At 61.6% G+C, this 40,853-nt stretch carries 47 protein-coding genes and 3 pseudogenes (1 of these 50 running past the window's edge); 27 read left to right on the top strand and 23 right to left on the bottom strand.

The window, feature by feature from the left end; genetic code table 11:
- From DEM26_RS16175 to DEM26_RS16160, 4 genes and pseudogenes are all read right to left on the bottom strand, one after another.
- A pseudogene (locus DEM26_RS16175) lies at nt 1-251 on the bottom strand (hypothetical protein); the annotation flags it as partial.
- Nucleotides 252-550: 299 nt separating this feature from the next.
- Nucleotides 551-1,308 (bottom strand): IS5 family transposase gene (locus tag DEM26_RS16170; RefSeq protein ID WP_088726066.1). Its coding sequence is split into 2 segments (ribosomal slippage): nt 551-984 and nt 984-1,308, totalling 759 coding nucleotides; the frame shifts between segments, so codons are not numbered across the junction.
- A gap of 46 nt (nt 1,309-1,354) precedes the next feature.
- Entirely contained in the window at nt 1,355-1,618 is a 264-nt protein-coding gene (locus tag DEM26_RS16165; RefSeq protein ID WP_199224681.1) for a hypothetical protein, read from the bottom strand.
- Nucleotides 1,618-2,850, bottom strand: a complete 1,233-nt coding sequence (locus DEM26_RS16160; protein WP_109172835.1) for a metal-dependent hydrolase family protein — start codon at nt 2,848-2,850, stop codon at nt 1,618-1,620. Before DEM26_RS16160 ends, DEM26_RS16165 begins: the two co-directional genes overlap by 1 nt.
- 194 nt (nt 2,851-3,044) lie before the next feature.
- On the opposite strand from DEM26_RS16160, the gene DEM26_RS16155 reads away from it, so the two are divergent.
- The 6 genes from DEM26_RS16155 (at nt 3,045) to DEM26_RS16130 (ending at nt 8,503) form a co-directional block, all read left to right on the top strand.
- Complete coding sequence (locus DEM26_RS16155; RefSeq protein WP_075777649.1) at nt 3,045-3,758, top strand: GntR family transcriptional regulator; 714 nt, start codon at nt 3,045-3,047, stop codon at nt 3,756-3,758.
- Nucleotides 3,759-3,937: 179 nt separating this feature from the next.
- Complete coding sequence (locus tag DEM26_RS16150; RefSeq protein WP_109172837.1) at nt 3,938-4,870, top strand: dihydrodipicolinate synthase family protein; 933 nt, start codon at nt 3,938-3,940, stop codon at nt 4,868-4,870.
- 36 nt (nt 4,871-4,906) lie between these two features.
- Nucleotides 4,907-5,839, top strand: a complete 933-nt coding sequence (locus DEM26_RS16145; protein ID WP_075777650.1) for a 4-hydroxyproline epimerase — start codon at nt 4,907-4,909, stop codon at nt 5,837-5,839.
- 137 nt (nt 5,840-5,976) lie between these two features.
- Complete coding sequence (locus DEM26_RS16140) at nt 5,977-7,251, top strand: NAD(P)/FAD-dependent oxidoreductase (protein ID WP_088736353.1); 1,275 nt, start codon at nt 5,977-5,979, stop codon at nt 7,249-7,251.
- 295 nt (nt 7,252-7,546) lie between these two features.
- Nucleotides 7,547-8,227, top strand: coding sequence for an IS6 family transposase (locus DEM26_RS16135; RefSeq protein WP_109172834.1), 681 nt, complete (start codon nt 7,547-7,549; stop codon nt 8,225-8,227).
- A 6-nt stretch (nt 8,228-8,233) separates the two neighbouring features.
- Nucleotides 8,234-8,503 carry a hypothetical protein gene (locus DEM26_RS16130; RefSeq protein ID WP_199224680.1) on the top strand — a complete coding sequence of 90 codons (270 nt, stop codon included), beginning with the start codon at nt 8,234-8,236 and terminating at the stop codon, nt 8,501-8,503.
- A gap of 14 nt (nt 8,504-8,517) precedes the next feature.
- Here the strand turns inward: DEM26_RS16130 and gdhA are convergent, their stop codons facing one another.
- The 7 genes from gdhA to DEM26_RS16095 form a co-directional block, all read right to left on the bottom strand.
- Complete coding sequence (gene gdhA / locus DEM26_RS16125) at nt 8,518-9,873, bottom strand: NADP-specific glutamate dehydrogenase (RefSeq protein WP_075777607.1); 1,356 nt, start codon at nt 9,871-9,873, stop codon at nt 8,518-8,520.
- Nucleotides 9,874-9,967: 94 nt separating this feature from the next.
- Nucleotides 9,968-10,663 carry a 5-formyltetrahydrofolate cyclo-ligase gene (locus DEM26_RS16120; protein WP_075777606.1) on the bottom strand — a complete coding sequence of 232 codons (696 nt, stop codon included), beginning with the start codon at nt 10,661-10,663 and terminating at the stop codon, nt 9,968-9,970.
- Nucleotides 10,660-11,700: an NAD(P)H-dependent flavin oxidoreductase gene (locus DEM26_RS16115; protein WP_109172833.1), complete on the bottom strand. Its 1,041-nt coding sequence runs from the start codon at nt 11,698-11,700 to the stop codon at nt 10,660-10,662. The genes DEM26_RS16120 and DEM26_RS16115 overlap by 4 nt, the downstream gene beginning before the upstream one ends.
- Nucleotides 11,684-12,103 carry a DUF488 domain-containing protein gene (locus DEM26_RS16110; RefSeq protein WP_109172832.1) on the bottom strand — a complete coding sequence of 140 codons (420 nt, stop codon included), beginning with the start codon at nt 12,101-12,103 and terminating at the stop codon, nt 11,684-11,686. The genes DEM26_RS16115 and DEM26_RS16110 overlap by 17 nt, the downstream gene beginning before the upstream one ends.
- Entirely contained in the window at nt 12,103-12,447 is a 345-nt protein-coding gene (locus tag DEM26_RS16105) for a carboxymuconolactone decarboxylase family protein (RefSeq protein WP_075777604.1), read from the bottom strand. The genes DEM26_RS16110 and DEM26_RS16105 overlap by 1 nt, the downstream gene beginning before the upstream one ends.
- Nucleotides 12,440-12,925, bottom strand: coding sequence for a hemerythrin domain-containing protein (locus tag DEM26_RS16100; RefSeq protein ID WP_009573823.1), 486 nt, complete (start codon nt 12,923-12,925; stop codon nt 12,440-12,442). The genes DEM26_RS16105 and DEM26_RS16100 overlap by 8 nt, the downstream gene beginning before the upstream one ends.
- Nucleotides 12,926-12,940: 15 nt before the next feature.
- A complete protein-coding gene (locus DEM26_RS16095; RefSeq protein WP_088736313.1) occupies nt 12,941-13,384 on the bottom strand; it encodes a group III truncated hemoglobin in 444 nt (147 codons plus the stop codon).
- An 87-nt stretch (nt 13,385-13,471) separates the two neighbouring features.
- Here DEM26_RS16095 and DEM26_RS16090 point away from each other — a divergent pair, with 87 nt between their 5' ends.
- From DEM26_RS16090 to DEM26_RS16045, 11 genes are all read left to right on the top strand, one after another.
- Nucleotides 13,472-13,888 carry an RrF2 family transcriptional regulator gene (locus tag DEM26_RS16090; RefSeq protein ID WP_088736316.1) on the top strand — a complete coding sequence of 139 codons (417 nt, stop codon included), beginning with the start codon at nt 13,472-13,474 and terminating at the stop codon, nt 13,886-13,888.
- 19 nt (nt 13,889-13,907) lie between these two features.
- Complete coding sequence (gene ccoN, locus DEM26_RS16085) at nt 13,908-15,533, top strand: cytochrome-c oxidase, cbb3-type subunit I (RefSeq protein WP_088736312.1); 1,626 nt, start codon at nt 13,908-13,910, stop codon at nt 15,531-15,533.
- A gap of 4 nt (nt 15,534-15,537) precedes the next feature.
- The gene (gene ccoO, locus DEM26_RS16080; RefSeq protein WP_088726074.1) at nt 15,538-16,266 is read left to right on the top strand and encodes a cytochrome-c oxidase, cbb3-type subunit II; all 729 of its coding nucleotides are present in this window, start codon (nt 15,538-15,540) and stop codon (nt 16,264-16,266) included.
- Nucleotides 16,263-16,427, top strand: coding sequence for a cbb3-type cytochrome oxidase subunit 3 (locus tag DEM26_RS16075; protein WP_075777599.1), 165 nt, complete (start codon nt 16,263-16,265; stop codon nt 16,425-16,427). Before ccoO ends, DEM26_RS16075 begins: the two co-directional genes overlap by 4 nt.
- Complete coding sequence (gene ccoP, locus DEM26_RS16070) at nt 16,420-17,331, top strand: cytochrome-c oxidase, cbb3-type subunit III (protein ID WP_158275141.1); 912 nt, start codon at nt 16,420-16,422, stop codon at nt 17,329-17,331. The genes DEM26_RS16075 and ccoP overlap by 8 nt, the downstream gene beginning before the upstream one ends.
- Nucleotides 17,328-17,486 (top strand): hypothetical protein, encoded by a 159-nt coding sequence (locus DEM26_RS20600; protein ID WP_167733414.1) that lies wholly within the window; start codon nt 17,328-17,330, stop codon nt 17,484-17,486. Before ccoP ends, DEM26_RS20600 begins: the two co-directional genes overlap by 4 nt.
- Before the next feature lie 13 nt (nt 17,487-17,499).
- Complete coding sequence (locus DEM26_RS16065) at nt 17,500-18,297, top strand: DUF2189 domain-containing protein (protein ID WP_075777597.1); 798 nt, start codon at nt 17,500-17,502, stop codon at nt 18,295-18,297.
- Entirely contained in the window at nt 18,294-18,479 is a 186-nt protein-coding gene (gene ccoS, locus DEM26_RS16060; RefSeq protein ID WP_075777596.1) for a cbb3-type cytochrome oxidase assembly protein CcoS, read from the top strand. Before DEM26_RS16065 ends, ccoS begins: the two co-directional genes overlap by 4 nt.
- Nucleotides 18,394-18,687, top strand: coding sequence for a hexameric tyrosine-coordinated heme protein (locus tag DEM26_RS16055; protein WP_233243146.1), 294 nt, complete (start codon nt 18,394-18,396; stop codon nt 18,685-18,687). Before ccoS ends, DEM26_RS16055 begins: the two co-directional genes overlap by 86 nt.
- Nucleotides 18,684-18,962, top strand: coding sequence for a DUF6522 family protein (locus DEM26_RS16050; protein ID WP_075777594.1), 279 nt, complete (start codon nt 18,684-18,686; stop codon nt 18,960-18,962). Before DEM26_RS16055 ends, DEM26_RS16050 begins: the two co-directional genes overlap by 4 nt.
- Nucleotides 18,963-19,177: 215 nt before the next feature.
- Entirely contained in the window at nt 19,178-19,513 is a 336-nt protein-coding gene (locus tag DEM26_RS16045) for a hypothetical protein (RefSeq protein WP_199224679.1), read from the top strand.
- A 272-nt stretch (nt 19,514-19,785) separates the two neighbouring features.
- Here DEM26_RS16045 and DEM26_RS16035 read toward each other — a convergent pair.
- A pseudogene (locus DEM26_RS16035) lies at nt 19,786-20,890 on the bottom strand (IS3 family transposase).
- Between DEM26_RS16035 and DEM26_RS20895 the strand changes: the two are divergent.
- Together DEM26_RS20895 and DEM26_RS16030 are read left to right on the top strand one after the other, a co-directional pair.
- Nucleotides 20,850-21,125: pseudogene (locus DEM26_RS20895) on the top strand (AAA family ATPase); the annotation flags it as partial. The pseudogenes DEM26_RS16035 and DEM26_RS20895 overlap by 41 nt on opposite strands.
- Before the next feature lie 27 nt (nt 21,126-21,152).
- Nucleotides 21,153-21,845 (top strand): hypothetical protein, encoded by a 693-nt coding sequence (locus tag DEM26_RS16030; RefSeq protein ID WP_369907860.1) that lies wholly within the window; start codon nt 21,153-21,155, stop codon nt 21,843-21,845.
- A gap of 462 nt (nt 21,846-22,307) precedes the next feature.
- Here the strand turns inward: DEM26_RS16030 and gyrB are convergent, their stop codons facing one another.
- The 9 genes from gyrB to mutM all read right to left on the bottom strand — a co-directional run bounded on the left by gyrB (nt 22,308) and on the right by mutM (nt 32,305).
- Nucleotides 22,308-24,758: a DNA topoisomerase (ATP-hydrolyzing) subunit B gene (gene gyrB / locus DEM26_RS16025; RefSeq protein ID WP_075776770.1), complete on the bottom strand. Its 2,451-nt coding sequence runs from the start codon at nt 24,756-24,758 to the stop codon at nt 22,308-22,310.
- 81 nt (nt 24,759-24,839) lie between these two features.
- Complete coding sequence (locus tag DEM26_RS16020; protein WP_075776771.1) at nt 24,840-25,460, bottom strand: LysE family translocator; 621 nt, start codon at nt 25,458-25,460, stop codon at nt 24,840-24,842.
- Entirely contained in the window at nt 25,457-25,885 is a 429-nt protein-coding gene (locus DEM26_RS16015; protein WP_075776772.1) for a VOC family protein, read from the bottom strand. Before DEM26_RS16015 ends, DEM26_RS16020 begins: the two co-directional genes overlap by 4 nt.
- Nucleotides 25,882-26,940 carry a DNA replication/repair protein RecF gene (recF, locus tag DEM26_RS16010; protein WP_075776773.1) on the bottom strand — a complete coding sequence of 353 codons (1,059 nt, stop codon included), beginning with the start codon at nt 26,938-26,940 and terminating at the stop codon, nt 25,882-25,884. The genes DEM26_RS16015 and recF overlap by 4 nt, the downstream gene beginning before the upstream one ends.
- 52 nt (nt 26,941-26,992) lie before the next feature.
- On the bottom strand, nt 26,993-28,111 hold the full coding sequence (gene dnaN / locus DEM26_RS16005; protein WP_078521612.1) for a DNA polymerase III subunit beta: 1,119 nt from the start codon (nt 28,109-28,111) through the stop codon (nt 26,993-26,995).
- A 114-nt stretch (nt 28,112-28,225) separates the two neighbouring features.
- Nucleotides 28,226-29,620, bottom strand: coding sequence for a chromosomal replication initiator protein DnaA (gene dnaA, locus DEM26_RS16000; protein ID WP_088720565.1), 1,395 nt, complete (start codon nt 29,618-29,620; stop codon nt 28,226-28,228).
- 499 nt (nt 29,621-30,119) lie between these two features.
- Entirely contained in the window at nt 30,120-30,386 is a 267-nt protein-coding gene (rpsT, locus tag DEM26_RS15995; RefSeq protein ID WP_075776775.1) for a 30S ribosomal protein S20, read from the bottom strand.
- Nucleotides 30,387-30,595: 209 nt separating this feature from the next.
- Complete coding sequence (locus DEM26_RS15990; RefSeq protein ID WP_075776776.1) at nt 30,596-31,372, bottom strand: enoyl-CoA hydratase; 777 nt, start codon at nt 31,370-31,372, stop codon at nt 30,596-30,598.
- Between the two features lie 87 nt (nt 31,373-31,459).
- Nucleotides 31,460-32,305: a bifunctional DNA-formamidopyrimidine glycosylase/DNA-(apurinic or apyrimidinic site) lyase gene (mutM, locus tag DEM26_RS15985; protein ID WP_088720556.1), complete on the bottom strand. Its 846-nt coding sequence runs from the start codon at nt 32,303-32,305 to the stop codon at nt 31,460-31,462.
- Nucleotides 32,306-32,381: 76 nt separating this feature from the next.
- On the opposite strand from mutM, the gene ubiE reads away from it, so the two are divergent.
- A complete protein-coding gene (gene ubiE, locus DEM26_RS15980) occupies nt 32,382-33,134 on the top strand; it encodes a bifunctional demethylmenaquinone methyltransferase/2-methoxy-6-polyprenyl-1,4-benzoquinol methylase UbiE (RefSeq protein ID WP_109172829.1) in 753 nt (250 codons plus the stop codon).
- Between the two features lie 3 nt (nt 33,135-33,137).
- A complete protein-coding gene (gene ubiB, locus DEM26_RS15975) occupies nt 33,138-34,667 on the top strand; it encodes a 2-polyprenylphenol 6-hydroxylase (RefSeq protein WP_109172828.1) in 1,530 nt (509 codons plus the stop codon).
- Here ubiB and DEM26_RS15970 read toward each other — a convergent pair.
- Together DEM26_RS15970 and DEM26_RS20415 are read right to left on the bottom strand one after the other, a co-directional pair.
- Entirely contained in the window at nt 34,664-35,347 is a 684-nt protein-coding gene (locus DEM26_RS15970; RefSeq protein ID WP_109172827.1) for a flagellar hook capping FlgD N-terminal domain-containing protein, read from the bottom strand. The two genes, ubiB and DEM26_RS15970, sit on opposite strands and share 4 nt — an antisense overlap.
- A 9-nt stretch (nt 35,348-35,356) precedes the next feature.
- On the bottom strand, nt 35,357-36,247 hold the full coding sequence (locus tag DEM26_RS20415; RefSeq protein WP_158275139.1) for a flagellar hook-length control protein FliK: 891 nt from the start codon (nt 36,245-36,247) through the stop codon (nt 35,357-35,359).
- A gap of 1,207 nt (nt 36,248-37,454) precedes the next feature.
- On the opposite strand from DEM26_RS20415, the gene DEM26_RS15960 reads away from it, so the two are divergent.
- The 6 genes from DEM26_RS15960 to DEM26_RS15935 all read left to right on the top strand — a co-directional run.
- Nucleotides 37,455-37,850, top strand: coding sequence for a rod-binding protein (locus tag DEM26_RS15960; protein ID WP_369907855.1), 396 nt, complete (start codon nt 37,455-37,457; stop codon nt 37,848-37,850).
- On the top strand, nt 37,843-38,181 hold the full coding sequence (locus DEM26_RS15955) for a hypothetical protein (RefSeq protein ID WP_109172824.1): 339 nt from the start codon (nt 37,843-37,845) through the stop codon (nt 38,179-38,181). The genes DEM26_RS15960 and DEM26_RS15955 overlap by 8 nt, the downstream gene beginning before the upstream one ends.
- A gap of 208 nt (nt 38,182-38,389) precedes the next feature.
- On the top strand, nt 38,390-39,631 hold the full coding sequence (locus tag DEM26_RS15950; protein ID WP_075776784.1) for a flagellin: 1,242 nt from the start codon (nt 38,390-38,392) through the stop codon (nt 39,629-39,631).
- Between the two features lie 87 nt (nt 39,632-39,718).
- Nucleotides 39,719-40,093 carry a flagellar biosynthesis regulator FlaF gene (gene flaF / locus DEM26_RS15945; protein WP_077701342.1) on the top strand — a complete coding sequence of 125 codons (375 nt, stop codon included), beginning with the start codon at nt 39,719-39,721 and terminating at the stop codon, nt 40,091-40,093.
- Nucleotides 40,090-40,494 carry a flagellar biosynthesis repressor FlbT gene (gene flbT / locus DEM26_RS15940; RefSeq protein ID WP_075776786.1) on the top strand — a complete coding sequence of 135 codons (405 nt, stop codon included), beginning with the start codon at nt 40,090-40,092 and terminating at the stop codon, nt 40,492-40,494. The genes flaF and flbT overlap by 4 nt, the downstream gene beginning before the upstream one ends.
- On the top strand, nt 40,491-40,853 hold the start of the coding sequence (locus DEM26_RS15935) for a DUF1217 domain-containing protein (protein ID WP_109172823.1). The gene runs 456 nt beyond the window's last position; 363 of the gene's 819 nt are visible here — the first part of the coding sequence; its start codon is at nt 40,491-40,493; its stop codon lies off the right edge, out of view. The genes flbT and DEM26_RS15935 overlap by 4 nt, the downstream gene beginning before the upstream one ends.

Here is a 40,853-nt window from a genome sequence, read left to right as displayed (position 1 = left end):
GCAGGGCTCGCGCAGAGGCAGATCGTCCACCAAAGCGCCTGTGTCTGCGCATCCAGTGTCAGACCCGCAACCAACGCACCTGCCAGAAGGGCAAAGCCGCCGATCCGCGGGGTCGGGGCCGCGTGGATTTTCTGGATGCCGTGATCGCCGTCGAGCGTGAGCTTGCCATGAAAACTCTTTGTTGCAACGATGAGGGCCGCCATCAGGAACGATGCCAGGAAAGCCGTCACAACATATTCAAGGCCAACCACGCCCGATCCTCCCGCACGAAAAGAACATTATCGCGGTGGCAGACGTTAAAATTCCACTAGCGCAATATTGGGTGAAACGCTGCAAATCGTATATGTGCTCTTGCAGACCGAGTTTGCGTCACTCTTCTCTGAAGTGTCAACGTTCTTATACACGCAGTTGGAGAAAATCCGAGAAACAATACGCCCTTGGTTTGTCAAGAGAGGCGGTAGCTTTGGGCCGAGCGTGAAAATGATCGGCATGCGCGACAAAGCAGCCCGTAGGCGATGGAGTCGGGTTCTGAGGCAGCTAGGGTCAGGATTCATAACCAGTAGATGACGAGAGCCGCTAGGGCGATGGCGGAGAGGAAGACCTTCGGAGATCGGTCATAGCGGGTCGCCACACGCCTCCAGTCTTTGAGCCTACCGAACATTATCTCGATCCGGTTACGGCGCTTGTAGCGGCGTTTGTCATATTTGATGGGCGTCTTGCGTTGCTTTCGGCCCGGGATGCAGGCGCGTATCCCTTTGTCCTGCAACGCGTCTCGGAACCAGTCGGCGTCATAGCCGCGGTCCCCGAGCAACCAGTCGACCTTGGGTAGGCTGCTCAGTAGCGCCCGCGCACCGATGTAGTCGCTGACCTGCCCAGCGGTGACGAACAGGCTGAGCGGTCGCCCTTGGCTGTCGCAGATGGCATGCAGTTTGGTATTCATGCCGCCCTTGGTTCGCCCGATCAGGCGACCGCGCCCCCCTTTTTCGCGGCCAGGCTGGTCGCGGTGCGGTGTGCCTTCAGGTAGGTCGCGTCGATCATCACGGTCTTTTTCTCTCCGTGTTCGGCAGCTAGGCCGGCCATCATCTGGGCGAAGATGCCTTTCTCGCTCCAACGCTTCCACCGGCTGTAGAGCGTTTTGTGCGGGCCATAGGCGGCAGGAGCATCACGCCAACGCAAGCCATTGCGATTGACGAAGATAATCCCGCTCAGCACCCGTCTGTCATCGACCCGCGGCTTGCCGTGCGACTTCGGGAAGAAAGGGGAAAGCTTGGCCATCTGCTCGTCGGTCAGCCAGAAAAGATCGCTCACGTCACCGCTCCGTTTCGGAGCCGTGAATCACGCGACGCAACAGAAATCAATGCATCCTGACCCTAGTTCCGGCCAGAACGACATCGAAATATCGGTTCTTTTCCAGCGGCTTGAAACCGCCAAGATCATAGGCCTCCGGGTTTTCCGAAAACACCCGGCGCGAGCGCATGTTGGGCAGGTCGTAGACAGAGGCTGTGGTCAGACCCTTACCGACATCGGCGTTGAGCCCATCCAGCAGGTAGGCAAAAACCTGACGGGCGGCATCGGCGCCAGCGGCCAGCTTGAAGAGATGTGCGGTATCCATCGGCATCACGCGGCCTTCATGAAGTTACGGGCTACGCGGCCGGATTTCACGACCATGCGCAGAGTTTCCTCGGGGCGGCCCAGAAGGGTGACATCAGCAAAGGGATCGCCATCCACCACGATGAAATCAGCACGAGCGCCCTCAGCGATCACGCCGATTTCGCCGTCGCGCATGCAGGCCATTGCGCCGATCTGGGTGACCGAGCGCAAGATTTCTGCGGGCGAGAGAACCTTGGCCAGGATGTCGAACTCCATTCCGCCGTATTTGCGCAGCTTGCCCAGCAGGTCGGTGCCGAAGGCCATGGGCAACCCGGCGTCGCGCATGATCGCCAGAGACTCCAGCCCCTTGTCACGCACGATGTCGATCTTGGCCTGCTCGGAGGCACCCAAGCCCAAGGCCGCTCCCTCCAGTTTTAGCCCCTCGTAGGCAACCAGCGTGGGCACGGCGAAACAGCCTGCTTCGGCGGCCATCTTGGCCGTTTCGGCGGTGATCAGATTGCAATGCTCAAGGGACTTCACACCCAACTCGACACAGCGGCGGATCGCCTTGTCGTGGTAGACGTGGGCAGAGACATAGGTGTTGGCATTCTCGGCTTCCTCAACCATTGCGAGGATCTCGTCCCGAGAATATTGGATGGAGTCGATGGGGTCGTTGGGCGAGGAGACGCCTCCATTGGCCATGACCTTGATGAATTTGGCGCCTTCCTTGAGCATCTTACGGCAGGTGAAGCGGATGTTGTCCACGCCATCCACTAGCACGCCCATGTTTGCCAGTCGCCAGCCCATTGCGTCAGGGCGGATGTCGGTGCGAGCGCGCAAATCGGTATGACCGCCGGTCATCGAAAGGCCCTTGCCGCAGATGACAAGGTCCGGACCATCGACCAGCCCGTCCTCAACTGCCCGCACTAGACCCAAATCCGCTCCGCCGAGGTCGCGTACGGTGGTGAACCCGCGATCTAGCAGCTCCTCCATGATCTTAGCTGCACGCAGGGCCGCAAGGGAATCGGGGGCCGTGACGTTGCCCCAGAGGTCCAGGGAATGGGCGACGACATGAAAGTGGCTGTCGATCAATCCAGGCATCAGGGTTCGGCCGCCAAGGTCGACCACTTTCGCGCTCTCGGGTGCGGGGTGGCCGATGCTGTCGATCCGGTCGCCTTTCACCACAACAGTGGTGATTCGCCCCAGGCGTTCTGCATCCAGGTCGAGCAAGCGGGCGTTCGTATAGGCGGTCAGGGTCATGTTGATGCATCCAGCTTGTTTGGGCGAACCAGTGCTGCCAGTCGATGGGGGGCAGCGGGCACATAAAAGAGCGTCTTGATTAGGAATTATATATCTAGTCACGCAGGTCTTGTCGACTATAAAAATATAGCGAAGGTGTTTTCATGCATGCGACGACGTCGTAAAGTCTCCGGGAAGTTAGTTAGGAGTGTCGGATGAGCAGGGTGCCTTCAGAGCGCAAGGTGTCGCAAGTCAAGCGAGGTAGTGGGGTTGCCCATGTCTACGAAATGCTGAGGAACGAGATCATCGATCTTAAGCTGGCACCGGGCAGCCCGATTGATGAAACGGAGCTTTCGGAGCGCTTTTCCATGTCGCGCACACCAATCCGCGAAGCGCTTGTGCGCCTTGCGGCAGAGGGGCTGATCACCACACTGACCAATCGCACGACGATCGTTTCCAACATCGATTTTGTGCAGCTGGGCGCCTTCTTCGACGCGCTGACATTGATGTACCGCGTGACTGCGCGCCTGGCTGCACAGCACTATGGTGAAGCCGATCTGGCGGCGATCCGAGAGCATCAGGCGAGTTTCTCCGCGGCGGTGGAGAGTGGCGATGTGCTGGGCATGATCGCCACCAATCGGGATTTCCACGTCGCAATCGCCGAGGCGGGTCGCAACAAGTACTACACGGACCTGTTCCGGCGGCTCCTGGATGACGGGCGGCGTATCCTGCGGCTCTACTACCGGTCCTACGATGACAATCTGCCGCGTCAGTACGTGATCGAACACGAACGCATTATCTCTGCCATGATCGCCCGTGACGTCGAGGAGTCGGATCGCCTGGCGTCTGAGCATGCCGATCAGATCGTCCATCAGATCCGGTCCTATATTTCGGCGGATTCGCGCAGCGCCTCCTCAATCTCACTCTGAAATGGTGTCCTTTGATCGCTGAAACTCTCGCGCGCTGATGGTTTTGAATTTTGTTTGTCGACAAGTCGGCGGCAGGGCGTTAGGAGTCTTCCCAAGGAGGGCTCCGCTTCGATCTGCGGTCCCCGAGAGAACTGGCTCGCCCTGTCAATGATTGCCTCGTGAATTCGAAAGGACACCTCGTGAACGACTCCATTTTCACCGGCTGCATCCCGGCCCTGATGACCCCCTGCAAGGAAGACCGTACACCCGACTACCAAGCCCTGGCGCGCAAGGGCAAGGAACTGATCGAGGCCGGAATGTCCGCGGTTGTTTACTGCGGATCGATGGGAGACTGGCCGCTGCTGACCAATGAGCAGCGCATGAAGGGGGTCGATGCGCTGGTCGAGGCTGGCGTGCCCGTTATCGTCGGCACCGGGGCCATCAACACAAAATCCGCCGTGGCGATCACCGCCCACGCTGCCCGCGTCGGCGCCGCAGGCCTGATGGTCATTCCGCGCGTGCTGTCCCGCGGCACCTCGGTTTCCGCACAGAAGGCCCATTTCTCCGCCATCCTCGAGGCCGCCAACGGTCTGCCGGCGGTGATCTACAACAGCCCCTATTACGGTTTTGCCACGCGCGCCGATCTCTTTTTCGACTTGCGCGCCAGCTACTCCAACCTGATCGGGTTCAAGGAGTTCGGTGGCGCCGCTGACATGTCCTATGCGGCCGAGACCATCACCTCCGGCGACGAAAACCTTACCCTGATGGTCGGTGTCGACACGCAGGTCTTCCACGGCTTCGTGAAATGCGGCGCAACGGGCGCGATCACCGGCATCGGCAACGCCATCCCGAAGGAAGTGCTGCACCTGGTCGAGCTGTGCAAGGCCGCCGCGAAAGGCGACGTCGCGGCCCGTGCTAAGGCGCAGGAGCTCGAAGAGGCGCTGGCCGTGCTGTCCAAGTTCGACGAAGGTGTCGACCTTGTACTCTTCTACAAGTACCTGATGGTTCTGAACGGCGATGCGGAATACACGCTGCACTTCAACGAAACCGATACGCTGACCCCGGCACAGCAGGCATTCGTTGAAACGCAGTACGCCCAGTTCAAGGCCTGGTACGCAGCCTGGGCAGCCTGAGCTCCCATCTGAAGCGTCGAATCCAAGGAGACCGACATGCATGTGATCGACAGCCACACCGGCGGTGAGCCCACGCGGGTCATTCTTGGTGGTTTCCCTGATCTCGGCGACGGGCCGCTGCCTAAGCGGGCCGCCCGCCTTGCTACCGAATTCCGCGATGCCTATCGCGCTGTGGTGCTCGAGCCGCGGGGCCAGGTGGCAATGGTGGGCGCGCTGCTCGTTCAGCCCACCGATCCCACCTGCATCACCGGGGTGATCTACTTCGATGTCGAGGCTGTGCTGGGCATGTGCGGTCATGGCACCATCGGCTTGGCCGTCACGCTCTTCCACATGGGCCGCATTGGCACCGGCAGTCACCGTATCGAGACGCCTGCCGGCGTCGTCACGGTGCTGGTCACCGATGCACATACGGTCACCGTCACCAATATCGAGAGCCGCCGCACCATGACCGAAGTCACCATCGATGTGCCAGGCCTCGGCGCCGTCACCGGCGATGTTGCCTATGGTGGCAACTGGTTTTTCCTCGTCGATCCCAGCCCGCTGCCCGTGGCGCCCGACAATATCCGCGCGCTCACCGATGCCACCGTCGCCACCCGCGAGGCGCTGCATGCTGCCGGTATCGCCGGAGAGAACGGTGGCCTGATCGACCACATCATCTTCTACGGGCCTTCGGAGGATCCGGCAGTGCACAGCCGCAACTTCGTGCTCTGCCCCGATGATGCCTATGACCGCTCGCCCTGCGGCACCGGCAGCTCGGCGCGGCTGGCGTGTCTTGCCGCTTCCGGCCGCCTGGCCGAGGGTGAGCAGATCACCCAGCATTCCATCATCGGCTCGGCCTATCGCCTCTCCTGGGCGGCGGGCCCCACCGGCGGCGTAATCCCCTCGATCACCGGCAGGGCCCATGTAATGGCCGAGAGCACGCTGATTTTCGATCCCGACGACCCGTTCCGCAACGGCATCGCTCCCTGAAACTCCCCCACTGCCGGGCGGGCCATCCGGTCTGTCCGGCATTTTTTCTTCCATTCTAGACGAGCGATCGCAACAGCACAGGCAGCCCCGCCCGGCGGTAAGACGGACGCGGTACAGGCCCAGAAGAGGGGGCAGACATGTCCGAGAGTTACAACCAGAGCGGGGGCACCTCCGTCATCGTCATCGGGGCCGGCATCATCGGCGTCAGCACGGCGCTGGCGCTGCAGGACCGCGGGCATGCCGTCACGCTGCTAGACCGGCGCGGCGTGGCTGAGGAGACCTCGCGCGGCAACGCCGGGGCCTTCGCCTTTACCGATGTCGAGCCGTTGGCCTCTCCGGGCATCCTGCTCAAGGCGCCGAAATGGCTGCTCGATCCGCTCGGGCCGCTGTCGCTGCGTCCTGCCTACGCGCACAAAATGCTGCCCTGGGCGCGGCATTTCTATGCCGCCAGCCGCCCCCGCCGCCATAAGGCCTCGATCTCGGCCCAGGCCCGGCTGATGACCCTCTCCCGTGCCGCGCTCGAACGGCTGATCGCCCGTGTCGAGGGCGAGCCCCTGATGCGCCGCGAAGGGCAACTTCAAGTCTACGAGGGCGAGGCTGAGTATCGTGCCAGCCTACCGGCCTGGGAGCTGCGCCGTCAGCATGGCATTGCCTTTGACTTGCTTGAAAGCCCGGAGGCCATTGCCGAGATCCAGCCCGGCCTTGCGTCGCGCTTCACCCACGCGGGTTTCACCCCCGACTGGATGAACACCGTCGACCCCAAGCTTTGGACCGAGCACCTCGCAGCCTGCTTTCGTGCCGCCGGTGGCGTGCTCGAAACTAACGACGTGCAGGCGATGGTGCAGCAGGGCGATGCGGTTGTTCTCGAGACCACCGCCGGGCTGCTCCGGGCCGATCAGGTTGTGGTGGCCGCCGGTGCCTGGTCGCATCGTCTCGCCCGCACCCTAGGCGATCGCATCCCACTGGAAACCGAGCGCGGCTACAACACTACATTCCCGACATGCACTTTCGACCTACGCACCCATGTCACCTTTAGCAATCACGGCTTTGTCGTATCCAAGATCGGCGACGGGCTTCGCGTGGGCGGCTCGGTCGAGCTCGGCGGGCTCGAGCTGCCGCCGAATTACAGGCGCTCCGAGGTTCTCGTGCAGAAAGCCGTGCAATTCCTGCCGGGCTTCGATGGCACCGGAGGCACCCAGTGGATGGGGTTCCGCCCCTCCATGCCCGACAGCCTGCCCGCAATTGGCCGCTCGCCCCGCGCCGACCGGGTGACCTATGCCTTCGGTCACGGGCATTTGGGCCTAACCCAGTCTGCCGGCACCGCCGAAATCGTGGCCGATATCGTTGCGCGACGGCCTCTCGCGCTCAATATCGCGCCTTACGCCCCCCTCCGTTTTGGTGGTCAGCCCTGACCGGCTGGGACAATCCGGACTAAACGGCGGCATCTTGCAAAGATGCTGGGGACCGTACGGCAGTTTCAACTGGTCGTCAGGGCCTTGTTATGCAAATGCGGCGGGGGATTCACTGCGCGAATCCAGCATGATAGCTGGCGGCCATGAGCAGACCGGCGAAAACCCCGTACAAGACCACCAACTGGCATAGCTACAATCAAGCGCTGAGGCTTTGTCGCAAACTTCTGCGGTTGACGCGAGGAGGGGCGGAGCCAGACGTTGCGTTCATCCAACAACACCAGATAGAGGTGGAGCGATGATCTCGTTCAAGGGCGCGCAGTTTCCGAAGGAAGTGATCCTCTTCGCAGTGTTCTTCTATGTCCGCTACACGGTCTCGTATCGTGGCCTCGAAGAGATCATGGCCGAGCGAGGCGTACGAGTTGACCATGCGACGCTGAACCGCAGGGTGACCAAGTACTCGCCGCTGATCGCAGTTTCGGCTCGGCGGCGGAAAGTCCCGGCGGATCGATCCTGGCGGATGGATGAGACCTACATCAAGGTAAAGGGTGAGTGGGTCTACCTCTACCGAGCTGTCGACAAGCTGGGCAAAACCCTTGATTTCATGCTGTCGAAGCGGCGCAACAAGACGGCTGCGACCAAGTTCTTCGCGCGCGCCCTTGAGGTGAACGGCCTGCCTCGCAAGATCGTCATTGACCGCGGCGGAGCCAATACCGCAGGGATCACCGCGGTAAACCGCATGCTCCGGAACTTTGGATGCCCGATCCCCATCGAGATGGTCCGGATCAAATATCTGAACAACATGGTCGAACAGGATCACCGTACCATCAAGAAGCGCATTCGTCCGATGCTGGGGTTCAAGTCCTTCGTCTCCGCGTCGGCAACGCTCGAAGGGATTGAAGTCGCGAACATGATCCGCAAGGGGCAGTTCACACCCGGACTATGCCCTTTTGCCCAATTCGCCGCTCTGGCCGCATAAGTCAGTATGTCCAGTGGCTTCGCCGGCACGACGTCAAAGTTTGCGACAAAACCACCGCTGGCGCCGGCGGTGCTGGAAATCATATCGGATAACGAAGCCCTGATTACCGTGACCGAAGGCCGATACCATCAGGTTCGCCGTATCTTCGCCGCTGCGGGCAATTTCGTCGAGACCCTTCGACGTGAACGTCTGGGCAATCTTTGCCTGCCAGACAGCCTCGACCCCGGGGAGTGGAGGCTGCTTGGCAAAGAAGAGATCGCCCTGGTCTTCCGATAGTTCTTCGGATTGGCTCAGATCACCCCAAGCATACGCATCGCTTCGGCAACCCGCACGAAACCGGCGATGTTGGCGCCCAGGACATAGTCGCCGGGCGCGCCATACTCATCGGCAGTTTCAGCACAACGATCATGGATGCTCTTCATGATCTGTGCCAGCCGTTGTTCGGTCTGCTCAAAGCTCCAACGGTCACGGCTGGCATTCTGCTGCATTTCCAGTGCCGACGTTGCAACGCCCCCCGCGTTCGCCGCCTTGCCGGGCCCGAACAGGATGCCGGCCTCGCGCAGGATTCGGATTGCTTCGGGGGTGCAGGGCATGTTCGCGCCTTCGCCGACAGCCAACACACCGTTCTTGACCAGTGACTTTGCATCCTTGCCCGTCAATTCGTTCTGGGTGGCCGAGGGCATCGCCACATCACAGGGCAAATCCCAAATTGATCCTTTGTCGGTCGACACGAAATGCGCGCTATCCCCGCGAAGCCGGGCATATTCCGAAATGCGCTTGCGGCGCACGGACTTGACTTCCTGAAGCAAGGACAGGTCAATCCCAGCGTCGTCTATGACATAACCGCTGGAATCCGAACAGGCGATGACCGTGCCGCCAAATGACTGCACTTTCTCGATGGTGTGGATGGCCACATTTCCCGCACCGGACACGACCACGCGCTTGCCGTCGAAATCGGTCTGGCGCGTTTCAAGCATGGCCTTGGTAAAATAGGTGTTGCCGAAACCCGTTGCCTCGGTCCGAGCGCGGGATCCACCGTAGGCAATGGCTTTGCCGGTGAATACGCCCGACTCATAGCGGTTGGTCAGGCGCTTATACTGGCCGAACATGTATCCAATTTCGCGCCCGCCTACACCGATATCGCCGGCTGGTACATCGGTCTGCTCGCCCAGATGGCGGTGCAGTTCGGTCATGAGCGATTGGCAGAAACGCATGATCTCGCCATCGGATTTACCCTTGGGATCGAAATCCGTACCGCCCTTGCCGCCACCGATCGGTAGGCCGGTCAATGCATTTTTGAAGATCTGTTCGAAGCCCAGGAACTTGATGATCCCCAGGTTGACCGAGGGGTGGAAACGCATCCCGCCCTTGTAGGGGCCGAGGGCCGAGTTGAACTGGACGCGAAAGCCGCGATTGATCTGGACGTTGCCCTGATCGTCCACCCAGGGAATGCGAAAAATGATCTGACGCTCTGGCTCACAGATGCGTTCGATGAGCGCTTGCTCAAGATAATCGGGGTTCTTTGCGACCACGCGCCCGAGGCTTTCCATCACCTCGTGGACGGCCTGGTGAAATTCCGGTTCGCCGGCATTGCGCCGCATCACTTCGGCAAGGATCGGTTGCAGCTTTTCATCGATATTGTTCATGTACTTCGTCGCTTTAGGGGGAATGTCAAAGGGGTGCGGAAAATGTGTGCGTCAGCAAGGCAAATGCACATTTATTAATCCATCTATTTGATCCTCAACCGCTGTGCAATCCGGCCTCGGTCAGGATGAGGTCGAGAGGGATATCGTGGGGTTGCGGGTAGATGGTTTTGAGCTGTGCCGACTTGAAACCAATGCCGATGACAAAAGGTTTCGGGTCAAGCGCCGCCAATGTCCGGTCGAAATAGCCCCCGCCATAGCCGAGGCGATAGCCATCCGCCGTCCAGCCGACGAGGGGGGCAAGCGCGATATCGGGCCGGACGACGGGGGCGTCCGGCGGCGGAACGGGTATGTTCCAATCGCCGCGCACCATACGGGTTTCGGGCGTCCAGCGGCGAAAGGTGAGCGGGGCCGCCCTGGTTTCGACCAGTGGCAGGGCGACGGTTATACCGGCCTTGTGAAGCTCGACCATCAGCGGGCGCAGGTCGGGTTCGCCCTTGATCGGCCAGTAGGCGGAAAAGACTTTGCCCGGTGCCCCGCCGAAGCGGTCTTTCAACACCTGTCGCAGATGCCCGGCCAGCGCCTCGCCGATCTCCTTGCGTTCAGCAACCGACAGTGCCAGACGGGCGGCGCGCAGACGGGTGCGTTCGGCCTTGCGCCAACGCGCGACATCACGTGCCTGCTCGGGATCGACAGCCAGCGGATCGAAATACTCTGGTGCGACCTCGGCGGCATAGCAGGGCGGTGAGGAAAAGCCGCTTTGGCAGCGGAAGCTCTTGAAGTCGTCGCTCATGATATCGCCGTGAAACCGTTACGGATTGGGCCCTTCAGGATATGCCGGGCCTGCGCGACCATGGCGTTCAGACGTGCGGCCGCAGGGACGACATCGGGGATGTTTCCCGCGCCCTGACCGGCATAGAGCGCCATCGCTTCCAGATCGCCGGTTGTGGTGCGCAAGGGTGAATCCGTGCTGAAGCGCAGACGGGGCTGATCGTCGTCATGGGCGATGGTCTCGCGCGGCAGGCTGTCCGGGTCCTGACCCAGGTAATTGCCCTTGAGACCCTCCGTCACGCTGTTGCCGATCACCCGCACCGTAGCGCCCTTGGGCCAGTTCAGAACGAACACATCGGTCAGCACCGTATCTTCGCCCGTGGCCTCGACGATGCGAGACTTGTGATAGGAATGCGCAAAGGATTCTTCGGTCGCCAGAAAGGCGGTGCCGCATTGCACGCCGCTGGCCCCGATCGCCAATGCGGCGGCAAGCCCTTCGCCCGTCGCGATCCCGCCCGAGACGACGACCGGCAGGTCGGTCCCGGCCAGTATCCGTTCCGCCAGCCCGAAGGCGGGACTTCGTCCGTGCACATGGCCGCCCGCCTCGATCCCCTGTGCGATGATCACATCCGCCCCGGCAGCTTCGGCCATCCGCGCGGCGGCCTCCGTTCCGACCTGATGCAATACGAGACATCCCGCGTTTTTCACCCGCGCCACCACATCCGGCATCACATCCCAGAAAAAGCAGAAGGCCGTCACACCAAGATCGAGGCAACAGGCGATCTGTGCCTCAAGCAACTGCGGCTCTGTCGCCGCCGGGATCAGGTTGACGGCGAAGGGCCGGTCCGTCGCCGCCCGCATCGCGGTGACCTCCCGTGTGATCAGGTCGATGGGTTCGCGCACCATCCCCAACATCCCATAGCCGCCCGCATTGGCCACCGCCGCCGCCAGTTCCCATCGGGACACGCCGCCCATGCCCGCCAGCAGGACGGGTGCCTCGCATCCAAGCAGATCGCAAAGCGGCGTTCGCAGAGGTTCCGCACTATGTTGGTCTGTCATTTTTCCCCTCCCTTTCCAACCATCGGCGCAGGCAGTCCCGCAGCACGACGGCGTTATTGTGTTCCTCGTCCTTAGAGGCATAGAGCAGCGTGACGACATCGCCCTGCGCGTAGCCGGCAAGCTCACACACCAAATCTTCGCGCGTGGCGAGTTCCGCCCGGTAGCGCGTACTGAAGTCCTGCCACTGATCAGGATTGGCATGAAACCAGTGTCGCAACGTATCGCTAGGCGCGATGTCCTTGCACCAGTCGAACAGCCGGGCGCGGTCCTTCGCCACGCCGCGTGGCCAAAGCCGATCGACCAGAATCCGCTTGCCGTCCGACACCCGCGCCGCGCGATAGATCCGCTTGACGCGGATACGCTCGCCGGGGGTGTCGGGGATGGGGGTCCTTGCAGGGGGCATCAGCTGTCCGGTTGGCCCGTGTCGCCGATCATCTCCACCGCCTTCAGCGCGTGGGCCCAGGCCGCCCCGGCGCGCATTTCGGATGCAACCCAGATGGCTTCCATGATCTGTTCGCCCGAGGCCCCCTCACGCTTGGCCGCCTTGACGTGGCCTTCGATGCACCACGGGCATTGAGTCACATGCGCCACGGCCACCGCGATGAGCTGCTTGGTGCGTGTATCGAGCGCCCCTTCGGAGAACACCGCTTTCGAGAACGCGCGGAATGCGTCTTCGGCATCGGGTGCCAGGGCATGACGCCGGTCGACAAGGTCCCTGGTAGGTTTTGGGAGGTGTAGCTCAGACATGGCCCGTCTCCCGCGTTTCGAATTGCGGAAACAGCACATCGTTTTCCAGCCGGATATGCTCTTCGAGGTCGTCAAGGAATTCACCGACCCCGGTATAAAGCCGCGTCCAGCTTCGGCAGGCGCCGTCCGGCAATGTCAGGTTGTTGGTCAGGTGCCGGATTTGGCCGACTTCGGCTTCGTGGTTGTCATGATCCGCGCGCATTGCCGCAATCGGCGCATCCAGCCCCGCCGCCGCGTTGCGAATGGCGGGGAACAGGATCAGTTCCTCTTTCTTCATGTGAACTTCCAGGTCACCGATCATCCGGTGCAATAGGTCGGCCAAACCCGCGGGAACCTCCGTTTGCCCGGCATGGACCGCTTCGACCTTTTCCGACAAGGTCGCCAGTTCAGGAAGCTGGGCACGGTGTTTTGCGTGATACTCGGTCTCGATGAAACTGGTCAGGTCGCTCGGGTCTTGCGGGGGCATTGGTTTTGTCATGTTCGTATCCTCGGGTCAGAGCAGTGATGGAATTGTCCGGGGCTTCGCATCCTCGACCGCCATATGCAGCGAGCGTGCGATCCGCTCGGCGCGTTCGATGACATGCGCCGCGCCTTCGGGCGGGCAGGTTTCGGCCGCGGTTTCGCGGAACAGCGTCAGCCAGCGGTCGAAATGATCCCAATCCACGGGCAGGCCGACATGCGCCGGGACCGGGGCTCCGTGATACCGGCCCGTCATCAAGGCGACCGAACACCAGAAGGCCACCATGCGCTCCAAGTGCGGGCCCCAATCCGAAATCCGTTCAGCGAAGATCGGGCCAAGCGCCGGATCCGCGCGCACCTTGCCATAGAAGCAATGCACCAGTTCGGTCAGCTTTTCTTCGTCCAGCCCGGTCCGCGCCATGATCTCGGCAGTCATTTGCGGGCGGGCGGAATTGATCTGTGAGACGGCAGTCGACATGGGGCCCTCGGGAAATTGGTCTTGAGTCTCATGCTATCTCTGCTAAATAGGTGTTGTAAATTCCAATTTGAAGATCTGCGGGATGCCATGAACCTTACCTCCTTCACCGACTACGGACTTCGAATGCTGATGCGGATGGCGAGCGCGCCCGACCGGGCGTTCTCAACGGCAGATTTGGCAGAGGAGTTCAAACTGTCGCGCAACCACCTGGCGAAGATCATGCAACGGCTCGCGCAGGCAGACATCGTCGAGACCCGACGCGGGGTGAATGGGGGCGCTGTCTTGCGATCCAGTCCGGCCGACATCCGGCTTGGCGACGTCGTGCGGCTGCTCGAACAGGGACAGTCGCTCGTCGAGTGTTTCGGGCCGGATGGCGGAGACTGTTCGATCGAGAGATGTTGCCGCCTGAAATCCCGGCTTCGACAGGCGGAGCGTCAGTTCATCGCCGATCTGAACAGATCCACGCTCGCCGATATCGCCCTTCCCGAACGGGCGGCCGCATGACGAAGAAAGGCAGATCAAGATGACAGCATCGTTGTCGGTTTCCGAACGTCGGGTTGGCATGGCCCTGTCGGTCCTGTTGGCCCTGATGGGCCTTGCCATGGCTGCATCGGCGCGTCACGGGGTCATGTCGACCCACGGGTTCATGGCGCTCGGGCTCGGGATCGCGCTCGCATTTCTGCTCGGCGGCGCGCTTTATGATCCCGAACCACCGGCCAATCGGTTGCAGCGCTACTACGACGCGCCGACCCGTTTCGGACTCGTCATGACACTGATCTGGGCGATGATCGGCATGGGAATCGGAGTCTGGGTTGCAGCGCTCTTGTACTGGCCAGAGGGAACGCCTCCTTGGCCGGCTACCAGCTTCGGTCGACTGCGTCCCGTGCACACCACCGGGATTATCTTCGGCTTTGGCGGCAACGCGCTGATCGCCACGTCTTTCCACGTCCTGCAACGCACCTCGCGCGCGCGGCTCGCCGACAATCTGAGCCCCTGGGTCGTGCTCATCGGCTACAACCTGTTTTGCGCCTGGGCCGTCACCGGCTATCTGATGGGGTCAACCCAATCCAAGGAATATGCCGAGGCCGAATGGTATGCGGATCTTTGGCTGGTGGTGATCTGGGTGACGTATTTCGTCTTGTATATCCGCACGCTTGCCCGCCGGAACGAGCCGCATATCTATGTCGCCAACTGGTATTACCTGGCCTTCATCCTCGTCGTGGCGATGCTGCACATCGTCAACAACATCGCCCTTCCCGTGCGCTGGACGACTGCAGAGAGCTTTCCGATCTGGTCGGGCGTGCAGGATGCCATGGTGCAATGGTGGTATGGCCACAATGCGGTTGCCTTCTTCCTGACCGCGGGGTTCCTCGGGATGCTCTATTATTTCCTCCCGGTACGTTCCGGGCGACCGATCTGGTCCTACCGCCTGTCGATCGTCAGCTTCTGGGGCATCACCTTCTTCTATATCTGGGTGGGCTCGCACCACCTGCATTACACCGCGCTGCCTTACTGGGCGCAGACGCTCGGCATGACGTTCTCGGTAATGTTGCTGGTGCCAAGCTGGGCCTCGGCGGGCAACGCCATCGCCACTCTGAACGGCGCATGGCACAAGGTGCGCGATGACGCCACGCTGCGCTTCATGTTCGTGGCCGCGGTGTTCTATGGGCTGTCGACCTTCGAAGGATCGTTCCTCGCCATTCGCCCGGTCAATTCGCTGTCGCACTATACCGACTGGACCGTGGGCCACGTCCATTCCGGCACACTTGGCTGGGTGGCGATGATCGTCTTTGGCGCGATCTATACGCTCGTTCCTCAGCTCAGTGGCAAGACGGAGATGGCGTCGCCACGGGCCGTCGAATGGCACTTCTGGCTCGCCGTCGCCGGAACACTCGTCTACGTCGTGTCGATGTGGAATGCCGGCATCACGCAGGGGCTCATGTGGCGGGCCTATAACGAGAACGGCGCGCTATCCTACAGTTTTGTCCAGTCGGTGGAGGCGATGGCCCCCTATTACCTGTTGCGCACCATCGGCGGCGGGCTGTTCCTGACCGGGGCTGTGATCTGCGCTTGGAACTGTCGCGCCACGATGCGCGGAACGACGGGGGATGCCACCGACCGCCCCCTTGTCGCGCAGCCGGCGGAGTGAGCCCATGCTGAAACTGCACTATAATCTGGAAAAAATCTCCATGGGGCTGGTGGCCGCAATCATCGTGGCCGCTTCGATTGGCGGGATCGTGGAAATCGCGCCACTGTTCACCATCGACGAGACGGTTGAGCTTCCCGATGACCTGCGCCCTCATACGCCATTGGAACTGGCGGGCCGCGAGATCTATATCCGCGAGGGTTGTTATGCCTGCCACAGCCAGATGGTGCGCAGCCTGGCCGATGAGGTGGACCGCTACGGTCCCTATTCGCTGGCCTCGGAAAGTGCCTACGATCACCCGATGCTCTGGGGATCGAAGCGCACCGGCCCGGATCTGGCGCGACTGGGCGGCAAGTATTCGGACGACTGGCATGTGGCGCACCTGATCGACCCTCGCAGCGTGGTGCCGGCCTCGATCATGCCGTCCTACCCTTGGCTGACGCGTCCCCTTGATACCGATCTGTTGTCTGACGCGCTGGCCACGCTGGCCCGGCTTGGCGTACCCTATGACGAGGACATGATCGCGGCGGCGGAAGCCGATGCCCTGGCGCAAAGCCGCCCCGACAGCGACGCGGTGGACGGATTTCTGGAGCGTTACGGCGAACGTCCTGCGGCCCGTGTCTTCGATGGCAATCCGTCTCGCCTGACAGAGATGGATGCGCTTTTGGCCTATCTCCAGTCGCTGGGCTCCTTGACCGATGCGCCCTACCGGATACTGGCGGAGGGATCCCAATGACCCATGACATGCTGGTCTATCTGTCCAAGACGGTTGGCCTGATCTGGCTTATGGGATGCTTCCTGATTGTCGTCATCCGCGCCTACAGCCCGTCACGGCGCAAGGCCTATGACGCCGCCGCCCGGTCCGTGCTGCCTTCAAAGGAGGGCGGAGATGACTAACCCGACCGATCCGAGGCAACTGCCGGGCGCCGATCCTCATACGGGCAATCGCAAGACCGATCCGGTCACCGGCTACGACACCACGGGGCACGACTGGGGCGGTATCACCGAGCTCAATACCGCGTTCCCGAAGGTCGTGATCTGGGCACTGGTGCTGACGTTTCTTTATTCGGTCGTTGCCTGGGTTCTCTTGCCCGCCTGGCCGACCGGACGCGATTACACACGTGGCTTGCTCGGGCTGGACCAGAGCGAAGAAGCGATCAAGGGCTTCAACAGCCTTGCCGACAGGCGGCAGGACTGGCTGTCTCGTTTCGAGGGCGAGAATTTCGTCGCTCTGCAATCCGACGCGACACTGATGGCGACCGCAATGCCCGTCGCCGCGCGCCTGTTCGCCGATAACTGCGCGGCTTGCCACGGCACGAACGGGCAGGGAGGGCCGGGCTTTCCGGTCCTGTCGGACGACACGTGGCTCTGGAGCGGTGACGCCGGAGAAATCGCCACGACGATCCGTCATGGCATCAATGCCGACGATCCCGACACCCGCTATGCCGAAATGCCGGCCTTTGACTGGATGGAGCGGTCTGATCGGTTAGCCTTGGCCGATTTCGTTTCCGAGATGCCCGGTGGAGCTGTCGATTTCGAAAGTTCCGTGGGCACGGTCTTCGCAGAGAATTGCAGTTCGTGCCACGGTTCGACAGGGGACGGCGGTCTCGAAATCGGCGCACCGTCCCTTACGGATGAGGCCGTGATTTATGGACAGGACCCGGGAACGGTGATGCAAACGCTCCGACGCGGGCGTCATGGGGTGATGCCGGCTTGGTCGGGTCGCCTGTCAGAGGCCGAAATCAACCTCCTGGCGCTCTATGTGGCCCGGCTTGGCCAATCTGTAGGAGGCGAACAATGAGGCCGGCCGTACAAAAACGGTTGGCGGTCGGCGCGGCGCTGGCCGCCGTCCTGCTGTTCCTCGCCGCGAATGCGCATCTGCTGACCGTTGCCCTGCGATCGCAGCCGGATTGCCGCGAAACGGCCGGGGCGATGCCTGCCAGGCGGTCCTGCTGAAAAGGAGAACGGGATGCTGGAACCACTACCAACCTTGCGAAACCCGGATCGGCCGGCCTCGCCCCACGCACGCAACCTGCCATCGACTTCGGCGGCGGACTGGTTGCGAGCAGGTTGGCGTGATGTCCGCAAGGCTCCGTGGTCCAGCCTTGCCTATGGGCTGTTCCTGACACTGGTATCCTATGCGGTCCTCTGGGCGCTCAACGCTAGCCATCTCTTGTATCTCGCGCTGCCCGCGATCTCCGGTTTCCTGATTGTCGGTCCGTTCCTGGCGATCGGGCTTTACGAGAAAAGCCACAGGCAGGCGCAGGGTGAACAGGTTTCGCTTTCCGACATGCTGGTGTTCCGGCCGGCGTCGGGCGGGCAATTGGCCTATGCGGGATTGCTGCTCGGACTGCTCGTCCTGTTCTGGCTCAGGGCTGCGGACCTGCTCTATGCGCTGTTTTTTGGCCTTAGCCCGTTCCCCGGCGCGGAGGAGGCGTTGACCAACGCATTGACGACGCCACGGGGATGGGCGCTAGTTATCACCGGTACCCTGGTGGGCGGGTTGTTCGCGGCCTTCGCCTTCGCGATCAGCGTCTTTTCCATTCCCATGCTGGTGTCGCGCAAGACCGATGCGCTGACCGCCATGGGGCTGAGTTTTGTCATGGCGGTGCAAAATCTGCGCCCCATGCTGGTTTGGGGTCTGTTTGTCGCCCTGGGATTGGGCCTGTCAGTCGTAACCGGCCTGATTGGGCTGATCGTCCTGTTCCCGGTTCTTGGTCACGGCACCTGGCATGCTTACCAGGCAATCGCAGGTGAGCGGCAGTGAGCTTCCTGTTGCTCATACCTCTCTCGCTCGGACTAGGTTTGCTAGGTCTCTGCGCGTTTTTCTGGGCGCTCAGAAACGGACAGTTCGATGACCCTGATGGTGCCGCGTGGCGCATCATCCCCCCTCATCACCCACTCGAAATGGAAGGAAAACCCGATGGCAGATTGGCTACCGACACTTAAAACGGCAACGCCCGAAGAGGGTTATGACCTTGCGGTAAAGCTTGCACGCGTCGCTGTGAAGCTGACCCAACCAGACGCCGAGGTGCGCGACCGGTTGCGGCCGGAATACGCCGAAGACTCCGATGCCCTTATCGCTGTCAGCCAGGTGGTCGCGACGCATTTCGCCACCGTCGCGTCGGCAAATGACTACTGGCAAGACAGGACATGACCGACGTTGAACGACGCGGGGACCAATTCGTCGTCGATGCGCTGGTTCTGGCCGACGCGTTTGACCTGTCCGTCGAAGAAACCCGTCACCGGATGCAAGGCGGGCAAATCGCATCTCTTTGCGAAACGGGAGAGGGTGAGGACGCGGGCCGTTGGCGATTGACATTCCGTCACCAGAGCCGCGCCCTGCGGTTGATCGTGGATGCCCGTGGCGAGATTCTGGGCAAGAGCACGTTTCCAGTCGGTCATCCGAACAGGGCTGTCCAAGCAAGATAACGTGGAACCTGCCACAACCAGGCGCGCCAAAACCTGAGGGCGAAACATTTCTGCGAACCTTTCTGACTCTGGCGCATCAAAGAGACAGGTGGCCACGACTGTGGCACCCCAGACATTGAAAGGAAGCAAAATGAAATCCGCTCTCACTCTCGCCGCGATCGCGCTCACTTTGTCCACGGGCAATGCCCTTGCCCATGACGAGGACGCCGCTGCAGATGTCACCCCCGGGCGCGCCCTATATCCAGGTCAGCGATGCGCTGCCCCTGCCGGAATTCATCCCGGCTCTCGGCACGCTGTTCGTTGACCCGGATACGCTCCCAGCCGGCCCGTTCCTGGCCTATGACCATTACGGCAAGCTCTCGGCCACGGTATACATGACGCCGTTGGAAGATCTGTCGAACGGGACCGCCTACGACGGTCTGGGGATCGGCAGTCACACGGTGTCCGGCGTCGACGTCTACTTCAACGCCGGGCATCCCGGCGTGGACAGGGCCCATGCCCATGTCGTGCTTTTCCATGACGAGGACGCCAAATCGAGGCTCGCCGAATGATACGGGGACGCCGAGAGTTTCTTAAGGTCGGGGGTGGCGTGATCGCCACCCCCGGCTTTCCGTGTGTCACATTGGCGGGCCCTGTTGAAACCATTGAGATGAGGGGAACCGCCCGGGGAGAGCATGTCTGGTTCGCACCGGTTGGCCTTGCGGTGGCCCCGGGCACGACCTGGCCTGCCACTGAACTTTCATCCAGCCGCGACCGGAGCCCGGTTGGTGTTGATCCGCACCCCAGAGCTCTACCGCCCTTAGGCAGAGTTTCCCGGCTTTGCTCAGGGTGACGGGCTGGTGACGCCCCCTGATTTCGTCAGCGTGATCGGAGCCTTGTTCCCGATCGCGCCGTGTGGCCGTTCCTCATTGTAGTATCTACGCCAAGCCTCCAACTTTTCGGTCGCATCCGCAAGGGTGAGGAACCAATGCTGGTTCAAGCACTCGGTCCGGAACCGGCCGTTGAACGCTTCGATGAATGCATTGTCGGTCGGCTTGCCGGGGCGCGAGAAGTCGAGGGTCACGCCACGCTGATAGGCCCAGAGGTCCATGTCGCGAGACACGAACTCGGTGCCCTGATCGACTCGGATAGTCTTCGGATAGCCTGTCTGTCGGCACACCCGGTCCAGCGTTGCGACCACATCCTCGCCGCGGTAGCTGAACCGGACATCGAGCACTGGCACGTGAGCCGTGAGAAGGTGTCGATGACTGTCAGAACCCTCAGCTTCTTGCCTGTCGCAAGCTGATCGTGAACAAAGTCCATTGCCCAGACGTCGTTCGGGCCGACCGCCTCGGCGCGGTCGTCACGCAGCTTGGCCTTCACACGGCGCTTCGGCGTCTTGTTCCTGAGTTGCAATCCCAACTCCCTGTAAATCCGATAGACTTTCTTGATGTTGATGTTCCAGCCCTCACGTTCGAGCAGGACGTGAACGCGCCGGTAGCCATACCGCACGCGCGTTTCACAGATCTCCCGGATCCGCTTGGCGACAGCAGCCTGATCGGCGCGGCGAGACTTGTAGTGGAACGTCGAACGGTCGAACCCCATAGCCCCACAGGCCTTTCGGATCGAGACCGCCCAATCGCTACACATCCCGCGAACCAGTTCGCGCTTGCGATCAGGCTTCAGAGCTTTCGGCGGATGACGTCTTGCAACATCTCCCGATCCAGCGTCAGGTCCGCGACGATCTTCTTCAACCTGGCGTTCTCATCCTCGAGCTGCTTCAGTCGTCGCATCTCGTCAGGCAGAAGGCCCGCGTATTTCTTCTTCCAACTGAAGTAGGTCGCCTGGCTGATCCCTGCCTTCCGACAGATCTCCGCGACCGGCGTGCCTTCCTCGCCTTGCTTCAAAATGAACGCTTTCTGCGCGTCCGAAAATTTGCTCGCCTTCATGCGAATCCACTCCTCTTCCAGCCAAGGAAGCGTAGCGGAAAACTCCAGCTTCAAACGGTCCAGTTTCCGGGGATCAGATCACTGTGTCTACGCATACGCGGTAAATCCAGATACGGACATTCTTCTTCTCGATGAGCCGGACGCCCATCTTCATTCGAGCCTTCAAGGTGTTCTAATAGACGCGCTGGATGCGCTCATCGAAACTAACGGCAAGCAGGTTTTCGTAGCCACGCACTCGCGAGAGGTTCTGCTTGGCGCGCCTTTGAACAAGATCATCTCGTTCGAAAAAGCCAAGCGGACATACCTCACCAATGAGGCCGATAGAGTGCGAATGTTTTCCGGCCTCGGTGAGATTTATGATCCTTTCATCGACCGGGTTCGAAAGACCAAGCGCATCGTCTTCGTCGAGAACATTTCTGACATGCGGGCCCCAAAGCATTTCGCAGTCGCCCTTGGGCGCCCCTTGCCGGAACTTGAACCTTACGCCACCACAGACAGCCACAAGGACAGGCGCAAGTTTTTCCAGAAACTCGAGAAGGGAATTCCCGGTATTCGCGCCCTAAGCTTGCGGGATCGTGATGGCGCTCCTCTGAATACCGTTTGTGATGCGACGCTTCGCGACAAGACTGACGGTCACGGGCTGGCAAACTTCTCGTCGCGAACCTTGCGCCGGCGCGAAATCGAGAATTACGCGCTTGTCCCAAGGTGTCTTGCAAGAACACTCGGAGTCAACGTTGCAGACCTCCGAGAGTGGTGGGAAACGGATCTCTTCTTGCCATGCTCTGAGGCGCCAGCGACTGATGCGGGACCTGTGCTGGATGGGGATTTCAAGAAGCAACTCGCGGAGAGGCTCGGGCAGAACGGCAAGAAGATGGATGACGTCTGGGCCGAGATGAAGGCGGATGAGATTCATGACGATTTTAAGGGACTAATCGCCCAGATCGAAGGGCTTTAGACGATCAGATGTTCGCGCGCAGTGAAGAGAGCTTGAAGCCCGCCAACATGTGCAGCGTCATCCATCAACTGCTTGTAGGGAAATGTTGTTTCGCCTCTCATTGCGAATGCCGTTCGCAATGAGAGGCTAGTTAAACCATGAGAGTGACCGTTTTCTTCGAAGCTCGATCATCCAGACGACCCAAAGCCAAAGATTGGTTTCTGCCTCTTTTGTCGTGCCGAGATTAGTTGCTGAAGACCGAGCCTAAAGTCGAAGTCGAGCTAAGAAGAGGACATACCCAGGTGAAGACTTCCCGATAATTAGAAGTCGACAACGAGTCTGAAAAATCAAAAAGGAGCTCTCGAAAGGCCGAGAATCTCTCGCGTTCGCCTTGTAGGCCCGAAACGCCAGAAACGAAGCCTAATGGGCGTTTCGCGGAAACTTACGGGCAGCGCGAAGCATTTTGCGCTGCCCTACACCCGATCAGAAATCAAGGTTCTCCACCGCCAGGGCGTTCTGTTGGATGAACTCGCGGCGGGGTTCCACGACGTCGCCCATCAGCTTCGAGAAGATGTCCTCGGCCTCGGCCACGTCCTCGACTCGCACCTGAAGCAGGGTCCGCGCGGAGGGGTCAAGTGTGGTTTCCCATAGCTGCTCGGGGTTCATTTCGCCCAAACCCTTGTAGCGCTGCAGGCTCAGGCCCTTTTCACCCTCGTTCAAGATCGCGTCGAGCAGTTCGAGCGGGCCGTGGATCAGGATTTCGCGCTCTTTGCGCACCAGCTTCGCCGGGCGGTCGTAGACCTCTTGCAGCTGCTCGGTCTGGCTGCCGAGACGGCGCGCTTCGCCCGAGCGCAGCACGGCACCGTCGAGCGTGCGGACCTCTTCCACGCCGCGCAGAACGCGGGCGAGGCGGATGCCGTGATCCTGCGTCGGACGGCCCTGCCAGCCGCGCTCGTATTCCAGAGCGACGAGGTCGAGGCGCTCGGCCACCGAGTTCGCGACGCCCTGCGCGTCTCCGTCGATCTTGCCCGGCACCATCGCGCCTGCGATCGCCGCCTGCTCGAGGATGTGATGCGGGTAATGGGTCGGGAAGGTCGCGAGAATGCGCTTGATCAGGCGCGCCTCTTCGACGACGCGCTTGAGATCCTGACCGGAGATTTCTTCGCCGGTGTTGAGCCGCAGAATCGCCCCCTCGACGCCCATGTCGATCAGGTAATCCTCCAGCGCGGTCTGATCCTTTAGGTAGACCTCGGACTTGCCGCGCGCGACTTTGTAAAGCGGCGGCTGCGCGATGTAGAGGTAACCGTGCTCGATGATCTCGGGCATCTGGCGAAAGAAGAAGGTCAGCAGAAGCGTTCGGATGTGCGCACCATCGACATCCGCATCCGTCATGATGACGATCTTGTGGTAGCGCAGCTTGTCGATGTTGAATTCGTCACGACCGATTCCGGTGCCGAGCGCGGTGATCAGCGTGCCGATCTGATCCGAGCTGAGCATCCGGTCGAAGCGCGCGCGCTCGACGTTGAGAATCTTACCGCGCAGCGGCAGCACCGCCTGGTTCTTGCGCTCGCGGCCCTGCTTGGCTGAACCGCCCGCGGAGTCACCCTCGACGAGGAAGACTTCGGAGAGCGACGGATCCTTCTCCTGACAGTCGGCGAGCTTGCCGGGCAGGGAGGCCACATCCATCACCGTCTTGCGGCGCGTGAGTTCGCGTGCCTTGCGAGCAGCTTCCCGGGCCAACGCAGCCTCGATAATCTTGCCGACGATCTGCTTGGCCTCGTTCGGGTTTTCCTCGAACCATTCGGCGAGTTTCTCGTTCACGAGGTTCTCGACCGCCGGACGGACCTCGGAGGAGACCAGCTTGTCCTTGGTCTGGCTGGAGAATTTAGGATCGGGCACTTTCACCGAGAGCACGCAGGTCAGACCTTCGCGCGCGTCGTCGCCGGTGAAGTCGACCTTCTCGCGCTTGGCGATGCCGCTTTCCTGCGCGTATTTCGTGATCGTGCGGGTCAGCGCCCCGCGCAGGCCCGCCATATGGGTGCCGCCGTCACGCTGCGGAATGTTGTTGGTGAAGGGCAGCACGGTTTCGTGGTAGCTGTCGTTCCACCACATCGCGCATTCGACGCCGATGCCGCGCACCTCGCCGACCATGTAGATCGGGTCCTCCATCACGGCGTTTTTCGATCGATCCAGATATTTCACAAATTCCCGAACGCCGCCTTCGTAGTGCAGCTCGGTCTTGAGCGGCTCGGCGGGGCGCTCGTCTTCGATGATGATACGGACGCCGGAGTTCAGGAAAGCCAGTTCGCGCAGACGCTTTTCCAGCGTGGCGAAGACGAACTCACGGTTCGAGAAGGTACCCTCGGGATCGTCTTCCTTGCTCGACGCGAGGAAGCGCACCTCGGTGCCGCTCTCGTTCGGGGCCTCGCCCACGACATGCACATGCTCGACGCATTCGCCATGCTCGAAGCGCGCCTTGTGGATCTTGCCGTCGCGCCAAACCGTCAGTTCCAGCCAGTCCGACAGCGCGTTCACCACCGAGACGCCAACCCCGTGCAGACCGCCCGACACCTTGTAGGCGTTGCCGTCGTCGTCGGTGTTGTTGAATTTCCCGCCGGCGTGCAGCTGGGTCATGATGACCTCGGCCGCGGAGACGCCTTCTTCGGCGTGAATGTCGACGGGAATCCCGCGCCCATTATCACGCACGGAGACCGAAGAATCCGCGTGAATTTTCACGGCAACGTAGTCGGCGTGACCCGCGAGAGCCTCGTCGATCCCGTTGTCGACGACCTCGTAAACCATGTGGTGCAGGCCCGAGCCGTCATCGGTATCGCCGATATACATTCCGGGCCGTTTCCTAACGGCCTCCAAGCCTTTGAGAACCTTGATGGAATCGGCGCCGTATGCGTTCTTCTTCGGGGTGTCGTCGGTCATGCCTGCCCGTCCTTTATCTGTTGCCGGTTTTATATCGGCTGGGCCCGGGAATGTCACGCGTCAGACACAAGATTTAGGGGGTCACGTCACGGCGATAAGAAGGCCGACGAGGATCATCAGCCCACCCGCGATCCGGTTGAGCTTTGCGAGCTTGCCGCGGCTTTGTACAAAGGCGCGGATGCGGCCCACGAAGGCGGCGAGGATAAGGTTGCCGGTCAGCGGTACGATGGCCGAGATCAGACTGACCGTGGCGATGTCGATCCAGGTCATCGTGGCGATCGGAAAGAAGCCCGGCAGGATGCCCATGTAGAACAGGATCGCCTTGGGATTGCCGATGATCACGATGAGCCCGGCGACGAAGCCCGCCCACATGCCCGGGCGCGTCAGGCGGCTGTCGGAGCTGATCTGATGTTCGGCATGGCGGATCAGGAGCGCCCCCATCCCCACGAACATCGCGACCGCCACCCAGCGCAGCGCATCGAGGAACCAGCTGAATTCGCCGACCAGCCACGATACGCCCAAGATTGCGAGTGCGGGCCAGACCATGTCGCCCACCGTCACGCCAAGCGCGAGCGGCCATGCAGAGGCGAACCCGCCGGCCATCGCGCGAGCGAGAAGGGCGAGCCAGACCGGCCCGGGGGTGAGGAAGAGAACCAGAAGCGCGCCGGTGTAGAGCGCGATCTGCGATAAGGTGAGGGTCATGGGAGGGTAAGGCTTCCGTCGTCGGCCAGCGGCCAGAAGGGATTATGGGCAAGTTCCCAGACATGGTGGTCGGGATCGGCGTAATAGCCCGCATAGCCGCCCCAGAAAGTCTTCTCGGGGGCTTTCAATTCGGTTGCGCCTGCCTTGAGGGCGGCAGCGAAAGCGGCGTCCACGTCTTCGGGGCTGTCGAAGTTCTGCGCCAGCGTCATCGCGCCTGTGCCGAGCCTTGCGCGGGTAAGGCCCTGATCGGCGGCCAGCGCCGGCAAGGAGAACAGGCTCAGCGCCATCCCGTGCAACTGGTAGAAGGCGACGTCCTCCTGCTCGGCATGGGGCTGCCAGCCGAGCGCTGCGTAGAAGCGCTTCGACTGGTCGAGATCGGCCACGCCCAGCGTGATCAGCGTCACACGTTGCTGCGGATAGCTCACGGCATAGCCTCCCTCACCTCAGAGCCCTGCGGCCCCTCGACCACTTCGAGATATTGCCCCCGGTCTCCGAGCGCGTCGAACAGCTCAGCTCCCGTGCCGGTCATCAACACCTGCGCGCCCATCGCGCAGATTTCGTCATAAAGCGCCGCGCGCCGGCCGGAGTCCAGATGGGCGGCGACCTCGTCGAGCAAAAGCACCACATCCTCGCCCGCAAGCGCCCGCGCATTGGCGAGGATCAGCGAGATCAGCAGCGCCTTCTGCTCCCCGGTAGAGCATTGCGCGGCGGGGGCATCTTTCTCGACATATGTGGCGAGCAGATCGGCCCGGTGCGGCCCCTCCAGCGTCCTGCCCGCTGACATGTCGCGCGGGCGATTGGCGTCGAGGGCTGCGGCCAGATCCCCGGGGCCTTCGTTCTCGAGGACCAGATGCGCTGCTGGAAACGCCGTCGCCGCATCCGCCTGCGCCTGCATGATCCGCGTGAGGGCTTCAGCGCGGTTCGCCCGGATCGCAGCGCCAGCTTCGGCCATCTGCGCCTCCAGCGCGTGATACCAGTTCGGATCGCGGACCATGTCCTTGAGCAAGCGGTTCCGCTCGCGCATCGCCTTTTCATAGGCCAGCGTGACCTCGGCATGGGCGGGGGTGAAGCTCATCACCATCCGGTCGAGAAACCGCCTGCGCCCTTCGGCCCCTTCGATCCAGAGCCGGTCCATCGAGGGCACCAGCCACAGCACCCGCAGAATCTGCGCCAGTGCCACCTGCGGCGCGGCTTTGCCATCGATCTCGACCCGGCGGGACTCGCCGGGCAGGGCGGAGGTCTCGATCTCATGGGTGTCGGTGACGGCGCGCAGCTTCCAGCCAACGGCTTCGGCGCGGCGCATCAACTCGTCGGCCTGCGCCCGGCGCAGCCCACGCCCGGGTGAGAGCAGCGACACCGCCTCAAGGATATTCGTCTTGCCCGCGCCGTTGGGCCCGTAGATTGCCACGGGCCGCCCGTCGAAAGCGATTTCGGCACGACGATGCGAGCGGAACTGCAATATCTTCAGTTCACGCAGCATCGCGCCTCTTCTTCTCGATGGAAATATCCCCGCCGGAGGCTTCCGTCAGGCCTCACACGCGCATCGGCATGACCACATAGACCGCCGAAGTGTCGCCACCTTCGCGCATCAGGGTCGGATCGCCCGAGGAATTGAACAGGAAGACGGCATTTTCGCGATCGACCTGGCTCGCGATCTCGAGCAGGTATTTCGCGTTGAAACCGATCTCCAGCGGCTCGTCGGCATAGGCCACGACCAGCTCTTCTTCCGCGGCACCGGCATCGGGTGCGTTGACCGAAAGTACCAGCTTGTCGGCTTCCAGAGCCAGTTTCACCGCGCGCGACCGCTCCGACGAGACGGTCGCCACACGGTCCACCGCTTTTGCGAATTCCGATGCGTCGACTTCCAGCTGGCGGGTGTTCCCGGTCGGGATGACGCGGGTGTAATCGGGGAAGGTGCCGTCGATGACCTTCGAGGTCAGCGTGATCACCGGGGTCGCGAAACGGACCTTGGTTTCCGAGACCGAGACCGCGATTTCCTGATCGTCGTCCTCCAGCAGCTTGCGCAGCTCGTTCACCGTTTTGCGGGGCACGATCACGCCGGGCATACCCGAGGCGCCTTCGGGCAGGCCGGAATCGATACGCGCCAGACGGTGACCGTCGGTGGCGACGCAGCGCAGCACCTGACCGTCTTCGCCGGTCGCGATATGCATGTAGACGCCGTTGAGGTAATAGCGGGTCTCTTCAGTCGAGATCGCGAATTTCGACTTGTCGAACAGGCGCTTGAGCACCCCGGCCTTGGCCGTGAAATTCGCGGTGTATTCCGAAGAAGCCATCACCGGGAAGTCTTCCTTCGGCAGCGTGGCGAGGTTGAAGCTCGACCGACCGGCCTGCACGTTCAGACGCCCGGCAGCCGGGTCGTCCGAGATCGAGACCAGCGCGCCATCGGGCAGTTTGCGCACGATTTCATGCAGCATGACCGCCGAGACCGTCGTGGCCCCGGCCTGTTCGACCTGCGCGGGCGCCTTGTCGACCACCTCGATATCGAGGTCGGTGGCGCGGAACTGGACAGTGTCGCCTTCGGCTTCGATCAGCACGTTAGCAAGGATCGGGATCGTGTTGCGGCGTTCCACAACGGATTGCGCTTGCGAGACGGCCTTGAGCAGCGCGGCGCGTTCGATGCTGAATTTCATGTCGATCCCTCACGACTTTCCGGGGCTGGCAAGGTAGCACCTCGCGCCACCGGCACAACGGTTTTCGCAGACATTCGGTCGCTTTGTCCGGAGCGTCAAGCCCAGCGGGCCAGATCAGCTTTCAAGGAGGCGGCGGAGCAACTCGATATCTTCGGCGAGCTGCGAATCCGTGCCGCGCAGTTCCTCGATCTTGCGGATGCCGTGCATGATCGTGGTGTGATCGCGCCCGCCGAAGCGGCGCCCGATATCGGGAAGCGAGCGGGTGGTCAGCGATTTCGCGAGGAACATCGCCACCTGGCGCGGACGAGCGATGGCGCGCAGGCGCTTGGGCCCCACGAGATCGGAGAGACGGACGTTGTAATGCTCCGCCACCTTGCGCTGGATTTCTTCGACGGTGACCTTGCGCTCGGACTGACGCAGCTGGTCCTTGAGGCATTCCTGCGCCAGATCCATCGTGATCTCGCGCCCGATCAGCGAGGCATAGGCGAAGAGGCGGGTCAGCGCGCCTTCGAGGATACGCACGTTCGAGGTGATCCGGTGTGCCACGAATTCCAGAACGCCGGGGGCGATCTGCAGGTCGGGATACTGAACCTTGTAGGCTTCGGTCTTGGTCTGAAGAATACCGAGGCGCAGTTCGTAATCGGTCGGGTGCAGGTCGACGACGAGACCGCAGGACAGGCGCGACTTGATGCGCTCTTCGAGGTCCTTGATCTCGCCCGGGGCACGATCCGCCGAAATGACGATCTGTTTGCCCTGATCCACGAGCGCGTTGAACGTGTGGAAGAACTCTTCCTGCGTGGAATCTTTCCCGGCGATGAACTGCACATCGTCGACCATCAGAACGTCGATCGAGCGGAACATCTCCTTGAAGTCCATGATCTGCTTTTCGCGCAGCGCCTGCACGAAGCGATACATGAACTGCTCGGCCGAAAGGTAGAGCACGCGCAGATCCGGACGCTGATGCTGCAGGTCATGCGCGATCGCATGCATCAGGTGAGTCTTACCAAGCCCGACGCCGCCATAGAGGAACAGCGGGTTGAACGTGACCGGGCCACCTTCGGCAACGCGCTTGGCGGCGGCATGGGCCAGTTCGTTCGGCTTGCCGACGACGAAGCTGTCGAAGGTGAAGCGCGAATCTAGCGGCGCGCCGGGAAGCGGCTCGTCGGGACGCGGGGTCTTGCGGAGCTTGGCGGCTGCAGCGGGAGCTGGGGCAGGGGCCGGAACCGCAGGGCGGGTCGCGCCATTCGCCGTGCCGTTCATCGGACGACGGGCCGGGACCGAGATGTCGACGCGCTCTGCAGAGATGCCCGCCCGACGCAGTTCGCTCAGGATCGGTTCCGCAAAGTTGCGCGAGACCCAGTCGCACATGAATTTCGTCGGTGCTTGGAATGAGGCGATGCCGTCCTCGAGGTCGATCAGCTCGAGCGGAGCGATCCAGGTCGTGTAGTTGTTTTGCCCAACAGCTTTTTGAAGCTCATTGCAGACCTGCCCCCAAGTTTCGTCCGTCATTTTTCCGCCCATCGCCAAACACAAATAAGTTGCGTCTTCGTCCCTTGGGATTGCGGCAAGCCCGGCTGGCAGCTCGGCCTCGATTACAAACAGACACGACCTACCTGCCGGGATTGAAACCCGGTTTCAGGCAGAGTTGCCGAAAGTGAGGAGTTGGACCCCCTCGAGAATCGGAATCGCATTTCGCTGGTCGCCAACAGGCTTTTTCATTTGTCGTGGCAGACTTATTTGCCCCCGACGGCCAGATAAATGCGTCATGTCCCCCAAGGCGACGTGAATCGCAGGTAGAAGCTAGCAAGCTGGCGAGCCAGCAGGCAACCGACCTTTGCGCTTGACGTGAGATTCCCCGAAACGAATCTGAGGGGGCTGCGCAAAACTGCAACAGTTTCGTGTCAAGGCACTGATTGTCCAAGAAAAAACGCGCCCACCAAATAGGCGGACGCGTTTTTTCTCAAGGAATCCAGCGTATTCCGGAGCCGGCTCGACCCCGGGGCGCAGATCAGGCGTTGAGAGCCTTCACGCGCGACGCAAGGCGCGAGACTTTGCGCGATGCGGTGTTCTTGTGCAGAACGCCCTTGGTGACGCCGCGAGCCAGCTCGGGCTGGGCTGCGCGCAGAGCGTTGGTTGCCGCTTCGTAGTCGCCCGAAGCGATCGCTTCTTCGACTTTGCGGATGAAGGTACGGATGCGCGAACGACGAGCTTTGTTGACGTCTTGGCGGCGCTCGTTCTGACGGGCGCGTTTCTTGGACTGGGGCGTGTTAGCCATGTGTATCTTCCCACTTTCCGGGTCTGTTCAAATCTTTCAATCGCACGACAGACCCCGGGCTCCAGCGAACCTAGATGATTCTAGCCTAAGCGGGCTCCACGCGCATGTGAGGCGGCCTCATAAGGCAAATTGCGCAAAAGGGAAAGGGAATAATGAAAAGCGGGGCCGAAGCCCCGCCATCTGGTGTCGTGCGAGCGGCCCGAAAGGGCTCACTTGTCGCGGAATTGAGGCTCGCGCTTTTCGAGGAAGGCAGCCATGCCCTCTTTCTGGTCGTCGGTGGCGAAGAGCCCGTGGAACAGACGACGCTCGAACAGGATGCCTTCGTTCATCGTCGTCTCGTAGGAGCGGTTCACCGCTTCTTTCGCGGCGCGAGTCGCAAGCATCGACTTCTCGGCGATCTTCTGCGCCGCAGCCATAGTCTCGGGGATCAGCTTGGCATTCGGGACGACCCGGCTGACAAGTCCCGACCGTTCGGCCTCGCCGGCATCCATGAAGCGGCCCGTGAGGTGCATGTCCATCGCCTTGGACTTGCCCACGAAGCGCGTCAGGCGCTGGGTGCCGCCGATCCCGGCGATCACGCCGAGATTGATCTCGGGCTGGCCGAACTTGGCGTTCTCCGCGCAGATGATGAAATCGCACATCATCGCCAATTCGCAACCGCCGCCGAGCGCGTAGCCCGCCACTGCAGCGATGATCGGTTTGCGGATGCGGTTGATGGCATCCGCTTCCTTGCCGAAGAAGTCGCTTGTGAACATGTCCACGAAGCTCTTTTCCGACATTTCCTTGATGTCTGCGCCAGCCGCGAAGGCCTTTTCCGAACCGGTGATGACGATGCAACGCACCTTGTCATTCTCTTCCGCCGATTTCAGCGCCTCGGCCAGTTCCCCCAGCAATTGGGAGTTCAGGGCGTTCAGTGCGTCGGGGCGGTTGAGCCGGATCAGGGCAACGTAATCCTCGATCTCGACGATCAGGGTCTGGTAGGCCATTTCGGTCTTGCCTTTCCTTGTCTCTGAACGGGACTCCTAGCAGAGCGTCAAATCAGATCAAGCGTCTTGTGATGCCGGAGCGCTGCGTCATTTCTGGCAGGCCGGGCAGAAAAAGGTGGATCGTCCGGATTGAACGATGCGCCGGATCGGCGTGCCGCACGTGCTACAGGGGGCGTCCTCGCGGTCGTAGACATGGAAGCTGTGCTGGAAATATCCCAGTTCCCCATCCGCTTGCCGATGGTCGCGCAGAGACGACCCTCCCGCCGAGATCGCCTCGGTCAGCACCTCGCGGATGATCGGTACCAGCGAGGCGATGCGTGCGTTCGAAATCCGCTTCGCCTGACGGCGCGGGTCGATACCTGCCCGGTGCAGCACCTCGCAGACATAGATGTTGCCCAGACCCGCCACGACATGCTGGTCGAGCAGCGCAGACTTGATCGGGGTCGCGCGGCGTTTGAGCGCCTCGACCAGATAGTCTTCGTGGAAGTCGTTGCCGAAGGGCTCGGGGCCCAGGCCCGCCAAAAGCCAATGCGCCTGCTCGCGCTCGGTCAGCACCAGATCCATCGCCCCGAAGCGACGCGCGTCATTGAAGGTCACACGTCCGCCACCCGCCATGTGCAAAACAACGTGATCGTGTTTCGCAGGCGCGGGATGTTCGAGGTGAAAATCGCCAAGCGCCACGCCCGAGACCAGCATGCGGCCCGACATCCCGAGGTGGATCAGCAGGCTTTCTCCGCTGTCGAGATCCGCGAGGATGTATTTCGACCGTCGCCGCAGACGGTCCACGCGGGCCCCCTGCAACCGCTCGGCCATCCGCTCGGGCAGGGGCCAGCGCAGGTCGGGCCGATTGACTTCGGCACGCTCGATCCGATGGCCTTCCATGGCCGGGACCAACCCGCGACGAACCGTCTCGACCTCGGGCAATTCGGGCATAGTTCCTCCTCATCGCATTGTCTTGGGGCAAAGGGCCCCTATAAGAAGGGGGTGAAATGAGGATCGGCAAGGGCCCATGAGCGCAGAGCAATCAAAGACCACGCATTTCGGTTTTCAGACCGTGGACGAAGATGCCAAGGCAGGCATGGTTCACGGCGTGTTTTCGCGAGTGGCATCGAAATACGACATCATGAACGACCTGATGAGCATGGGCATCCACCGCGTCTGGAAGGACGCGATGATGGATTGGCTCGCGCCGCGACCGGGTCAAAAGTTGCTCGACGTGGCGGGCGGGACCGGCGACGTGTCCTTCCGCTTCTTGAAACGCGCAGGCTCGGGCCATGCCACCGTATGCGACATGACCGAATCGATGCTGGTCGAGGGCCGCAAGCGCGCCGAGGCCGAAAGCATGGCCGACAGTCTCGACTGGGTGGTCGGCGACGCGATGGCGCTGCCCTTCGCGGATAATTCCTTCGACGTCTACACGATCTCTTTCGGCATCCGGAACGTGACGCGGATCGCGGATGCGCTTTCGGAGGCCTATCGGGTGCTCAAGCCTGGTGGACGGATCATGGTGCTCGAATTCAGTCAGATCCCGAATGAACTGATGCAGAAGGCCTATGATCTCTACTCCTTCAACGTGATCCCGAAGATGGGCGAAATCGTCGCAAATGACCGCGACAGCTACCAGTACCTGGTGGAATCGATCCGCAAGTTCCCCTCGCAGGAGACCTTCGCGCAGATGATCCGTGAAGCCGGGTTCGACAATGTCTCCTACCGGAATCTGTCGATGGGAATCGCGGCGCTGCACTCGGGCTGGAAACTTTAACCGATGCGCGGACCCCACAACATCTGGCGCCTGATCCGGACGGGCGCGACCTTCATCCGCACGGGTGCGATGCATCAGGCGCTTGAGGCGATGGATGCGCCGCCGCGGCTGCGCGCCGTGGCCTATGCGATCAGCGCGCCCTTCGCGTGGCTTGGCTACAAGGGCGATCCGGAGCTACCGCCGGTCACGCGCGCGATTACCGCGCTTGGCCCGGCCTATATCAAGTTCGGTCAGGTCCTCTCGACGCGGCCGGACGTAGTCGGCGCCGAATTGGCCGATCAGCTGCGCGTGCTGCAGGACAAGCTGCCGCCCTTCGAGACCTCTATCGCCAAGCGTATGGTCGAAGACGAACTGGGCGCGCCCGCCGATCAGCTGTTCATCGAGTTTTCCGAGCCCGTCGCCGCCGCTTCGATCGCGCAGGTCCATTCCGCGCGCCGAGCGGACACGGGTGAACGGGTCGCGGTGAAGGTATTGCGCCCGGGGATCGAGCGCGCTTTCCGTCGCGATCTCGACGCCTTCCATTTCGCCGCCGCGATGATCGAGCGGATTTCGCCCGCGTCGCGGCGCTTGCGCCCGAGCGAGGTAATCAAACACTTCGAATCCGTGGTTCTGGGCGAGTTGGATCTGCGTTTGGAGGCGGCTTCGGCTTCGCAATTCGGCGCCAATACCGTAGGTGATGCGGGCTTCCTAGTGCCACAGCCGGTCTGGAACCTCTCGGCCAAGCGGGTGATGGTGCTTGACTGGGCGGAAGGTCTGCCGATGGGCGACCCGACGGGTCTGCGCGATGCGGGACATGACGTGGCCGCCATCGGCGAGCGCGTGTTGCAGCTGTTCCTTAGCCATGCTCTGCGCGACGGGTTTTTCCATGCCGACATGCATCATGGCAATCTCAAGGTGGCTGGGAACGGGGATATCCTCGCCTATGATTTCGGGATCATGGGGCAGATCGACGAATATACCCGCCGGGTCTATGCCGAGATACTCATGGGCTTCATCCAGCGCGACTACAAGCGTGTGGCCGAGGTGCATTTCGAGGCTGGTTACGTCCCCGCCGATCGCGATGTCGACGAGTTCGCTCTGGCGCTGCGCGCCGTGGGCGAGCCGATCTTCGGGATGGACGCCGCCCATATCTCGATGGCGCGGCTTTTGGCCTATCTCTTCGAGGTGACGGAGCGCTTCGGGATGCAGACCCAGACGCAGTTGATCCTGCTGCAGCGCACGATGGTCGTTGTTGAAGGCGTGGCGCGTTCGCTCCACCCGTCGATCAACATGTGGGAAGTCGCAAAGCCGGTCGTGGAGAAATACATTCGCGAAAGCCTCGGTCCGCGTGCCATCGCGAATGATCTGCGCAAGACGGTGCAGGTCGTGGGTCGCTTCGGGCCGCAACTCCCTGACCTCGTGAAGGCGGCGATCCGCAAGCAGACCGAACCGACACCGCCCCCGGTGACGGTGACCCGCTGGCGCTACGCGGCACTGTTCTCAGCTGGGACGGCCCTTCTGCTGCTTGGGGTCGTCCTGGGCGAGCTGCTTTAACCCTCCCGCAGCGCGCTGACCGTATCGGCGGGAACTTTGGCCCCGCCTTCGAGCGTCAACATCGCGCCGTTAGCGCCTGCTTGCACCTCGACCACCCGGCTATAGGCCGCGACCGGATCGGTGCCGATCAGATTGCCCGCCGCGTAGCTTTGCAGCGAGAAGCGGTATTGCCCAGCCCCTAGCGATTGGCCCGCCTCGTTGGTTCCGTCCCACGCATAGCTTTCGAGCGCAGGCGAAATCAGCTTCTTCGCGACCTGTTCCTCGGTCGAATCCGTGATCACCAGAACGGCTGCGTCGGCCCCCGATTGCGCCGCGGGCGCAAGGTCGATCGGCGTCGAGCCGTCGAAGTAACTCGGTGCCTCGGCGCGGGCCTGCATTCCGACCCAGCTCGCCAGTTCGCTCAAACCGCCAAGTCCAATCTGGCCTGACAGAGCGATCAGCAGATCGTTGGTCTTTACCTGTTGCTCGACGCTGGAGAATGTCGCGAGTTGCACCGCGAAATCGGCGCTTTCGATCGGATTGAGCGGATCCTGATTTTTCATCTGGGCGGTGAGCATCGTCAGGAAGGTTTCGAAATCCGAACTGAGCGCCGATGGGGCTTTTGCATCGCCACTGTTCGCTGCGGCCGTGGCGGCGACGTTGGGGGTCGTCGGGGTTACGGGGGAAGTGGTGGTGGTCATGATGATCTCCTACATGCGCAGGTCGAGCCCGCCTCGGGGTGGGGCTAGGCGGGTGGCGGGGCGCGGATTGGGGTCAATCGGCGTCTCAACGTGGGCGACGCCCGGGCCAGTGCCTGACCTGTCGAATATATCGGGCCGCCGCTGGGGGCGCTCCTCGCGCTGGCTGAACTGAAAATCGAGCGTGCCATAACCCAAGTCGCGTATTTCGCGCGCGAAAGTATCGATATGGCGGCGCATGAGCTCGAGTGTTTCGGCGCGATCGGCCTGTATCGCGACCGTCATGCCATGCTGGCTTGCATGGAGGATCACGCGCACGTGGCCCAATTCTTTCGGCGAAAGCGCAATTTCCACTGGCCGATCGGGCATCCGCTGCAGTGAAATACCAATCTGATGCGCTATTGACTGCGCGATAGAAGCCGGGGCGGGCTGCGGCGCTGAACTTGTCGGCGCCGCCCCGCCTGTCCCCGCAGCCAGTGGTGCGCTGTGCGCGGCTGAGGTTTCGGGCGTCTCAGCCTTACTGAACCGCGCTCTGGGCAACTGGGACCTCTCCGTGTCCCCCTGCGCCGCCCGAAGCGCAGCTGTCCCCAGATAGATAGCCTGAGCATGGCTCATGCGAGCAGTCGGGGCATGGGCCGCAACGTCCATGGGTAGAATATCACGATCCACCCGGACCGAAGGTTCGCGCGCCTCGGCTTTGTCATTCTTGGACGTATCGCTTGGTGTGCTGAAAAGGCGCGCTGTGTTGAACTGTGGTTGTGGCGGCTGCTGCCAGCGGGTAGAGGCCCGCGCAATTTCTGCGTCGACTGGCGGAGCTTTGGCCGCCAAAGCGTAGTGAGGGTCTGATGCTTTCCCGCTCTGCACTACTTTTGCGGACACAGCGACCGTTTCGACCGTTTCCAAGGATGCGCTCCGCCGCACTGTGATCCCCGCAGGTCCCGCGCTTGGAGGCATAGCGTCGGCTGCCTCGGTGCTTGTGGCCGGTTTTGACGTGAAAACCGGCGTCGCGGCTTCGTGGTCGCCTCTGTTCGGGGATGCTTGCGCCGGCGCTGCCTCTGGCCCATGGCGGATTACAGCCCGGATCGCTTCCCCGTTCGGTTTCGCTGCGGTGTTACTCCGCCCCTGAAAAAACGACTCTGCGGATAGAGATGGCGCCTGAGTCCCGGTTTCTGCAGGAGGCGCGTGCGCGGACCGCGCCGTCTCCTCGGTCTCCGCGGGCAAAGTTTCCGGCGAGGCACGGGAACGGAGAGGCTTCGTGCCTCCCGTGTCCCTTTTCCTGTGACGCTTTGATGCAACATGCTCAGCTACTGGCTGCTCATTCTCGGGGGCGGGGGCGAGCGACTCGTTCACGTCGAAGGTTGTTTTCGGGGCATGCTCGGCACTGTGAACGACCACACTATCGGAAGCAGACGCACCGGTTCTTGCCGGCAATGACACCGCAGACGTTTGCCCGGGATTGGCAGTTCTTTGTTCTCGCGCGTCGCTCGGCACCGCGAGTGGCTTTCGGTTCGACAGTGATCGTGGTGCCAGCCCATCCTGTCTGGAGTCGTTTCTTTGGGGCTCGATATGTGGTTGCATCGTGATTCCGCTCGAAACTGGAGCATAAGTCATCACGTTGCCGGAGGTAGTCTCAGCGACTTTTGCTGCGGCTTTTGTCGGGTGCGTTTCGCTGGACTTGTCTGTCTCGGCGCCGTTCTCTCTCCCTCGAGGGCGCGCGACGCCGTCTCTCGCGGCAACGTTCTTCTCCGTGGGCTTCACGATATCGGTCCCTTTGACCTGGTTTCGTTCGACCGTGGAAGCAGACTGCAGTTGGCGATGGGATTTCTGCGGTCCAAGCAGCACGATGACCTCAGACAAGTCATTTGAAACCGATGCGCGGAGAACGGCACCCTCTCTCTCCTCATGCGCGGACTGATCGTCCTCTGATCCTGCGCCGCTCTCCTTTGATGCGGCCGCGTCCGTATTACGAGCTTCGTCGGTAGTCGGCGCCGCTGCCTCGGCCACGAGCGCGAAATCCCCATTCGGCGCTTCATCCGCCCCGGTATTTACGGTCGCTGACTTGATTTGGCTGCCCAAGCCTTTCGGCATTTCTGGCATCGGAAAGGGAATCATGGTCCTCACGACCTCTGTCTGTGTCGAACCCACTATCGCGGCAGGAACTTACCGATTCTTTACGCCCGACTGGCAGAGTGCAGAAAATTATCCGCAATTGGAGAGTTCGATGCTTCGCCCGACCATGTCACCAGGGCCGCGTGCCCCGGCCCTTTCGCCGCAAGACGCCAAACTTTTCGCGCAAGCCAAGGCGCTCGAAGCTGGTTTCCTTTCGGAAATGTTGAAAGAGGCCGGACTGCAGGCTGACGACGGCGCTTTCGGGGGCGGCATCGGGGAAGCGCAATTCGCATCTTTCTTAAGAGTCGAACAGTCGAAGGCCATGGTCGACGCGGGGGGGATCGGCCTTGCCGAAGTCATCTTCGAATCGTTCAAGAACGGAGGACAGGATGCCTGAAACGACTACCGCGGAAGAGCTCATCTCGCTACTGCGCCTCGAACGAGAAGCAATCCGGTCGGCGGAGTTCTCCGACCTCATTGCCTTGAGCGACCGAAAGGAGCGCGCGATGGCCGCGCTGACGAAGCCTGATCGCGGCAGGGTCGAGCAGATTCAGGCGCTTGCTCGCGAGAATCAGGTGCTGCTGGCCTCTGCTCTGGAAGGAGTGCGCGCTGCGCAGGCCCGTCTCAAGGTAATTGTGGCGGCGGCGAAAGGCTTCGATTCCTATGACCGAGAAGGGCGTCCGCAGCCTATTCGCCGCGGTAGTGCGGATTTCGAGCGGCGTGCATAAGCTGTTAATCATGAAAGACATTTCTCAAGATTTTAGGGACAGGATTTAGCAGGTTGTTAGCCTTTGCTCGGCCATTGTGGCGCCGCATCCAAGCGATGGCGCGCTTCAAAGCTCACGAGGCGCATTGGTCAGAAAGCCATGAGCGCCGCGTCGAACACGCGGCTTTGCAACCGAGTGACGCAAAGCGTCGACATTAAAAGGATAAATCATGTCCAGCATTCTGACGAATACCGGCGCCATGATCGCGCTGCAGACCCTGAAAGGGATCAATTCCGGCCTCGCCACCACCCAATCTGAAATCTCGACCGGCAAATCGGTCGGCTCGGCGAAAGACAACGCGGCCGTATGGGCGATTTCGAAGGTCATGGAGTCCGACGTAAAAAGCTTCTCTGGCATTTCGGATAGCCTCGCGCTGGGGGAATCGACTGTCGCGGTGGCCCGTAAGGCCGCCGAAACCGTGACTGACCTGCTGACCGATATGAAAAGCAAGATCGTCGCGGCACAGGAGTCGAATGTCGACCGCGACAAGATTCAGACGGATATCGACGCACTTCAGGAGCAACTGACGTCGGTCGTCGGGGCGGCGCAGTTCAATGGCCTGAACCTGGTCGATGGCTCCTCGGCTGCGACCGTTAAAGTGCTGTCGTCGCTCGACCGCGCCTCGGACGGCACCGTTTCCGCGAGCCATATCGACGTCACCGCCCAAAACCTCTCTGTCGGCAGTTACTCTGCGAAAGCGGCCTTCACCGGTTCGGCCGGGGTGTCTACCGATAAGGATACCGCCGCCACGACTCTCGCCAAGGCTGATACGACGGGAGTCAAAGTCTTTCTCGATGACACGGTTACCTGGGCCGCGGGCGATAGCGTGAAGGTCAGCCTCGGAGATCAAACGGTCAGCTACACGCTCTCCGAAGCGGATGCGGCGCAGACCGGCACTGCACGCACCGACTTGATCGCCGCTGGACTGAAATCGGCGATCGACGCGCTGGGCATCGCCAACCTGCAAGTCGACTTCACCGCCGGTGTGAGCACCACCAGCGACTCGACCCTGACCTTCAAGAATGATGGCGGCGCCGATCTGGCCGGCGATCTGACGATCGTGTCGCAATTCCTCAATGCGGGCTCAGGCGGTCTCGCCGCGGTCGCATCGATCGACGTGACCACTGACGCGGGGGCGACCGCTGCGCTCACCAATATCGAGACGCTGATCCAGACGGCAACCGATGCGGCTTCTTCCTTCGGTTCGGTCGAGGGCCGGATCGGCACGCAAGCCGACTTTATCTCCAGCCTCAGCGACTCGCTCAAGGCCGGTATCGGGTCGATGGTAGACGCGGATATGGAAGAGGCCTCGGCACGGCTTCAGGCTCTGCAAACTCAGCAACAGCTAGGTATCCAGGCGCTCTCGATCGCGAATCAGCAGCCCCAGAACATCCTTTCGCTGTTCCGTTAAAGTTCGGGTAGGGGCGCCTGATCCGGCGCCCCCGCTTCCCTCATGCCCTCCGCACATGATCAGTTTCAGTCACCGGAAGGATTTCCCGTGTACGCGACGACTTTGGCCAAAACGGCCTATTCCAATCCGAGCCAGCCGATGCGCACACCGCGCGGTCTCGAATTCGAGCTATTTGCCCGCATCACGCGTCGCCTTAAACAGGTGTCTTCGCAGGACGTGCCCTTTGCCGCGCTGGCAGAAGCGATCTTCGAAAACCGCCGCCTCTGGACCGCGCTCGCGGCGGATGTGGCGGATCCCGAGAATGGCTTGCCGCAGGACCTCCGCGCGCGCATTTTCTTTCTAAACGAGTTCACGCAGGCGCATAGCCGTCTCGTCCTTTCGGAAAAGCGTTCGGTCGATGTTTTGATCGACGTGAACACCGCAATCATGCGCGGGTTGCGGCAAGAAGGGATCAAACAATGAGCGGCCTCGTGCTTAAACTCGCCCCAAAGGAGAGAGTGCTGATTAATGGCGCGGTTATCGAAAACGGAGATCGCCGATCGCGGCTCGCGATCATGACGCCGAACGCAAATATCCTGCGGCTGCGCGACGCGATCCATCCGGAAGAGGTGAACACGCCTGTCCGGCGCGTGTGCTATATCGCGCAGCTCGTGCTGTCGGGGGACACCGACCCCGAAGAGGCAAGGATGCAGTTGCTTCGGGGGATCGAACAACTCAGCCAAGTTCTCAAGGATCACGATAGCCGGGCGCAGCTGAATGCGGCCACGCTCGCCGTGATCGAGAACCAGCATTACCAAGCGCTGAAGGCGCTACGGACGCTTCTCCCACGGGAGGAACGTCTCCTCGCCGCGGGCGCGTCATGACTTATCAACCCGTTATTCCCTTTTCCGGGTTCGCGGGATGGCGCTTTCTCTCGCGCACGATGGAAACGCAGAAGGCGGCTTTCGCGGCGTCGTCGGAAAACCAGCGTCTTGATCGCTATTTCCGTGAGACGATCGGAAGCATCGATACGGCACAGGAACTGGTCGATGACCGGCGCCTTCTGAGTGTGGCGCTGGGCGCGTTCGGTCTCGATGCGGATATCGACAACAAGTACTTCATCCGCAAAGTACTCGAAGAGGGGTCTTTGGATCGCACGGCGCTTGCCAATAAGCTGTCGGATAAAAGCTATCTCGCACTGACCAAGGCATTCGGTTTTGGAGATTTCGCTATTCCGCGCACC

It is taken from the genome of Thioclava sp. NG1 (assembly GCF_003122275.1).
GTDB classification, from domain to species: domain Bacteria; phylum Pseudomonadota; class Alphaproteobacteria; order Rhodobacterales; family Rhodobacteraceae; genus Thioclava; species Thioclava nitratireducens.
Note: the sequence above shows the minus strand (reverse complement) of the source record. Positions and strands in the feature narration are given on the sequence as shown.

What these genes read in the sequence shown, in the direction of transcription:
- DEM26_RS16165 (WP_199224681.1), bottom strand. Translation starts at nt 1,618, where the DNA reads ATGCCGATGGATACCGCACATCTCTTCAAGCTGGCCGCTGGCGCCGAT.
- DEM26_RS16160 (WP_109172835.1), bottom strand. Translation starts at nt 2,850, where the DNA reads ATGACCCTGACCGCCTATACGAACGCCCGCTTGCTCGACCTGGATGCA.
- DEM26_RS16155 (WP_075777649.1), top strand. Translation starts at nt 3,045, where the DNA reads ATGAGCAGGGTGCCTTCAGAGCGCAAGGTGTCGCAAGTCAAGCGAGGT.
- DEM26_RS16145 (WP_075777650.1), top strand. Translation starts at nt 4,907, where the DNA reads ATGCATGTGATCGACAGCCACACCGGCGGTGAGCCCACGCGGGTCATT.
- DEM26_RS16140 (WP_088736353.1), top strand. Translation starts at nt 5,977, where the DNA reads ATGTCCGAGAGTTACAACCAGAGCGGGGGCACCTCCGTCATCGTCATC.
- DEM26_RS16135 (WP_109172834.1), top strand. Translation starts at nt 7,547, where the DNA reads ATGATCTCGTTCAAGGGCGCGCAGTTTCCGAAGGAAGTGATCCTCTTC.
- DEM26_RS16130 (WP_199224680.1), top strand. Translation starts at nt 8,234, where the DNA reads ATGTCCAGTGGCTTCGCCGGCACGACGTCAAAGTTTGCGACAAAACCA.
- gdhA (WP_075777607.1), bottom strand. Translation starts at nt 9,873, where the DNA reads ATGAACAATATCGATGAAAAGCTGCAACCGATCCTTGCCGAAGTGATG.
- DEM26_RS16120 (WP_075777606.1), bottom strand. Translation starts at nt 10,663, where the DNA reads ATGAGCGACGACTTCAAGAGCTTCCGCTGCCAAAGCGGCTTTTCCTCA.
- DEM26_RS16115 (WP_109172833.1), bottom strand. Translation starts at nt 11,700, where the DNA reads ATGACAGACCAACATAGTGCGGAACCTCTGCGAACGCCGCTTTGCGAT.
- DEM26_RS16110 (WP_109172832.1), bottom strand. Translation starts at nt 12,103, where the DNA reads ATGCCCCCTGCAAGGACCCCCATCCCCGACACCCCCGGCGAGCGTATC.
- DEM26_RS16105 (WP_075777604.1), bottom strand. Translation starts at nt 12,447, where the DNA reads ATGTCTGAGCTACACCTCCCAAAACCTACCAGGGACCTTGTCGACCGG.
- DEM26_RS16100 (WP_009573823.1), bottom strand. Translation starts at nt 12,925, where the DNA reads ATGACAAAACCAATGCCCCCGCAAGACCCGAGCGACCTGACCAGTTTC.
- DEM26_RS16095 (WP_088736313.1), bottom strand. Translation starts at nt 13,384, where the DNA reads ATGTCGACTGCCGTCTCACAGATCAATTCCGCCCGCCCGCAAATGACT.
- DEM26_RS16090 (WP_088736316.1), top strand. Translation starts at nt 13,472, where the DNA reads ATGAACCTTACCTCCTTCACCGACTACGGACTTCGAATGCTGATGCGG.
- ccoN (WP_088736312.1), top strand. Translation starts at nt 13,908, where the DNA reads ATGACAGCATCGTTGTCGGTTTCCGAACGTCGGGTTGGCATGGCCCTG.
- ccoO (WP_088726074.1), top strand. Translation starts at nt 15,538, where the DNA reads ATGCTGAAACTGCACTATAATCTGGAAAAAATCTCCATGGGGCTGGTG.
- DEM26_RS16075 (WP_075777599.1), top strand. Translation starts at nt 16,263, where the DNA reads ATGACCCATGACATGCTGGTCTATCTGTCCAAGACGGTTGGCCTGATC.
- ccoP (WP_158275141.1), top strand. Translation starts at nt 16,420, where the DNA reads ATGACTAACCCGACCGATCCGAGGCAACTGCCGGGCGCCGATCCTCAT.
- DEM26_RS20600 (WP_167733414.1), top strand. Translation starts at nt 17,328, where the DNA reads ATGAGGCCGGCCGTACAAAAACGGTTGGCGGTCGGCGCGGCGCTGGCC.
- DEM26_RS16065 (WP_075777597.1), top strand. Translation starts at nt 17,500, where the DNA reads ATGCTGGAACCACTACCAACCTTGCGAAACCCGGATCGGCCGGCCTCG.
- DEM26_RS16055 (WP_233243146.1), top strand. Translation starts at nt 18,394, where the DNA reads ATGGTGCCGCGTGGCGCATCATCCCCCCTCATCACCCACTCGAAATGG.
- DEM26_RS16050 (WP_075777594.1), top strand. Translation starts at nt 18,684, where the DNA reads ATGACCGACGTTGAACGACGCGGGGACCAATTCGTCGTCGATGCGCTG.
- DEM26_RS16045 (WP_199224679.1), top strand. Translation starts at nt 19,178, where the DNA reads ATGTCACCCCCGGGCGCGCCCTATATCCAGGTCAGCGATGCGCTGCCC.
- gyrB (WP_075776770.1), bottom strand. Translation starts at nt 24,758, where the DNA reads ATGACCGACGACACCCCGAAGAAGAACGCATACGGCGCCGATTCCATC.
- DEM26_RS16020 (WP_075776771.1), bottom strand. Translation starts at nt 25,460, where the DNA reads ATGACCCTCACCTTATCGCAGATCGCGCTCTACACCGGCGCGCTTCTG.
- recF (WP_075776773.1), bottom strand. Translation starts at nt 26,940, where the DNA reads ATGCTGCGTGAACTGAAGATATTGCAGTTCCGCTCGCATCGTCGTGCC.
- dnaN (WP_078521612.1), bottom strand. Translation starts at nt 28,111, where the DNA reads ATGAAATTCAGCATCGAACGCGCCGCGCTGCTCAAGGCCGTCTCGCAA.
- dnaA (WP_088720565.1), bottom strand. Translation starts at nt 29,620, where the DNA reads ATGACGGACGAAACTTGGGGGCAGGTCTGCAATGAGCTTCAAAAAGCT.
- rpsT (WP_075776775.1), bottom strand. Translation starts at nt 30,386, where the DNA reads ATGGCTAACACGCCCCAGTCCAAGAAACGCGCCCGTCAGAACGAGCGC.
- DEM26_RS15990 (WP_075776776.1), bottom strand. Translation starts at nt 31,372, where the DNA reads ATGGCCTACCAGACCCTGATCGTCGAGATCGAGGATTACGTTGCCCTG.
- mutM (WP_088720556.1), bottom strand. Translation starts at nt 32,305, where the DNA reads ATGCCCGAATTGCCCGAGGTCGAGACGGTTCGTCGCGGGTTGGTCCCG.
- ubiE (WP_109172829.1), top strand. Translation starts at nt 32,382, where the DNA reads ATGAGCGCAGAGCAATCAAAGACCACGCATTTCGGTTTTCAGACCGTG.
- ubiB (WP_109172828.1), top strand. Translation starts at nt 33,138, where the DNA reads ATGCGCGGACCCCACAACATCTGGCGCCTGATCCGGACGGGCGCGACC.
- DEM26_RS15970 (WP_109172827.1), bottom strand. Translation starts at nt 35,347, where the DNA reads ATGACCACCACCACTTCCCCCGTAACCCCGACGACCCCCAACGTCGCC.
- DEM26_RS15960 (WP_369907855.1), top strand. Translation starts at nt 37,455, where the DNA reads ATGGTCCTCACGACCTCTGTCTGTGTCGAACCCACTATCGCGGCAGGA.
- DEM26_RS15955 (WP_109172824.1), top strand. Translation starts at nt 37,843, where the DNA reads ATGCCTGAAACGACTACCGCGGAAGAGCTCATCTCGCTACTGCGCCTC.
- DEM26_RS15950 (WP_075776784.1), top strand. Translation starts at nt 38,390, where the DNA reads ATGTCCAGCATTCTGACGAATACCGGCGCCATGATCGCGCTGCAGACC.
- flbT (WP_075776786.1), top strand. Translation starts at nt 40,090, where the DNA reads ATGAGCGGCCTCGTGCTTAAACTCGCCCCAAAGGAGAGAGTGCTGATT.